The organism is Pseudonocardia sp. Ae717_Ps2 (assembly GCF_001932475.1).
Classification (GTDB): Bacteria; Actinomycetota; Actinomycetes; order Mycobacteriales; family Pseudonocardiaceae; genus Pseudonocardia.
The window spans coordinates 166606-221980 of the sequence record NZ_MCIS01000001.1; the positions used below are offsets into that span (position 1 = coordinate 166606).

Consider the following 55375-nt stretch of genomic DNA (forward strand, 5'->3'; position numbering starts at 1 on the left):
GGTGTTGTGCATCTTCGCCAGCCCCGCGACGGTCGGGGACAGCTTCCCCGCCTCGGCCAGGCGCGCGGACTGCATGCAGTAGAGCTGCATGCCGGTCAGGTCGGCGAGCATCGCGACGAGCCGCTGCTGCACGATCTGGAAGCTCGCCAGCGGCTTGCCGAACTGCTCGCGTTCCAGGGCGTAGCGCAGGGCGGCGTCGTAGCCGGCGGTCGCGTGGCCCAGTGCCATCCAGGCGCAGGTGCCCCGGGTGGTGGCCAGCACCGCGGCGCAGTCGGCGAACGTCCGGGCCCGCGCCAGCCGGTTCTCCTCCGGCACCCGGACCCCGTCCAGCTCGATGTCGGCCTGCCAGAGCGCCCGCAGCGACACCTTCCCCGGGATGACGGTGGCCCGGTATCCCTCCGCCGGGGTCTCGACGACGAACCCGAGCACCTCCCCGGAGTCGGTGTCGCGCGCCCACACGACCACCAGGTCCGCGACGCTGCCGTTGCCGATCCAGCGCTTGGACCCGCGCAGCACCCAGTGGTCGCCGTCGCGGGTCGCGGTGGTCTCCAGCGCGACCGAGTCCGAGCCGTGCATCGGCTCGGTCAGCGCGAACGCGCCGAGGGAGTCCATGGTCGACATCGACGGCAGCCAGCGCTGCTTCTGCTCCTCCGAGCCGCACATCGCGATCGCCTTCATCGCCAGGCCCGCGTGCACCCCGAGGAACGTGCCGAGCGAGCCGTCGCCGCGGTGCAGCTCCATGTGCACGAGGCCGAGCGCGAGCGGGCTCATCCCGGCCGCCCCGTAGCCCTGGATGTCCTCGCCGACGACCCCGAGCTCCGGCAGCCGCCGGAACAGGTGCCAGGGCAGCTCGGCGCGCTCCCAGTAGTCGTTGATGTCGGGGAGGACCTCGGAGTCGACGAACGTGCGGGTGTCGGCGAAGCGCTGCCACTGCTCGTCGGTGAACTGGTCGCGCACCGAGAAGAAGTCGGTGCCCAGAGCCTCGCCCAGCTCGGTGTACGGGGTGGTCGGTGCGGTCATGATCGCGGGCCCCTCGCCGTCGACGGAGACCTGATCCTCACACCGATCCGCCGACCCCGCCGGATTCGTGCGGTGGCGAACGCATCCGGTTCCGGTGCGGGCGCCGGCCCGCACCGGTCATCCGGCCCGGACCGGCCCGAACGCTTCCAGGGCCACGTCCTGCCAGCGCTCCCATTCCGCGATCTGTGCCAGGTACTGCGCTCGGACGGCCTCGAACGACCGGCCGAAGAACACCCGCAGCGGCGGGTCCTCGGCGTCGACGACGGCGAGCAGCGCGGGGACCGTCGCCTCCGGGTCCCCGACGTCGAAGGTTCCCGCGGAGTCCCGGACGTGGTCGTAGTCCGGCAGCGGCGCGCTGTGCCGGGTGGCGTCGAGCCACCCCGTCGCGTACGGGCCGGGCTCGACGTTCGTGACGCGGATCCCGAGCTCGCGGACCTCGCCGGCGAGGGACTGCGTAAGCCCCTCCACCGCCCACTTCGACGCGTGGTACGCGCCGATCCCGGGGAACGCGCGGACGCCACCCTCGCTCGTCACGGTGACGAGATGTCCGCTGCGCTGGCGGCGGAGGACGGGCAGGGCGGCTTGCAGCACCCACAGTGCGCCGAAGAAGTTGGTCTCCATCTGCGCACGGATCTCGTCCTCGCTCAGCTCCTCGACGGCACCGAAGTGCCCGTACCCCGCGTTGTTCACGACGACGTCGAGCCGGCCGAAGTGCTCGACGGTCCGGCGGACGGCGTCGATCACCGCCGGGCGGTCGGTGACGTCGAGCGAGATCGGGAGCACGGCGTCGCCGTGGGCGGCGACGAGGCCGTCGAGCGTGCGCACGTCCCGCGCCGTCGCGGCGACCCGGTCACCGCGCCGCAGCGCGGCCTCGGCCCACAGGCGCCCGAAGCCCCGCGACGCGCCGGTCAGGAACCACACCTTGTCGTTCGTCATGGGTCCAGCGTGCGTCGCTCCAACACATGCGACAAGCGAGACCTGTGCACAACAGACATGAGCAGAACGCATACCATCGACTCATGGCCGAGCTGACCGTCGCCGGGTTGCGGACCGTGTTCGAGGTGGCCCGGCAGGGCTCGTTCAGCGGCGCGGCGACCGTGCTCGGGTACACGCAGTCGGCGGTGTCCCGGCAGGTCGCGGCCACGGAGGCGGCCGCGGGCTCGGAGCTGTTCGAGCGGTTGCCGCGCGGGGTGCGACCGACGGCCGCCGGTGAGGTCGTCATCCGGCGGGCGGGCCGGGTGCTCGCCGAGCTCGACGGCGCGCTCGAGGAGGTCGCCGGAGTGCGCGACCGCTTCGCCGGGAGTCTCGTGGCGTCGGGGTTCCCGACGGCGACGGCGGTGCTGCTGCCGAGGGCCGTCGCCAGGACGCGTGCCCGGCACCCGGGCCTGCGGGTCGCCCTGCAGGAGGCGGCGAGCCCTGTCCAGGTGCGACGGTTGCGTGCCGGACAGGTGGAGGTGGCGGTGGTCGCGGTGGGCGACGGGCTCCCCGCGCCGGACCTCGACGGCCTGCGTGCCGAGACACTGCACGTCCCCCGTGGCTCGGGAGTCGCCGTCGGCCGGGCGCACCGGCTCGCCGACCGTGACGTGCTCGACGTGGAGGACCTGGTCGGCGAGACCTGGGTGGCCGGAGCGGGCCCGGCCGGCGAGCCGCAGTTCGGCGCGTGGCCGGGCCTGTCCGAGCCGCACATCGGCTACGAGGCGCGCCACTGGGCGACCCGGTTCGGGCTGGTCGCCGCCGGGCTGGCCGTCACCGTGGTGCCCGGCCTCGCCGCGGACTCGGTGCCGCGTGACGTGCGCTGGATCCCGGTGCGCAACCCGGTCGTGCCGGACCGTGCGCTGCTCGCGGTCACCGCCGGCGCGCCGTCGGGCGCGGCCTCGGCTCTCGTGCGGGCGATCCGCGAGGAGGCGGCGGCATTGGGTGCGCCCGCTACTCCTTGACCAGGCAGAACGGGTGCCCGATCGGGTCGAGGAACACCCGGAAGCTCGCCGGCGCGGGCTGGACGTCGTGCTTGCGCGCCCCGATCGCCAGCACCGCGGCCTCCCCGGCGTCGAGGTCGGGCACGACGAAGTCGACGTGTCCGCGCTGCGGGCGCACCTGCCCGGGCCACTCGGGCGGGGTGAACTCCCCCTCGGAGATCTGTTGGAACGCCAGCGTGGCGCCCGCCCCACCCGGGTCGAGCTCGACCCAGTCCGGGTCGGCGTCGGTGGGACCGATCACCGGCCAGCCGGTGATCGCCGAGTAGAACCGGGCGAGCTCCATCGGGTCCGGGCAGTCGAGTGCGAAGAGACGGAACATGGCGATCGGCGCATCGGTCATGGTCGCAGTGTGCCCGCGACCCCCGACAGTCACAGCTCGTCGATCGCCCGCTCGATCCGCCGCACCGACACCGGGTGCCGGGTCTTCATCGGGTGGGCGTAGAGCGAGATGCGCAGCTCCTCGACCATCCAGCCGATCTCCCGCAGCGCCGGCGACGGCTCGGTGCCCTCGGGCAGCGCGGCGAGCAGCCCGCGGTACTCGGCCTCGACCGGAGCGATCTCGGCGGTCCACCGGGCGTCGCGGGCGGGGTCGGCGCGCAGCTTCTCCAGCCGCAGCTCGCAGCCCTGCAGGTAGCGCTTCACGTCGCCGAGCCGGTTCGCGCCGGCGGCGGTGACGAAGCCCGGCGCGGTCAGCCGGCCCACGACCGCCGTCACGTCGGCGACGCCGTCGCGGGTGGCCGGGCCGCGCAGGTCCGCCAGCGCCGCACCCACCCGGTGCCACACCTCCAGCACGCCGCGGACGGCGTCGAGGACCTGCAGCGTCGTCGACGGCAGCCGCATCCGCAGCAGCTCCGCGAGCCGCGCGTACTGCGCCTCGTCGAACGGGTCCCCGCCGCCACGGACCATCAGGTGGTCGGCGGCGGCGGTGGTGCAGTCGTCGAGCAGGGCGTCGAGCGAGCCGTGCGGGTTGCGCGACAGGGCCAGCCGCGCCCGGTTGTCCAGACCGCGCTGCACCTGCTTGCCCGGGTGGGTGGTGTTGCGGAGCAGGAGCCGCCGGGCGCCGCGGTGGTGGGCTGGGTCGCGCTCGGACGCCGTCGCGTACACCCGGACGTCGGCGCTCGTGCCGCGGTCGCGCAGGCCCGGGTAGCCGGTGACCGTGTGCGCGCCGCGCCGGATCGGCAGCTCGCGGGGGAGCTCGCCGATCGTCCACGACGTCAGCCCGGTCGCCTCGACGTCGCTGCCCGCGGCGGCCAGCTCCTCCCGCACCTTCGGGGCGAGGGCGCGGCGCAGCCGGTCCAGGTCGGTGTCGCGGGCCAGCTCGGCACCGGACTCGTCGAGCACCCGGAACGTCACCGTGAGGTGCTCGGGCAGCCGCTCCAGCTCCCAGTCCTCGCGCCGGATGTGCACGTCGCGCATCCGGCCGAGCTCGTCCTCCAGGACGTCCAGCAGCGGGCGTCGGCCGGTCTCGCCGCGCAGCCGGGCCAGCACCGCCTTCGCGTGGTCCGGGGCCGGGGAGAAGTTGCGGCGCAGGTTCCGCGGCAGCGTCCGGATCAACGCGGTGACGAGCTCCTCACGCAGCCCCGGCACCTGCCAGGTGAACGGCGTCGGGTCGACCTGGTTCAGCGCCGCCACCGGCACGTCGACGGTCACACCGTCCTCGTGGTGGCCCGGCTCGGACGCGTAGGACAGCGGCAGCGTCAGCCCGCCCGCCTCGACGTGGTCGGGGTAGTGGTTGCGGTCGACCTGCTTCGCGGCCTCGGTCGCGAGCATCTCCTCGGTGTAGGTCAGCCGGTCCGGGGATCGCTTCGACTCCCGCTTCCACCAGCGGTCGAAGTGCGCACCGGAGACGACGTCGGCGGGAACCCGCTCGTCGTAGAAGGCGAACAGGGTGTCCTCGTCGACGACGAGGTCGCGCCGCCGGGCCCGGTGCTCCAGCTCCTCGACGCTGTCGAGCAGCTCCCGGTTGGCGTGGAAGAACGGGTGCCGGGTTTCCCAGTCGCCCTCGACGAGAGCGTGGCGCAGGAACAGGTCGCGGCTCACCTCGGCGTCGATCCGGCCGTAGGCGACGGTGCGGTCCGCGACCAGCGGCAGCCCGTGCAGGGTGACCCGCTCGGTCGCGACGGCGCTCCCGCGCTTGCGTGACCAGCGCGGTTCCGAATATGTCTTCTTGACGAGATGTTCGGCGAGCGGCTCGATCCAGTCCGGCTGCACCGGTGCGACGGTCCGTGCCCACAATCTCGTCGTCTCGACGAGTTCGGCGGCCATCACCCAGCGCGGGGGCTTGCGCGCCAGCCCCGAGCCGGGCCAGATCGCGAACTTCGCGCCGCGGGCTCCGAGATAGTCCTTCGGCCCCTTCCGCTCCTTCTTCCCGTCTCTGCCGTTCCCCGTGCCCTTCCCTGTGCTCTTCTCGGAGAGCGGGTCCTGCATGCCGACCTGCGACAGCAGACCGGCGAGGACGGACTGGTGGATCCGGTCGGCGTGCCGCGGCCACTCGGGGTCGTGGTCGTTGACCTCCATGCCGGAGCTGCGCGCGGCCTGCCGGAGCTGGCCGTGCAGGTCCCACCACTCGCGCACGCGCAGGTAGTGCAGGAAGTCCTCGCGCAGCTCGCGCCGGAACCGGCTGCCCGACAGCTCGTCGCGGCGCTGCTGCAGGTGGTCCCACAGCCGCAGGAACGCGAGGAAGTCCGAGCCGTCCTCGGCGAAGCGGCGGTGCCGCTCGTCGGCGGCCTGGCGCTGCTCGGTCGGCCGCTCGCGAGGGTCCTGCACGCTCAGCGCGGCCGCGATGACCAGCACCTCGCGCAGGCAGCCGTTGCGGTGCGCCTCGACGAGCATCCGGCCCAGCCGGGGGTCCACCGGCAGCCGCGCCAGTGACTGCCCGACGGCGGTCAGCGAGCGCCGGTCCGGACGCAGCGCACCGAGCTCGTGCAGCAGGTCCAGACCGTCGGCGACGGCGCGCCGGTCCGGCGGCTCGACGAACGGGAACTCCGAGATCTCGCCCAGGTCCAGGGCGATCATCTGCAGCACGACCGACGCCAGGTTGGTCCGCAGGATCTCCGGGTCGGTGAACTCGGGGCGGGCGTCGAAGTCGTCCTCGGCGTACAGCCGGATCGCGATGCCGTCCGAGGTGCGGCCGCAGCGACCGGAGCGTTGGTTCGCCGAGGCCTGGGAGATCTTCTCGATCGGCAGCCGCTGCACCTTGAGGCGGCGCGAGTAGCGCGAGATGCGCGCGGTCCCGGTGTCGACGACGTAGCGGACGCCGGGGACGGTCAGCGAGGTCTCGGCGACGTTGGTGGCCAGCACGACCCGGTTGCCTGCGTGCGGCGCCCACACGCGCTGCTGCTCGGCCGTCGACAGGCGGGCGTAGAGCGGCAGGATCTCGGTGTTCCGCAGGTTGCGCCGCTCCAGTGCCTCGGTGGCCTCCCGGATCTCGCGCTCACCGGGCAGGAACACCAGCACGTCGCCCGGGCCCTCGCGCTGCAGCTCGACGACGGCGTCGCCGATCGCGTCGTCCAGCTGCCGGTCGGGGTCGGCGTCGGGGTCGTCGGGGTCGACGACGGGCCGGTACCGCACCTCCACCGGGAACGTGCGCCCGGAGACCTCGACGATCGGCGCGGGGGTCGGCTCGCCGCTCTCCGAGGCCGTGCCGAAGTGCCGGGCGAAGCGCTCCGGGTCGATCGTCGCGGAGGTGATGACGACCTTGAGGTCGGGACGGCGGGGGAGCAGCCGGGTCAGGTACCCGAGGATGAAGTCGATGTTGAGGCTGCGCTCGTGCGCCTCGTCGATGATCAGCGTGTCGTAGGCCAGCAGGTCCTTGTCCCCGGCCAGCTCGGCCAGCAGGATGCCGTCGGTCATCAGCTTGACCATGGTCGAGTCGCCGACGGCGTCGGTGAACCGGACCTTCCAACCGACCGCCCCGCCGAGCTCGACGCCCAGCTCCTCGGCGATCCGGGTGGCGACGGTGCGCGCGGCGAGCCGCCGCGGCTGGGTGTGCCCGATCATCCCGTGCACACCGCGGCCCAGCTCGAGGCAGATCTTCGGCAGCTGCGTCGTCTTCCCGGAGCCGGTCTCCCCGGCGACGATCACGACCTGGTTGTCGCGGATCGCGTCGGCGATCTCCTCGCGGCGCGCGGAGACCGGCAGCGTCGCGGGGTAGGAGATCCGCGGCAGCGCGGCGCGCCGGCGCGCGACGCGGTGCTCGGCCTTCGCGACGGCGTCGGCGACCCGCTGCTGGGCGCGCCCGTCGCGGGCCCGGTCCAGCCGGCCGCGCAGGCGCTCGGCCTCGGCCGGGCCGAGGGAGTCGAGGCGCTCGCGCAGGGCGGTGAGCTCGGCGTCGTCGAGCGGGGGGAGCGGCGGCTCGGCGTCGCGGCCCCCGCCGGTGCCCCGGCGCGGCCGGCCGGCGTCGGTCTCTGCGGCCGGGGTGGGGCCCGAGGGGTCCGGGCCGTCGCGGTCGGGGCCGCGACGGCCGGGCTGGTCGGGGCCGGGCGCCGTGACGGCAGCGCGCCGACCCCGAGGCCCGCGGCGGCGCTGCGTCGATGCACGGCGGCGCTGCTGATCGCGGGCCGGGACGCCGCGCGCGGCGCCCTCCGTCCCGGGGGCGGCCTGCGCTGCGGCGAGGTCCGATGAGGTGGTCTCGTGTGGAGGTGTGTCCTGCGGGGTGCCGGAGTTCCCGCCGCGCGGCTGGTGCTCGCCCCGGGCGCCGGGTCGGCGGCGGGGTCGGCGCGGTCGGTCGTGCGACGACGGCTGTGCGGAGGTCGGAGACGGGACGGGTTCGCTGGACATCGTTCGTTCAGTCTGCCTGCTCGCCCGGGACCGGGCGCGCGCCGACCATGGTGACCGGCCTCGCAGGCGTCGTCGAATGGATTTCGAGAAGGGGAGGTATGGGGTCCGAACCGGACGCCGGTCGCCTCGCGGCGAGTGGCGCATCGTGGCTCCAGCCGAACGGAACTCCACGGTGGCGGTTATCTATTGCGGCCCGGGGACTCGGTTCGCCCGGCTCGGACAGTCGTTCCAACGGGCGGGGGTCGCGGTTCATTCCCGCCCCGGGTGAGGAATCCCGGACGACTCCCCGTCCCCGTCGGGCTCTGCCGCGGCGAGCCGGGCCAGCAGGTCGCGCAGCCGGGTCCGGTCGGCCCCGTCGAGCGGGGCGAGGAACTCGGCGGCCAGCGCGCGGGCCTCGGTCGCGGCCCCGGCGGCCAGGCGTTCGCCCTCGTCGGTGAGGTGGACCAGCCGACGTCGCTGGTCGGTCTCGGACCGGGTGCGGGTCAGCCAGCCGTTGCGCTCCATCCGGCGCAGCAGCTCGGTGGTGGTGCCCTTGTCGGTCGCCGCGAGCGACCCGAGCGTGACCTGGTCGATCCCGGGCCGGCGGCGCAGCGCGTCGAGCATCGCGTACTGCGGCTTGGTCAGCTGCGGGACGCGTTGCTGCCAGGCCGCGGTGTGGGACTGCAGGACCCGGCGGAGCAGGTGCACGACCGCCTCGTCGGCACCCGGGTTGCGCTCGATCATGCGACGAGTATAGTTCGTATTCAAACAGTTAGTATACGAACTAGTTGGGAGGTGGCCCGGTGCGACTCGTCGTGGGGATCACCGGCGCGACCGGCGCGATCCTCGGGATCCGTCTGCTGGAGGCGCTGCGCGAGGCCGAGGTCGACACGCATCTCGTGCTCTCCAAGTGGGCGCGGGCGACGATCGTCGAGGAGACCGGCTGGACGGTGCCCGAGGTCGAGGCGCTGGCCGGGACCGCACATCCGTTCGGGGACCAGGCCGCGTCGATCTCGTCCGGCTCGTTCCGGACCGACGGGATGGTCGTCGTCCCCTGCTCGATGAAGACGCTCGCGCAGATCCGGCACGGGATCGCCGACGGGCTCGTCGCCCGCGCCGCCGACGTCACGATCAAGGAGGACCGGAAGCTGGTCCTCGTGCCGCGGGAGACCCCGCTGTCGGAGATCCACCTCGAGAACATGCTGGCCCTGCGCCGCACCGGGGTGCGGATCGTCCCGCCGATGCCCGCCTTCTACAACCACCCGGCCGGACTGGACGACGTCGTCGACCACGTCGTCGCACGCATCTGCGACCAGTTCGACCTGCCCGCCCCGCGGGCCCGCCGCTGGACCGGCGGGTCCGCCCGTCAGAGGAGGAGCGCCTGATGGACACCTTCCGCGACTACCTGGCCGAGCTCGAGCGGCACGGCCAGCTCCTGCGCATCGACGACGAGGTGAAGGCCGAGCCCGACCTCGGTGCCGCCGGTGCCGCCGCACCGAAGCTCGGCGACCGAGCCCCCGCGCTGCTGTTCACCGACGTCGCCGGGTTCCGCGACCCGAACATCGTGCTCAACGCGCACGGCTCCTGGGCCAACCACGCCGTCGCGCTCGGGCTGCCGCCGGAGACCCCGGTGCGTGAGCAGGTCGAGGAGTTCGGCCGTCGCTGGGACGCCTTCCCGGTGCCGGTCGAGCGGCGCGCCGACCCGCCGTTCGCGGAGAACACCGTCGCCGGCGAGGCGGTCGACCTGTTCGCGCTGCTGCCGCTGTTCCGCATCAACGCAGGCGACGGCGGCTTCTACATCGACAAGGCCGCCGTCGTCAGCCGCGACCCCGACGACCCGGACTCCTTCGGCAAGCAGAACCTGGGCATCTACCGGATGGAGGTCCAGGGACCGCGCACGCTCGGGCTGCAGCCCGTCCCGCAGCACGACATCGCGCTGCAGCTGCGCCGCGCCGAGGAGCGCGGCGAGGACCTGCCGGTCGCGATCACGCTCGGCAACGAGCCGACGATCCCGCTGGTCGCGGGCATGCCGATCGCCTACGCCGACAGCGAGTACGAGATGGCGGGCGCCCTGCGCGGCTCACCATGCCCGATCGCCACCGGCCCGGAGACCGGGCTCGACGTCCCGTGGGGCTGCGAGATCCTGCTGGAGGGCGTCGTCCTCGGGCGCGAGCGGCACTTCGAGGGCCCGTTCGGCGAGTTCACCGGGCACTACTCCGGCGGCCGGCGCATGCCGCAGATCCGCATCGACCGGGTGTCCTACCGGACCACGCCCTACTTCGAGCACCTCTACATCGGCATGCCGTGGACCGAGTGCGACTACCTCATCGGGCCCAACACCTGCGTCCCGTTGCTCAAGCAGCTGCAGGCCGAGTTCCCCGAGGTGCGCGCGGTCAACGCGATGTACACCCACGGGCTGCTCGCGATCGTCTCGGTCCGCAACCGCTACGGGGGCTTCGCCAAGGCCGTCGGGATGCGGACCATGACCACCCCGCACGGCCTCGGCTACTGCAAGGTCGTGATCTGCGTCGACGACACCGTGGACCCGTTCGACCTGCCCCAGGTCATGTGGGCGCTGTCGACCAAGATGCACCCCGCGCACGACCTGGTGATCCTGCCCGACATGCCGGTGCTGCCGCTGGACCCGGGATCCGACCCGGCCGGCATCACCCACAAGCTGATCATCGATGCCACCACGCCGACCGCCCCGGACGACCGCGGGCACTACTCCCAGCGCGTCGTGCCGCCCGACGACACCGCGGCCTGGGTCGAGCGTCTGGGCCGGCTCGTCGCCGGCGACCGGAAGGAGAACCGCTGATGACCTGCCCCCGCTGCTCCACCGACGGCGCCGCCGTGCTCGCGACCTCCCCGGTCCCCGGGGTGTGGACCGTGCACCGCTGCGGGTTGTGCGGCTTCGTCTGGCGCGACACCGAGCCGCCTGCGGTCCGCGACGCCGCGCACTATCCGGACCGGTTCCGGGTCACCGCCGCCGACGTGGCCGCCGCGGTCGACGTGCCGACCGTGCCGGCGCGCCGGACGTGACCCCGACCCTGATGTGGGAGGCCCGCGCCGCCGACGGCCGCCGCGACGAGCTCCTCGACCACGTGCGCGAGCGGGCCGCCGTCGCGCTGGCCGGTGCGCAGCGCCACGAGCTGTTCGTCGCCGACGGCGGTCGGGTCGTCGTGATCGCGGTCGGGGTGCCGGCCGGGACGACGCTGCCCGAGCCGCCCGGCGAGCTGCTGGCCCGGCCGCCGCACTCCTGGGGCTTCGACCGGGTCGACCCCTGACCTGCCCTCAGCCGGCCGCGAGCGCCGCGAGCACCCCGTCCGTCCACGGCGTCCACGCCTCGACCGCCCACGGCCCGAAGTCGCGGTCGGTCAGGACGACGGCCGCGGCGCCCGCGTCCGGGTCGACCCACAGGAACGTGCCGGACTGCCCGAAGTGCCCGAACGTCCGCGGCGACGAGTGCACCCCGGTCCAGTGCGGGGACTTGCCGTCGCGGATCTCCAGGCCCAGGCCCCAGTCGTTCGGTCGCTGTCGGCCGTAGCCCGGCAGCAGCCCGTCGAGACCGGGGTAGGCGACCGTGGTCGCCTCGGCGACGGTCCGCGGGTCCAGCAGCCGCGGGGCCTGCAGCTCGGCGGCGAAGCGGGTCAGGTCCTCGACGGTCGAGACGGCGCCGGAGCCGGCGGCCCCCTCCAGCCGGGTGTGCCCCATCCCGAGCGGGGTGCAGACGGCCTCGTGCAGGTACTCGGCGAACCCGATGCCGGTCGCGGCCGCGATGGCGTCGGCGAGCACGGCGAAACCGGTGTTGGAGTAGATCCGCTTCTCCCCGGGGGCGGCCTTGACCTCGTCGGTGTCGAACGCCAGGCCGGAGGTGTGCGCGATCAGGTGCCGCACCGTCACACCCTCCGGGCCGGCCGCGTCGTCCCAGTCGACGGCACCCTCCTCGACCGCGACGAGCGCCGCGTAGGCCGAGAGCAGCTTGGTCACCGACGCCAGCGCGAACTCGCGGTCGACGTCGCCCGCAGTGGCGAGCACCGTGCCGTCCGCGGCGACGACGGCGGCGCCCACGTGGTCGACCGGCCAGTCCAGGACCCGGCGCACCGCCGGGGCGAGCTCGGTCACGACTCGAGGTGCGGTCGGGTACGCATGACGTCCATCCTGGCAAACGGGCGGCCGTCCGGCCGCCCCGAGACCGGCCCGGGAGGACGTCGTGCCCCTGCACCACGAGGTGACCGGGTCGGGGCCGCCGCTGCTGCTGATCCAGGGCGGCGCGTCCGAGGCGGGCGCGGCGCGGATGCTCGTCGACGAGCTGGCCGTGACCCACCGGGTGCTCACCTACGACCGACGCGGGATCGGGCGCAGCCCGGCCGACGACGGCCCGGTCCCGCTGACCGCGCACGCCGACGACGCGGCCGGGCTGCTGGCGGGCACCGGGCCCGCTGCCGTCGTGGGGGTGAGCATCGGCGCGGTGATCGGGCTGCTGCTCGCCGTCCGGCACCCGGGCCTGGTCACGACGCTCGTCGCGCACGAGCCACCGCTGCCCGGCCTGGTCCGCGACGCGGCCTTCGAGGCCGCCATGGACCGGGTCGAGGACCTCGTCGCGCGCGACGACATCGGCGCCGCGATCCGGACGATGGCGGAGCTGACCTCCGGCGACGACCCGGTCGAGCCCGGCTACCGGCCCGAGCCGCCGTCGGGGGACCCGCAGCCCGCACTGCGCCGCTTCCTGCGCCACGACGTCCCGGCCGTGCGGGCCGCCCGGATCGACCCGGCCGACGTGACCGCCAGCGGGGTACGGGTGATCCCCACCGGCGGCTACGAGTCGCGCGGGCGCTGGGAGCACCGGTGCGCCGAGGCCCTGGCCGCCGGGATCGGGCGGGGCCTGGTCGAGCTGCCCGGGGGCCACAACGGCCCGGTGACCCACCCGGTTGCGGCCGCCGCCGCGCTGCGCGGGCTGGTCGGTGGCACGTGAGTGGGACGCCCCGGGCCGGCACTGTGCTGGTCGGGACATCGGGGTGGCGCTACCCGCCGTGGCGCGGCACGTTCTACCCACCGGGGCTGGTGCAGCGCCGGGAGCTGGAGTACCTGTCCCGGCAGGTCACCTCGATCGAGATCAACGGGTCGTTCTACTCGCTGCAACGCCCGGAGAACTACCGCGCCTGGGCCGAGCAGGTCCCGGCCGGGTTCGTGTTCGCGGTGAAGGGCCCGCGCTTCGTGACGCACCTGAAGCAGCTGCGCGACGTCGCGGTGCCGGTCGCGAACTTCCTCGCCTCCGGGGTGCTCGGACTGGGCCCCGCACTGGGCCCGGTGCTGTGGCAGCTGCCGCCCCGGATGCGCTTCGACGCCGACCGGGTGGCCCGCTTCCTGGAGCTGCTGCCGTCGACCACCACGGCCGCCGCCCGGGCCGCGACCGGACACGACGAGCGGCTCGACGGCCGGGCGCTCGTCGAGACCGACGCCGACCGCCCGCTGCGGCACGCGGTCGAGCCGCGGCACCCGTCGTTCCGGGACCCGGCGTTCACCGCGCTGCTGCGCGAGCACGGCGTCGCCCTGGTGCAGTCGGACTCGGCGGGCACCTGGCCGGTGTTCGACGAGGTCACCGCCGATCTCGTCTACCTGCGGCTGCACGGCCAGGGCGAGCTCTACGCCGGTGGCTACACCGCCGCGGCGCTCGACGGCTGGGCCGCCCGCATCCGGGCCTGGCGCGACGCCGGGCACGACGTCGTCTGCTACTTCGACAACGACGCGAAGGTCCACGCACCGACCGATGCTCGGGCCCTGCTCGACCGGCTCGGCTGACCTGTTCGGTCCTGTACCCGCACGGCCGAACGGCCCTGTCCTCAGATTTGTTGATAAGTGCGGACCAGCTGATACGCGGGCCGCCGTCGCCGCGACAGCCGTGACGTGACCACTCCGCAGAACCGCCACGGTGCCCCGGACCTCTCCGGCCCGCCGCAGCAGCAGTCCGGCCCGCACCGCGTCCCGCAGCAGTACCCGGGCCCCCAGGGCCCCGGACACCACCGGCAGCAGTACGCGCAGGACCCGCGCGGCGCCGCGCCGCAGGGCCGGGCGCCGCACCACCAGCCCCGGCCGCAGCACTCCGGCGGGTACCCGAACCCGTACTACGACGGCAACCCCGACGTCCCCTTCGGCGGACCGCCCTTCGGGCGCACCAACCCGGGCGGGATGCCGCAGCAGCAGGCGCCCGCCGGCGCCCAGCCCTGGCCGAGCGCGGCCCAGCGCACCGCCGTCCCGCAGCAGCGCACCGCGGCCCCGGCCGTCGCCGCCCCGGCCGTCGCGCCGCGCAACGGCTTCGGCGTCACCGCGCTGGTGCTCGGGATCCTCGGCCTGCTGTTCTCCTTCATCCCGTTCATCGGGGTGATCGCCTGGCCGCTGGTGCTACTGGGTCTGCTGTTCGGCGTGCTCGGTGTCGTCCGGGCGAGCCGGGGCCGTGCGGACAACCGTGGGGTCGCGATCGCGGGCACGGTGCTCTCGGCGATCGGGCTGGTCATCTGTGTCCTCTACGCCTCGGTGTTCGCCGCCGCGGTGTCCGGCCTGCCGACGGCCTCCTCGACCGGGACCCCGCCGGCGGCCTCCGGCGACGCGGCGGGAGCCTTTCCCGGTGCGACCGCCGACGACGTGGTCGGCGACGCCGGCGGCACGCTGACCGTCGGGAACCTGCAGATCGCGGCGAGCCCGCTGACGCCGGGCGACTCGCCCATCGGCCAGACCCTGTGCTCGGACGTCACCTACACCAACACCGGATCCGGCACGGAGTCGTTCAACGGAGGCTTCGACTGGAAGCTCCAGGACCCGAACGGTGCAGCGTTGATGACGACACTGCTCGGCTCCGACACGCTGCTCACCGCCGGCCAGCTGGCGCCCGGCGGCACCATGACCGGCACCGTCTGCTTCGACCGGCCGAGCGGCGCGACCGGACAGTACGTCCTGCTCTACGACGCGATGGACTTCTCCAGCAGCCGTGGAGCCTGGCTCAACCAGGTCGGCTGACCCCCACACGTACGCCGGGACGCTCCCCAGCGACGTGCTCCCGCAGTCGCTGGAGTGGTCACACACGACGAGCGTCCCGACGGACGACGAGGCCCTCCCCGGGGACGCCAGGGGAGGGCCTCCCCATCCGGGCTCGGGTCGCCGGCCCTGCCGCCAGGCCCGGCACGCCGGGGCCGGCGGCAGTGCTGTCGGCAGCGGTGCCGTCAGCGGCTCGCGGCCCGCCGGTACTGCCAGCTCGCCAGCGGCGCGAAGACCGCGACGATCGCGACCGACCAGATCAGCACGTAGAGCACCGGATGCTGCAGCGGCCAGGCGTCCGAGACGGACGCGGACGCCGGGATCGCGCCGTCGTTGCCGAACAGGGACCGTGCGGCCGCGGTCACCGCCGAGACCGGGTTCCACTCGGCGAACACCCGCAGCGGGCCGGGCAGCGAGTTCAGCGGCACGAAGGTGTTCGCGAGGAACGTCAGCGGGAAGATCACGACGAACGAGGCGTTGTTCACCACCTCCGGGCTCGGCACGAGCAGCCCGACGAACGCCATCACCCAGGAGAAGGCGTAGGCGAACACGATCAGCACGGCGAACCCGGCGAGCGCCTCCCCGACCGAGGTGTGGATCCGCCACCCGACCAGCAGCCCGGTCAGCGACATCACCACCAGCACGATCAGGTTGTTCACCACGTCGGAGAGGGTCCGGCCGGTCAGCACCGCCGACGACGACATCGGCAGCGACCGGAACCGCTCGATGATGCCCTTCTTGACGTCCTCGGCGAGCCCGGCGCCGGTGTTCGTGGCCCCGAAGATGACGGTCTGGGCGAAGATCCCGGCCATCAGGAACTCGCGGTACCCGGCCCCGCCGCCGGTCGGGTCGATCGCGCCGCCGAAGACGTAGGCGAACAGCAGCACGAACATGATCGGGGACAGGGTCGTGAAGACCAGCAGGTCCGGGACCCGCTTGATCTTGATCAGGTTTCGCTTCGCGACGACGGAGGCGTCGGCGAGCATGGTGGCGGCGGCGTTCACGGGGTCGGCTCCTCGGCCTGGTCCGCCTCGTCGGCGGGGCGCCCGGTCAGGGTGAGGAAGACGTCGTCGAGCGTCGGGCGGCGCAGCCCCGCGTCGTCGACCTTGGTGCCGGAGTCGGCGAGCCGGTCCAGCGCGGCGCGCAGCACGTCGACCCCGCCGCTGACCGGCATGGTCAGCGAACGGCGGTGCCGGTCGAGCACCGCCTCGCCGACGCCGAGCGGAGCCAGGTGCGCGGCGGTCGCGTCGAGGTCCGCGGCCGCGCTGACGGTCACCTCGAGCCGCTCCCCGCCGACCTGGGACTTCAGCTGGTCCGCGGTGCCGCGGGCGATGACCCGGCCGTGGTCGATGACCACGATCTCGTCGGCCAGCGCATCGGCCTCCTCCAGGTACTGGGTGGTGAGCAGCAGCGTCGTCCCGCGTGCGACGAGCCCGCGGATCACGTCCCACAGGTCGTTGCGGCTGCGCGGGTCCAGCCCGGTGGTCGGCTCGTCGAGCAGCAGCACCGGCGGGTCGGCGACGAGCGCCCCGGCCAGGTCCAGTCAGCGGCGCATCCCGCCGGAGTAGGTGCGGGCAGGCCGGTCCGCGGCGTCGGTCAGGCCGAAGTCCGCCAGCAGCTCGCGGGCACGGTCCCGGGCCCGGCGACGCCCCAGGTGGTAGAGCCGCCCGACCATCTCCAGGTTCTCGAAACCGGTCAGGTACTCGTCGACCGCGGCGTACTGCCCGGACAGGCCGATCCGGCTGCGCACCGCGGCGGGGTCGGCCAGCACGTCGACGCCGGCGACGGTGGCCGTGCCCGCGTCCGGTGTCAGCAGTGTGGTCAGCACCCGGACGACCGTGGTCTTCCCGGCGCCGTTCGGGCCCAGCAGGCCGAGCACGGTCCCCTCCGGTACCGACAGGTCCACCCCGTCGAGTGCCCGCAACGACCCGTAGGTCTTGACCAGTCCCGTGGCGCGGATCGCGTCCGGCATCGTGAAGTCCCCCTCGAACGACGTGAGCGGACGCCACTGTGCACCACGACCCTGACAGATTCGGCCCTGTTTCCGCTCAGCGCCGCGCGTGCGCGATCAGCATCCGGCGCCCGACCAGCATCAACGCCGCCGACACCAGCATCACGACGGCGTTGACCGTCCACGCGGTCGGGAAGCCGGCGTGGGTGGCGAGCGAGCCGAAGACGATCGGCCCGGCGAAGCCGCCGGCGTAGACGCCGACCTGCACGATCGACGTCGCCGCGGCCGGGGCGGACGGGTTGAGCCGCACGACGGCGAACTGCAGCAGGCCCGGCCACGCCCACCCGAGCCCGAACGCCAGCACCACGCCGACGACCAGTGCGGGCGTCCCCGGGACGGCGAGCAGCACGAAACCGATCGCGCCGGACGCGAGACTCGCCGCCACCACGGCCACGTGGCCACCGGTGCGACGGTCCGCCAGCCACCCGTGCAGCAACCGCGCCGACAGGCCCACGACGCTGCCGAGGGTCAGCACCAGCCCGGCGAGACCGGGGTCGATCCCTCGGTCCACCGCCGACGCGACCAGGAAGATGCCGAGCGCCGTCGCGGTCCCGGCGGCCAGCCCGGAGGCCGCGCCGATCACCGCGAGCGCGCCCGTCGCCCGGTCACCCTTCCCGGCGCGGGCCGGCGGCCGGGCGTCGGCCCGCGGGCAGGCGAAAAGCGCGGCGAGGGCCAGCAGGGCGCCGATCCCGTAGGCCCAGCGCCAGCCCACGGTCAGTGCCACCGCGGGGACGGCCAGCCCGGCCAGCAGCGTCGCCGCCGGGATCGCGGCCTGCTTCACCCCGAACGACAGCCCCATCCGGTGCGCGGGCACCGAGCGCGCGAGCGTCAGGTTCGACGACAGCTGGCCCATCACGTTGCACCAGGCGCCGCAGAGCAGCAGCACGACGAGCGCGACGTAGGACCGCGCGCCCAGCCCCAGGGCCGCCATCAGCACCGCCGCCCCGACGACGGCGATGCGGCTGGTCACCCGCGACCCGAACCGCTCGACGACCATCCCGACCGGCAGCGAACACAGCGCGCTCACCCCGAAGTACAGCGCGACGACCAGCCCCAGCCCGGACGGGTCGAAGGCCAGGTCGCGCGAGAGCTGCACCGCCAGGGCACCGGTGAGGAACACCGGCAGCACCGACGCCGTCGTCACGATGACCGCGCCGGTGGCGACGCGGAAGGCGGACGGTGCCGCGGTGTCCGTCGTGCCCGTTTCGGTTGCGATGCTCACGTTCAGCAACGCTAACCGATATGCGTCATCCCTGGATGCGGGAGCTCCCGCGACCTGCCCACTCCTTCTCGCGCAGCTCGAACTTCTGGACCTTGCCGGTGGAGGTCTTGGGCAGCTCGTCGACGATCTCGACGTACTTCGGCGCCTTGTAGCGGGCGATCTTCGTCTTGACGTGGTCGATGAGCTCCTGCGGCTCGGCCGAACGGCCTGCCCTGAGCACGGCGAAGCCCTTGCAGACCTCGCCCCACTTCTCGTCCGGCACCCCGACGACGGCGGCCTCCAGCACCGCGTCGTGCGACACGATCGCCTGCTCGACCTCGACGGTGGAGATGTTCTCCCCACCGGAGATCACGACGTCCTTGGCCCGGTCGCGCAGCTCGACGTACCCGTCGGGGTGCACGACCCCCAGGTCCCCGGAGTGGAACCAGCCGCCCCGGAACGCCTCCGCGGTCTTCTCCTCGTCGCGGTGGTAGCCCTTCATGACGTTGTTGCCGCGCATCACGATCTAGCCCATCGTGGCGCCGTCGCGGGGGACGTCGGCCATCTGCTCGTCGACCACCCGCACCCGGTCCGCGCACACCATGCCGACGCCCTGGCGGGCCTGCAGCCGGGCCCGCTCCTCGCCGTCGAGGTCGTCCCAGGCGTGCTGGTACTGGTTCACCGCGTACGGCCCATAGGTCTCGGTGAGCCCGTACACGTGCACGATCCGGAACCCCATCCGCTCCATCTGCAGGATCGTCGTCGGCGACGGCGGCGCCCCGGCCGTGGTGATCACCAGCTGGTAGTCCAGGGTGACGGCCTCGGGCGCGTTCATGATCGTCGTGACGACGGTCGGGGCGCCGTTGAGGTGGGTGACCCCGTGCTCGCCGATCAGCCGCCAGATGGTGTCGCCGCGAACCTCGCGCAGGCAGACGTGGGTGCCACCGACCGCCGTCACCGCCCACGGGGTGCACCACCCGTTGCAGTGGAACATCGGCAGCGTCCACAGGTAGACGCTGTCCGCGCTGTGCCCGGAGTGGACGATTTCGCCGAAGGAGTTCAGGTACGCACCGCGGTGGTGGTACTCGACGCCCTTCGGGTTGCCGGTCGTCCCCGAGGTGTAGTTGATCGTGATGGTGGCGCGCTCGTCGTCGACGGCCCACGGCCGCGGGGCGTCCGAACCGCGGGCGAGCAGGTCGGCGTAGCCCAGACCGGAGCCGACGCCGTCGCCGGGCGCCGCCGGGTCGACGACGGTGACGATCTCGCGGACCGTCGCCAGCTCGTCGGCGACCGGGCGGACCGTCTCGTACAGGACGGCGTCGACGACCAGCACCGTGGCCGCCGAGTGGTCCAGGATGTAGCGGACCTCCTCGGTCGACAGGCGCGTGTTGATCGCGACCAGGACCGCGCCCGCGAGCGGCACCGCGAAGTGCGCGACGAGCATCTCCGGGACGTTCGGCAGCAGGTAGGCGACCCGGTCACCGGGTTCGACGCCCGACGCGGCCAGTGCGTTCGCCACCCGGGTCGCCTCCGCCGCGAACTCGGCGTAGGTGTACCTGCGGTCGCCGTAGACGATCGCCGTGGACTCCGCGAACACCTCGGCCGAGCGGCCCAGGAAGGCCAGCGGGGTGAGCGGGGTGGTCCAGACGTCGGTCGTCGCGCCCTGTGTCACGGTCGGCTCCTTCGCAGGCGGTGCACTCGTCGCCGCGATCCTGCTCGCCGCGGGGAGTACCCGGCAACCTGCTGCTCCGACCGCCGACCGCCGGGGGCGCGCTGTTGCTTTGCCCCTCGACCGCCGGGGCTCGTGCCGCTGCTTCGCCCCTCGACCGCCGGGGCTCAGTCCTCGATCGTGATGGCGGCCTTCGGGCAGCTCCGTGCCGCCTCCTCGACCTTCGGCCGCAGCGCCTCGGCCGGGTTCTCGTCGAGGATGTAGAGGTAGTCGTCGTCACGCACCTCGAAGACCTCCGGCGCGACACCCATGCAGACCGCGTTGCTCTCGCAGCGGTCGAAATCCACGATGACCTTCATGGCACCCATGGTGCCCCCGTCGGGTCGACGCCGCAGGACTGAGGGCCCCCTGACCTGCGGTTATGCTTCCCTTCCTCGGCCGGGAAGGCTGCAGGTCAGCGGCTGTCGCCGGTCCGGGCGGCGGTCGGCAACGGCTGCGGAGCGAGGTTCGCGCGGGCCTGCACGGGCGTCGGCGGCGGGGTGGTGTGCGGTATCCCGGTGAGGAGGGCGGTCGTCGCCCGGGTGGTCACCGGGATGTTGCCGACCGACGGCATGCGCACGTCGTCGGGTTCGAGCATCGCGGCCACACCGAGCACGACGCCGAGCGCCACCGGGGCGGCCAGTGCCGCGAGTCGCAGTCGCGCCGAGTCCACGCACACCTCCACGTCGACGACCGCGCGGAAGGATGCCGGGGAGCGGCAGCGGCCGTCGACCAACCATCGGGACGCGGCCGCCCGCCGTTACCGCCATCGGGTGATCCGGGTCAAGCGGAACGCCTCCGGACCACCCGATGGAGAGCGCTCACTCCCTGCGCAGCACCGGACGCAGCGTGTCCAGCACCGACGCGTCGTCGATGGTGGAGGGCACCGGCTCCTCGACACCGTCGGCGATCCCGCGCATCGTCTTGCGGAGGATCTTGCCGGAACGGGTCTTGGGCAGGGCGGGGACGATCGCGACGTCCTTGAGCGAGGCGACCGCGCCGATCTGGTCGCGCACCATCTGCACGAGCTCGGCGCGCAGCCCGTCCTCGTAGCCCTCCGCGTCGCTGTCGACGCCGGACTTCAGCACCACGAACCCGCGCGGGATCTGCCCCTTCATGGTGTCCGCGACGCCGATCACCGCGCACTCCGCGACGTCCGGGTGCGAGGCCAGGACCTCCTCCATCCCGCCGGTGGACAGGCGGTGGCCCGCGACGTTGATGACGTCATCGGTGCGGCCCATGACGAAGACGTAGCCGTCCGCGTCGAGGTGGCCGCCGTCGCCGGTGAGGTAGTAGCCCTCGAACGCCGACATGTAGGAGCTGACGTAGCGCTCGTCGTCGTTCCAGAGGGTCGGGAAGGCGCCGGGCGGCAGCGGCAGCTTCGCCACGATCGCGCCGTCGACACCGGGCTCGACCGGGTTGCCCCGCTCGTCGAGGACCTGGACGTCCCAGCCGGGCATGGCCCGGGTCGGCGAGCCGGGCTTGATCTCCAGCAGCTCGATGCCCGCCGGGTTGGCCGCGATCGGCCAGCCGGTCTCGGTCTGCCACCAGTGGTCGATGACGGGGATGCCGAGCAGGTCCGAGGCCCAGCGGTGCGTCTCGGGGTCGAGGCGCTCGCCGGCGAGGAAGAGGTACGTCAGCGACGAGACGTCGTACTGCGCGAGGAACTCGCCCTTCGGGTCCTCCTTCTTGATCGCCCGGAACGCCGTGGGCGCGGTGAAGACCGACTTCACCCCGTTCTCCTGGACGACCCGCCAGAACTGGCCGGCGTCCGGCGTGCCGACCGGCTTGCCCTCGTAGAGCACGGTCGTCGCCCCGGCCAGCAGCGGCGCGTAGACGATGTAGGAGTGGCCGACGACCCAGCCGACGTCGGACGCGGTGAAGATCGTCTCGCCGGGGCCGACGTCGTAGATGTTGGGCATCGACCAGGCCAGGGCGACGGCGTAGCCGCCGGAGTCGCGCACCACGCCCTTCGGCTTGCCGGTGGTGCCGGAGGTGTAGAGCACGTAGAGCGGGTCGGTGGCCTTCACCGGGACCGGGTCGGCCGGCGTGGCGCGGGCGACGGCCTCGGCCCAGTCGACGTCGGTCGGGCCCAGCCGCGCGGTGGCCTGCTCGCGCTGCAGGATCACCGTGGACGCGGGCTTGCGCTCGGACAGCTCGATCGCCCGGTCGAGCAGCGGCTTGTACTCGATGACCCGCTTGCCCTCGATGCCGCAGGACGCCGAGACGACGACCTTGGGTCCGGCGTCGTCGATCCGGACCGCGAGCTCCTTGGCGGCGAACCCGCCGAAGACCACCGAGTGGACGGCGCCGAGGCGGGCGCAGGCGAGCATCGCGATCGCGGCCTCGGGGACCATCGGCATGTAGACGACGACCCGGTCGCCGTGGCCGACGCCCTGGTCGCGCAGCACGCCCGCGAACAGCGCGACCTCGTCGCGCAGCTCCGCGTAGGTGTAGGTGCGCCGCGACCCGGTGACCGGTGAGTCGTACACCAGTGCGGTGCGGTCGCCGTTCCCGGCGTCGACGTGCCGGTCGAGTGCGTTGTACGCGACGTTCAGCTCCCCGTCGGGGAACCAGCGGTAGAACGGCGGGTTCGACGCGTCGAGCGCGCGGGTCGGGGCGACGTCCCAGTCGATCCCGTCGGCCGCGCGGAGCCAGAAGCCCTCACGGTCGTCCACGCTGGAACGGAAGATCTCCTCGTAGGCGGTCACCGTCGTCCTCTTCCCCTGGCGATCCCGGCGGCCCACGGTGGCCGCCCCTCGTGTCGCCGACGACCCTAGGACGGGGCACCGACAGTGCGCAGCCCTCGCCCGGCAGGACCGATCCCGAGGGGGAGGCCGCTCGCCGACCACGGGGCGCCGATCGTCGCAGTGTGACCGGACGGATCCGTAACGTGATCGGGTGACGGCTCGACACAGCGCGTGGGGCACCCGTCCGATCCGCGGGCGGGGCGCGTGGAGGAGAGGCGGTGCCGGTGCGGCCCGACGACGGTGCGGTCCGGTGGCGTGCGCGTCGCGGGCCCGCCGGCACGGCGGTGCTCGGAACGCTGCTCGCCGGACTCGTCGCCGTGGGCTGCGGCCCGGCCCCGTCGGTCGTCCCGGCCGCCGTCGCGGCGACGACGTGCACGCCCGGCTGGACCGCCGCCTGGCACGCCGCGCAGCAGGCCGTCCCCGGCGACAGCCTCGCCGGTCGGACGCTGCGGATGGTGGTGCGGCCCGGCGCCGCGGGGGAGCAGCTGCGGCTGCGGCTGTCCAACCGGCACGGCGACGGGCCACTGCGGATCGCGGCGATGACCGTCGGCACCACCGGTCCGGGTGCCGCGGTGACCCGGCCGGTCCCGCTGACCGTCGGCGGCGCGCCCGTGGCCGACATCCCGGCGGGCGCCGAGGTGCTGACCGACCCCGCTCCGGTGGCCGCCGCGGCGGGCGTGCCGCTGACGGTGAGCCTGTTCCTCGCCGAGGTGCCGCGCACGATCGGCTCGCACCCGGTCGCGATGCGCACCGCCTGGCTGTCCGGGCCGGGGGACCGCACCGCGGCCCCGGACGCGGCGGGCTTCGACACGACCCTGCAGTCCTGGCCGGTGCTGACCGGGCTGGAGGTGCTGGCGCCCCGTCCGGACGGCGCGGTCCTCGTGATCGGGGACTCCCTCGTCGACGGCGTGGGTTCCACCCCCGGTGGCGACGACCGCTTCCCCGACCAGCTCGCCGCCCGGCTGTCCGCGGCGGGCGGCGACCGGCCGATGACCGTGCTGAACGCGGGGCTGTCGCGCAACCAGCTGCTGCAGGACGACCCGCCGGCCGGCGGCGACGCGCCGTCGACCCGCTGGGACGACGACGTGGCCGCCGTCCCCGGTGTACGCGACGTGGTGCTGCTCGTCGGGACCAACGACCTCGCCGCGGGCGCGGCCGGCGGCGACCTCGTCGCCGGGATGCAGGAGTTCGCCCAGCGGGCCCGGGCCGACGGTCTGCGCGTGTTCCTCACCACCATCCCGCCGTCGGCCAGCGGTGGTCGCGCCGCACCGTCGGCCGTCGCGGCCCGGGACGAGGTCAACGACTGGCTCCGTTCGGACGGCCGTCGCTGGGCCGACGGGGTGATCGACGCGGCCGCCGCACTGGGCGACCCGGGTGACCCGCTCCGGCTCCGTCCCGACCTGGACTCCGGCGACGGGCTCCACCCGTCGCCCGCCGGGTACCGGGCGCTGGCGGCATCCGTGCCGGTCGGGGAGCTGTCCGGCAGCCCCTGCCGGACCTCCCCGGATCGCTGAGACGCACCCGCCCTCCGCAGCTCCGCGTGACCGGCCGTCACCCGGGAAGGGGCGTGCAGGGTCCACACACGATGGGTAACGTCTTGGTCACAGCCACAGCACGTGGCGGTACCGACGGACACCGGCTCGCGGCGCGCCCCACCGGACGTGCCCGGAGCAGGTCCTGACGGCCTACGGGGAGGCCTCGTGACCATCGGCGCGAAGCGCGGCATCGACGACGACACCAGTTCCATTCCGGCGCCGCGGAACGCGGCCGACGCCTTCAAGGTGTCCGACGAGCAGGTGCAGCGCGCCCGGCTCGTCGTCGCACGGAACTCCGACGACTCCGAGGACCTGCGCGAGCTGCTCGACATGCTGGGGCTGATCTCCGGCAACCCGGAACAGCCGCCACCCGTGGCTCGCTGACCTGCGGCGATGCCGGAACCGGGGGGTGGTTGCAGGGTCCCCCGGGCCGGTGTCGTAAGGTTTACTCACTCCCAACGGACAGCCGTTGAGGGAAGGTCGAGGCCCACGGGTCTGGTCCCAGCCCCCATCGTCTAGCGGCCTAGGACTCCGCCCTTTCAAGGCGGCAGCGCGGGTTCGAATCCCGTTGGGGGTACCGGGAGAGGTGTCGGATACGATGCTTCTCGCAAGAGCAAGGCCCAGTGGCGCAGTTGGTTAGCGCGTCGCCCTGTCACGGCGAAGGTCGCGGGTTCGAGTCCCGTCTGGGTCGCTCCACTCTCTGGATCTCCGGTTTCCCGGAGGCCGGGGCCAGGTAGCTCAGTTGGTACGAGCGTCCGCCTGAAAAGCGGAAGGTCGGCGGTTCGACCCCGCCCCTGGCCACACCTTCTGAACAGCAAATTCTCCGCTCAGCGCCGTCCCGATCTCCCCGGTTGACGGCAACCGTGAGGCAGCGGACGTCAGGGCAGCAGAGTGAACGCCTCGACGTGGGACGGACGCACGGCGGCGAAGTGGCGCCGGTCCGTCGTCAGGAACGTGGTGAGCGAGAGCCTCTCGGCGATGGCGATCACGCTGGCGTCGGAACCTCCGAGCGGAAAGTCCGCGTAACGCACCACCAGATCGGCCATCCGAGCGAAGTCGGAGACGACGAGTTCGGCGAGGACGAGGCTGCCATCGCTGAAGGAGCGGAGGAACGCTGCTTCCCCCTCCGCGCCGAACTTGTGGCGGGCGATCATGTAGCAGACCTCGGCCACGATGGTGCTCGGGACGAGTAGCGGACCCGGCAGAGTCGTCAGCAGTTCCGAGCAACGGTCGTGCCACGTGTCGCTGCGATCGAAGCCGGCGATCAGTGGGCCTGCGTCGACGACGATCCCGCTCAGGACTCGCGTCCCATGCCGTCGCGGATATCGTCCTTGGCCCGCTCGCTGAGATCGCCCTCGCCAGTGGCGACGCTGCCCAGCCAGCCGAGGCGACGGCGGGGTGTGGGCGGCGCGGCTCCGCCTTCGATCACCTCGAAACGGACTCGGTCTCCCGTGTGCAGGGGCAGGCCCAAGCGCTCGGCAACCTCCGCCAGCTCCGGTGCGACCACGAACTCGTGCTGCTCGCCCGCGGCAGGCATGCTCATGGCGTCCACCTCCTTGGTTGTCCAGTGTCGCATCTGGCGGCCCAGAGCGTCTCGAATGACGACCCTGACGGCAACGCACCCGGTCGCAGCGGGTCTGGTCCTGGCCGACCCGGTGGCGGACGAAGTGCAGCCCGGGCCTCGCGGTGCCTGAGAAGTAGAAGGTCGGCGGTTCGACCCGCCCCAGGCTCGCCACGCTGGGCAGGATCAACCAGCTGATCAGCAGGTTGGACGGCGTTTACGGTCTACGGTGCTCGTGAATCACCGATCCGGCCCGGGGAGTCAGCGATGCGCACGAGGATCGCGCGCGACCTTCGTACCTGGTACTGGAGGAAATCGCGGGGGCGAGCATGACCAGCAGCATGATCAGGTTGGTGACCGAGGCCCCGGACGGGTTGTCGATCACTCGCCAGGCACTGAATGCGCCGTAGACAAGGATCAGTGCCGCGGCCCATGGCCCGGCTACCCGGACCGAGTGCAGGTGCTGGCGTGCCCCTGCGACGGCCACCGAGCGAAGCCGCGGCGGGAGATCGGCGACCTGTTGCGGATCGGTGTGGGCCTTGGCGATCCGGTTCTGCTCGCGGAAGGTGAGCTCATCGAACCCGGTGGGGTGGGCCCGCCGGGCCCGCACGGCCTGCCACGTGGCGACAGCCATGAGCACGAGGTACACGACGGCGGCCGTGATGACAGCGCCACGTTCGTCGAGGAACGCGTGTGCGGCCAGCATCGCGCTCACGGCAGCGACGACCGCCAGCATCGCATCGCGCATCACCGGCATCGAGACGAGCCGCTCGGCCGAGACCGTCCCCGAGGCCGGCGCCTCGACCGGCCCGGCAGTCGGCAGCGCATCGCCGCCAACGCCTGAGTCGGGTTCACCGTTGCACACAGGCACGACCTTCCGTCGGTGTCCAGGTTAGCGGCCACCGCACCCGTCGAGGGCGGCATCAGAGGCTTCCCCACGGTCCTGACCCGACAGCACGGCCGGTCCGGCCGGTGACCTGGGTGCGGTGTCCGTGGTCCTTCTCCGCCGCATCCCGGATGTAGGCCTCGGCGAACCCCGCCCCCCACCGGTCCATCACCTCGACCACCGGCTCCAGGGTCCGCCCCAGCCGGGTCAGCCGGTACTCCACCCGCGGCGGCACCTCCGCGAACACGGTCCGATGCACGACGCCGTCGCTCTCCAGCTCCCGCAGCTGCCGGGTCAGCGTCTTCGTGTTCGCCGAGGGGACGAGCCGGCCGAGTTCGTTGAACCGGCGGGGCCCGTCCAGCAGGTGCTTGACCAGCGTCAGCTTCCACGTGCCCCCGAGGACCGACACGGCGACCTCGACCGGGCACACCTCCAGCGCGCGGATCACGGGCAGGCGCACGACAACCCCCAAGCGACAGAAATGTCCGTACTGGCCAGGTCGACCCTGCGCGTCGACCATCGCAGTATGCCGTCCGTCCTGTGGTTGAGCGCCCACCCCGAAACCTCCTCGCTGAACGGTGAGCTGCGACGAGCCGGCGTCGACCGGCTGCGTTCCCGCGGCCACGACGTGGTCGAGTCCGACCTCTACGCGATGCACTGGGACCCGGTCCTGCGGCCGTGCGACGGGGGCGTCGACAGCGGCACGTTCCGCGTCGGAGCCGACACCCGGGCCGCGTACCTCGAGGGCCGGCAGGCGCCCGAGGTGGCCCGTGAGCAGGAGAAGCTGTGCCGGGCCGACGCGCTCGTCGTCCAGTTCCCGCTGTGGTGGTACGGGATGCCCGCGATCCTCAAGGGCTGGTTCGACCGCGTCCTGGTCCACGGGTTCGCGTTCGGGACCGACGCCGCCACCGGCCGGCGCCTGCGGTTCGAGCAGGGGCGCCTCATCGGCAGGCGTGCGCTCGTCCTGACCACCCTCGGCGATCGTCCGGCCGCGATCGGGCCGCGCGGCATGTCCGGCGAGCTGCATCAGCTGCTGTTCGGCCTGCTGCACGGCACCTTCGCCTACACCGGGATGGACGTCCTCCCGCCCTGGGCGCTCCCGAGCGCCGACCACGTCGAGGACCTCACCGCGGTCCGGGCCGACCTGTTCCGGCGGCTCGACGGTCTCTTCGACGACGCCCCGATCCGCTACCGGCCGCAGTTCACCGGGGAGTACACCGGCGGCTGGGAGCTCGCCCCGCACATCCGGCCGGGGGAGACGGGGCTGGACGTGCACATCGCGGGCTGAACCGGGTCGAGGGGGCCATGATCGGAGCATGAGCGCCCACCCCCACGACATCACGGTTCCCGGTCCGCCCCGGCTGGAGGAGGTCTCCGAGGGGCTCTACGCCTACGTCCAGCCCGACGGCACCTGGTGGATCAACAACACGGGGCTGCTGGTCGGGCCGCAGGGCGCCGTCGTCGTCGACTCCTGCTCCACCGAACGCCGGACCCGGGCGTTCGCCGCCGCGATCGGCGAGGTCACCGACCGGCCCGTGCGCACGCTGGTCAACACCCACCACCACGGGGATCACACCTGGGGCAACGCCCTGTTCTCCGGTGCGACGGTCGTCGCGCACGAGCGGGCGCGCGTGGAGATGATCGCGTTCGGGCCGCCCCGGGACCTGCCGTTCTGGGACCACGGCGACTGGGGCTCGCTGCCGCTGGACCCGCCGTTCCTCACCTTCACCGACCGCGTCGCGCTGCACCTGGGGGATTTGCGGGTCGACATCGTCCACACCGGGACGCCCGCGCACACGACCAACGACGTCCTCGTCCACGTGCCCGACCGGTCGGTCCTCTACTGCGGCGACCTCGTCTTCCACGGCGGCACGCCGTTCCTGCTGATGGGGTCGGTGACCGGGGCGATCGACGTCCTGGAGCAGGTGGTGCTGCCACTCGGAGCCGCGACGACGGTGCCCGGCCACGGCCCGGTGTTCCAGGGCGACGGGCCGGTCCGGGACATGCTCGACTACCTGCGCTTCGTCGTCGACCTGGCCGAGCGCGCCCGCGACGCCGGCATCCGCCCGCTGGAGGCCGCCCGCGACACCGACCTCGGCCGGTTCACCGACTGGCCGGACGCCGAGCGCATCGTCGGGAATCTGCACCGCGCCTACGCCGAGCTCGACGGCGCCGAGCGTGGCGCCCCGATCGACGTCATGACCGCCCTCGCCGAGATGGTCGAGTACAACGGCGGCCGCCCGCTCACCTGCCTGGCGTGAGCACCGGCGGCGGCGACGACGACCGCGCCCGGATCCGACGGCCGCCGGAGGTCGGGACCGTCCCCGCGGACCAGCTGGAACCGAGCGCGCCCGGCATCCGTTGTCCACCCGTGTCCGTGATCGTCGACCGAGCCCTGCGTACCGCCGTCACCGTGCTGCCACGGCGGTGGCGGACCGACCGGCACTCCGCCCTGGTCGGGCTGACCGCGCTGCGCCCGCACCTCGGCGTCGCGGGGCTGGGGGTCGCCGGCCTCCTGCGACTCGCCGGGCTGCGCCGCACCTCGACGGCGGTGGGCCTGGCCGGCGCAGCGGCCGCCGCCCCCGCGCTGCGACGGGTGCTGCCCCGGCCCGCCGGTCCGCTGCCGGACGGGCCCGAGCTGACGGTGCTCGTCGCCAACGTGCTGCTGGGGCGTGCGGACCCCGGTGCGCTCGCCGCGACGGTGACCCGGGAGCGGCCGGACGTCGTCGTGCTGCCCGAGGCGGGCGTCGCCTACCTCGACCGGCTCCTGCCCCTGCTCGCCGGCTACCGCGGGTGGTCGTCGGTCCCGAGCGGCGTCCCGGACCAGCGCGGCACCGTGGTGCTGGCCGCGCCGAGGGCCGGGGACGTGGACGTCCGGCCCGGGGAGGGCATGCGGCTGCCGCACCTGGAGGTCACCGGCGGGCTGCTCGGCGCCCGGACGCTGTACGCGGTGCACACCTCCGCCCCGACGAACCCGCGGTGGACCGAGCTGTGGGCCGGTGAGCTCGCGCTGATCGGGGAGTGGACCAGCGCCCGGCCGACACCGGTCGTCGCCGGGGACCTCAACGCCGTCGTCGACCACCGGCGGCTGCGCGACGCCGCCGGTGGCTGCGTCGACGCCACCGACGGCACCGGGCGGGGGCTCGTCGCGACCTTCCCCTCGTCGCTGCCGCGCTGGGCCGGCATCCGCATCGACCACGTCCTGGTGCCCCGCGGGTCGGTGACCCGCCGCCACGTCGTCCTCGACACCCCGGGCAGCGACCACCGCGCGGTGCTGGTGACCGTGCGGCTGCCCGACGCTCAGGAACCGTTGCGGTAGAGCTGCGCGGAGCGGCTCTCCTGGGCGATGCGGCGCAGGGCCGCGAGCAGGGCGTCGCCGAGGACGGTGCCGATCAGCGCGGTCTCCGCGGCATGCTCCCGGCCGGTGGTCCGCCCGATCGCGGCCATGTCGCCCTCCGCGGCGCGATCGGCGGCCTCGGCCCACGCCCGCAGCGTGGTCTCGCCGGGAGCCAGGCCCAGCTCGCGCATCCGGGCCAGCACCGACCGGGCCCCGGCCAGGGCGGGTGCTCCCTGCTCGACCTGCCAGCCCACGTGGGTCATCGCCTGCTCCAGGTCCGCCTCCGCCTCGTCGAGCGAGCCGGACGCCCCGACGTCGCCGGTGATCGCATAGACCGTCCGGCCGAGCATGGCGTGCAGGCTGACCGCGGGGTCGTCGACGGCCGACAGCACCTCGCGGACGGTGGCGATCGGCAGCCCGCCGACCTCGACGAGCGCCCGGATCAGGCGGAGCCGGCGCAGGTGGGTGTCGTCGTAGCGGGCCTGGTTCGGTGACGTCGTCTCGCCGCGGGGGAGCAGGCCCTCGCGCAGGTAGTACTTGATCGTCGCGACGGGGACGCCGGACGACCGGGACAGATCCGAGACTCGCACCTGCGAGACTCTAGCTATCCGTTTCGAACCCGGGGCTCCGACAGCCCGTCGACGAGGCCGAGGGTCGCCGCCTCCGACGCCGACAGCCAGCGGTCCCGGGCGTCGTCGGGCAGCGGGGCGCCGCAGTAGGTCGCGGTCAGCGACTCGATCTCGCGACGACGCCCGGCGAGGTGGTCGGCCCGGACCCGCACGTCGCCGGGGTGGGAGCCGCGGACCGGGCCGTCGGCTGTCGGGAGGAACGCGGCGTGCGCGCGGGCGAGCCGCTTGCCCGGTGTCCCGGACGCGACGAGGAACGGCACCGGGCCCGCGAGCGACCCCGCGGCGACGGTCGCGACGTCGACACCGAGCGTGCGGATCGTGTCGTGCACGGCCATCGCCGCGACCGGGGAGCCGCCGGGGGCCAGGACGTGCAGGGTGACGTCGCGTCGCGGGTCCTCCGCGGCGAGCAGCAGCAGGCGTGCGCAGGTCTCGGCGGCGACCTCGTCGTCGAGCTCGCGGGCGAGCAGCACGATCCGCTCGCCGAGCAGGCGGTCGGCGGGGTCGGACGGGGTGGACAGGACGGGCATCGGATCTCCGCTCCTCGGGTGTCCGCCCGACGCTAGATCCGGAACCGGCCTCTGGACCTGCGGTTACGCCGATGGCGGACGGGGTTCGCCGTCGGCGGAGGTCGGGTCGGTGCCCGCGGTCGCCACTCGGCGCAGCAGCGTCCGGAGCGCGGTCTGCTCGTCCGCGGTGAGCGGCGCCAGGATGTGGGCCTCGGCGCTGCGCATCCGCTTCTCGGTGTCGCAGAGCAGCGCCCGGCCGGCCTCGGTGAGCACGATCCGGCGGGCACGGCGGTCGGTCGGGTCGGGGCGGCGCTCGATCAGGCCCGCCTCCTGGATCTTGTCCAGCAGATAGGTCATGACGGTGCGGTCCACCCCGAGCTTGCGGGCCAGCGCGAGCTGGGTGGGCGGGTCGTCCGCGGCCGCGGCGGCGAGCACCTGGAAGCCGCGCTGTCCGCCGGGCAGGGCGGCGACGACGCACTGCACCGCGGTGGCGTGGTCGCGTGCCACCCGGGTCAGTGCCCACGCCAGGTCGCACTCGACGCTCTGCGGGGCGGACGGACCGGACATCGTCACAGGATACGTGCTTGCCAAGGTCTTCTCCTGTGAAGATACTCTGTCAGACAGAACATCTTCTTCTCAGACTGACCGGGAGGTCACCGTGTCCCTGTTCCGACTCGACGCGAGCATCCGCACCGAGGGCTCCGTCAGCCGCGAGATCGCCGACGAGGTCGAGCGCACCTACCTCGATGCGCAGCCGGGCGCCGAGGTCGTCCGTCTCGACCTGGGTACCGCGCCGCTGCCGGCCGACCTGTGGACGACCGCGGTCGCGGCCGGGTACGTGGCCGAGGCCGACCGCACCCCGGAGCAGCGCGGGGCCCTCGCGCGCATCGCGGAGCTGGCGGACGACGTGCTGGCCGCCGACGCCGTCGTCATCGGTTCTCCGCTCTACAACTTCGGCATCGCCGCGCACCTCAAGACCTGGGTCGACGCCCTGATCACCGACCCACGGTTCGCGCCGGGTACCACCCCGCTCGCCGGCCGACCGGTCGTGCTCGTCGTCTCCCGGGGTGGCGGCTACGGGCCGGGCACTCCGCGCGAGGGATGGGACCACGGCTCCGGCTGGATCACCCGGATCCTGCGCGACGTCTGGGGCGCCGACGTGACCGTCGTGGAGACGGAGCTGACCCTCGCCGACGTGGTGCCCGCGATGAGCGAGCTGCGCCCGCTGGCCGCGGAGAAGCGCGAGCGCGCCCGCGTCGACGCCCGCGCCGCGGGGGAGCGGATCGCCGCGGTGACGCCGGCGGCCTGAGCGCCGGGCCCGAGCACCGGGCCGGGGCGGTCGGACGCCGCCCGGCCCGGCCGGGTCCGGGTCAGGCCACCTTCGGCTCCCACAGCTCCGGCCGGTCGGCCAGCTGCAGCGGCAGCCCGAAGTAGCCGAACAGCTCGGTGTTGAGGAAGATGCTCAGCCCGGTGACGACCCCGTCCTCGATCCGCAGGGCCGTGATGCCCCAGGCCTCGAACTCGCCGTTCGGTCCGGACGGCTTCCACTGAGCGAAGCCGACCGTCCCGTTGATCTCCACCGGAGCCACCCGCGACCCGCGACAGCCCTGCCCGGGGCCGGTCGCCATCCAGGCGATGACGTCGTCCCGGCCGCGGAACCACAGCTCCAGCGGCGGCATGTTCTGCTCGACGTCCTCGTGCAGCAGCGCGGTCAGCGCCTCCATGTCGAACGCCTCGAAGGCGGCCATGTAGCGCATCAGCAGCTCGGTCTGCGCCGGGTCCATCGCCGGGGAGGTCTGCGGCGCGGTCTCGGAGATGCCCTGCTCGGACAGGGTGGCACGGGCGCGCTGCAGGGCGCTGTTGACCGAGGCGACCGTGGTGTCCAGCAGCTCGGCGACCTCGGCGGCCTTCCAGCACAGGACCTCGCGCAGGATCAGCACGGCACGCTGGCGGGCCGGCAGGTGCTGCAGCGCCGCGATGAACGCGAGCCGGATCGTCTCCTTCGCGACGGCCTTGTCCGCCGGGTCCCCGGCCGGCGTCGACACCCGGGCGTCGGGCATCGGTTCGAGCCACTCGGCGTCGGGCAGCGGCTCGCGCAGGGACTCGGCGACCGGTGCGCCGGGGCCGCCGATGTCCATCGGGACGGCGCGACGCTTGCGTCCGTTCAGCGCGTCGATGCAGACGTTGGTGGCGATGCGGTACAGCCAGGACCGCAGGGAGGACCGGCCGTCGAACTTCGCGACGCCCTTCCAGGCCCGGACCATCGTGTCCTGCACCGCGTCCTCGGCCTCGAACGCCGAGCCGAGCATCCGGTAGCAGTAGCCGGTCAGCTCGCGTCGGTGGTCCTCGAGGCGTTCCTCGGGTGGCCGCTCGTCCACGGTGGCGTCGGCAGCCCGTGCGGGTGCGCTCATGGTTCCCCCTCGACGTAGCCGTCCGGGTGGGTCCCGGTCCGTCTGGTCGCGAGTGTGCCGCGACACACCGACAAAGTGGAGGGCTCGCGCGACGAACGGCCGCCGAACAGGGACGACGCGCGCCGACGGGCCGACCGCGACGTGGGATGATCGGGGCCGACGGCGCTCCGCTCGACCCTCCCGGTCCGCCGGTCGCACGCACGACGGAGGAGTCGGGGAGCACGGCGGGGCGACGATGTCAGCGGTGACCGAGAACGACGGGACCGGGACTACCGGCGGGAGCGGCACACGCCGCGCCGGCCGGCGTCCGGTCACCTCCCGCTCGGAGATCGAGCACATCGCCCTGGAGATGTTCAGCGACCAAGGGTTCGAGAACACGACCGTCGACGACGTCGCGCACGCGGCGGGCATCGGGCGTCGCACGTTCTTCCGGTACTTCGCCTCCAAGAACGACATCGCCTGGGGTGCCTTCGACGAGCAGCTGGTGGGGATGCGCGCGGTGCTCGCGGCCCAGCCGCCGGACCTGCCGACGCTGGAGGGGGTCCGTCGCGCGGTGCTGGAGTTCAACCACGTCGAGCCGGCCGAGCAGCCCTGGCACCGGCGTCGGCTGCGGCTGATCCTGCAGACCCCGGCGCTGCAGGCGCACTCGACGCTGCGCTACGCCTCGTGGCGGGAGGTCGTGGCCGACCACGTCGCCGAGCGCCGCGGCGAGGCCTCCTCGGGGCTCGTCCCGCAGAGCGTCGGGCACGCCTGTCTGGGCGTGTGCATCGCCGCGTACGAGCGCTGGCTGGCCGACGACACCGCCGAGCTCGCCGACCTGCTCGACGAGGTGCTGCGGTCGTTGCAGCGGGGCTGGGCGACCGAGCTGCCCTGAACGCGCCGCGACGGCGCCCCGGTGCGGGGACGCCGTCGCGTGGCGATGCGTGCGGTGCCAGGTCAGCGGGTGGTGCCGAAGAGCCGCTCCCAGAGGCTCGGGCGAGTGGGGGCGGTGTCCTGGGCCGTGGCGTCGGCCGGAGCCTGCGGAGCGACGGTGCCGCCCGGGGTGGTCGCGTCGGCCGGGGCGGTGGCGACGGCCGGTGCACCCGGGGCCGCCGGCACGGTGGGAGCAGCCGGGGTCGCGGGGGCGCCCGGAACGGCCGGGGCCTGCGGAGCGGTCGGCGCACCGGGCACCGCCGGGGTCGCGGGCGCACCCGGGACGGTGGGCGCTGCCGGGGCGGCGGGGGCACCCGGGACGGCCGGGGTCACCGGCGCCTGGGGGAGAGCCGGGGCCCCGGGGGCGGCGGGAGCCTGCGGGACGGCCGGAGCGCCCGGGACGGCCGGCGGCTCCGGGATCTGCTGGCCCGTGGCGTCCGTGGTGACGGCCACGGCCGGGGTTGCGGAGGTGGCCGGGACCGCGGGGGCCGCCGGGGCGACCGGAGCCGTGGGCGCGACCGGAGCTGCCGGAGCCACCGGAGCTGCCGGAGCCGCGGGCAGGGCGGCGGCGCCGGGAACCGCCGGCGCGACGACCGCGGGCACGGTCGGCGCGGCCGGGACGGCGGGGACCTGCGGCGCCGCCGGTGCGGCCGGAGCGCCCGGGACCGCGGGGGCCTGCGGTGCGGCCGGAGTACCCGGGACGGCGGGGACCTGCGGCGCTGTCGGAGCGCTCGGGACGGCGGGGGCCTGCGGGGCGACCGGCACGCCCGGAGCGGCCGGGACTCCCGGTGCCGCGGGGGCACCCGGTGCCGCGGGGGCCGGCACGTCCTGGACGGGGACGGCGGCGTCGGCGGGCGTCGCCGGCGCGGTCGCCGCGCCGTCGCCGAAGAGCGTGTCGAACAGCCGGTCCAGCGGGCCGTCGGACGGCGTTGCGGGTGCGTCGGCGACGGTCGCGGCCGGCACGACCGGGATGGAGGCATGAACGGGCTCGGCCGCGCCGGCCACGCCGGCGCCGTACACACCCAGGGTGCCGATCATGAGGGTCAGGGCGACGGAAGTGGTGACTCGGGATCGCACGGTCTCTCCAGTTCGCTGTGCTGCTGCACGGGGTGACGGACAGCGCTGAGCTTGCGGTCACGGGGCGTCGTCCACCAGTGACTCGATCGTGGCCACACGCGTCACAGGGGTCCCATCGGTCACGCTGTGGCCGTACCGGACAGCGCCAGACCCGGAACGGGCGACCCCGTCCGGGTTCACGGGCGGCCGCCGAGCGGGTCGGAACCGCCGTCGCCACCCGAAACGGGGAGTGGGGACGCCCGGTGCTCACTCGACGGCGTGGAACGTGTGTCGTGCTCACTCGTTCGGGGTGGTGATGACCGCCCGTCGTCGATCGGCGGCCCGAATCTCACGCGGCGTGGTCGCTCGGGGTGCCGCGCGGCGGGTGGTCGGTGCCGCGGAACCGGCCGTGCGGGGGGTCGAGTGAGGACGGTCGACGTGTCACGGAGCCGTGGTAGCGTCCGCGGCGGTTGCAGTCGTTCTTCTCCGATCGCCGTCGAGCGTCCGTTGAAGTTGTGACGGTGGGCGTCGTCGATCGGTGCTGAGGTGCCGCGGCGGTGTCCACGCGACCTCCGGCTCTTGCTGTGAGGGCCGGAACCGCTCCATCTGAGAAGGACACACGCTATGCCGCAGGGCACCGTCAAGTGGTTCAACGCCGAGAAGGGCTTCGGCTTCATCGCCACCGACGACGAGGGACCGGACGTCTTCGTCCACTACTCCGCCATCGAGTCGAACGGATTCCGCACGCTGGAGGAGAACCAGCGCGTTGACTTCCAGGCCAGCCAGGGCAAGAAGGGCCCGCAGGCCGACTCGGTCCGCGTGATCTGACTTCTGCGCGGGCACGACCCGCGCAACGCGACGGCGCCGGCTCCCCTCGGGGACCGGCGCCGTCGTCGTTCCCGGGGTCAGCCGAAGGCCGGTCGCAGCCCCTCCCGCGCTCGCAGCACCGCCGCGACGACCACGGCGGTCACGCCGAGCACCGCGACCACGGTCACCGGCACCGTCCCGGTCGCGGCGGACTCCACGGCGACCCAGACCAGCGCCCAGGCCGCCGTCGCCGCGTACGGCAGTGCCGCCGTCGTCCGCCGGGTCGCGACGCCCGCGCCCAGCGCCCCGACCAGGAGCAGCGCCGCGGCCGCCACCGGGCCGAGCGGCGCGCCCCAATAGGTCAGCGTCACCGAGAACCCGGCCACGGTCGCCAGCGACACCCAGCCCGCGTAGAACGCGAGCGGCCCGTGCAGCAGTGCTCGGTCCGCCGTCCCCTCGGCCGGGAATGCAGCGAGCCGGCGCAGCACCACCGCCAGGGTCACGAGCAGTGCCGCGATCAGCAGCTGTGCGGTCCCCAGGAACTCCTGGGAGAACACGACGATCCAGCCCGCGTTGAACACCGCCGTCGCCACGAACAGCCAGCCGGTCGCCCGGTGCACCGGGCGTGACCGCTGCCCGGGCAGTGACTGGTACACCGCGTACACGAGCAGGGCCAGGTAGATGAGGCCCCACACGGAGAACGCCACCGTCGCGGGGGTGATGAGTGAGGGGTAGCGGTCGCTGAGCACCCGCTGCGACTCCCCGAACGTCCCGCTGCCGCCGAGCGAGCCCGCCACCGCCTGCAGTACTGCCGCGGCGAGCACCGCCCAGGTCCGTGCCGTGTCCATCCCGGTGGCCGGGCCGGCCGTGCGGCCGGCCCTCGCCGTCGTCGACGCCATGTCGGTCCTCTCGATCTCGCGAATATCTCTATCGTAAAGATAATCGATGCAAGAGGCATGTCGAGCGGTGCGACGACCGGCACCGCGCCGGACGGCGTGGAGGTTGCCGCCGGTCGTCGGTCCGCTGCGCCCGGTCACCTGCCGTTCACCGGTGGTCGTGGCGTTGTGCGGTCGGCGTTCCCCGCTCGTCTCGCCGCTGCGCACCCTCGTCGCGTACCCCTCGCGAAGTCGTGCCCGGAGCCCGCATCCTGGTGTTGTACTTCACAGGTGAGCGGCACCGCAGGGGTTGTCGCACAAGCGGAAGGAAGTGACCTCCATGTCCTGGTGGGACAGCTACCGAGCCGTCTACGGCGCGGAGCTGCGAGCGGCCGCTCGCGAGTACGCCGACCACGGTTGGCCGCTCGTGCCGGGGCCGGGCGCGGAGGTCATGCTGGCGACGGGCGACGTGCTCGACGTGGTCGAGGTTCCCGCGGTCATCGGTCGCCAGGTCTGCCGGACGCTGCGTGAGGCCGGCGAGGTCGTGCCGGTCGCCGCGACGCCCGAGGACACCTGGTGGTTCCCGATGAGCCCGCGGCACGCGCTGCCCGCCGAGCTGAGCCTGCACTCCGACGTGGTGCTGCACACCGACGGCATCGGTGTCGTCGCCCCGCCGACCGAGCGTCCCGAGGGCTGGGTGCAGTGGCGCGTGGCTCCGGCGCGGGTCGGCTACCGGGTGCCGGAGGCCGCGGTCGTCGTCGAGGCGATCTGCGACGCGGTGCGCCGTCGTTCCGGCGAGCAGGTCCTCCCCGACGAGCACGAGGTGCGTGCCGAGCGGTCCGGCATGCCGGGCGCCCTGCGCCGCTGATCCACCCGCGCGGCCCGGACGGAACCGAGGATCCGGCCCGCGCGACCGCGTACCGCCCGCCCGGGCGTCTCGTCGCCGTCCCCGCTCGTCTGGAGTGCGGACGCCGACACCGGCCGGGTGGTGCGCAGCGGAGGCGGCGCCCGAGGGGGCACTTCTCCCTCGCCGAGCAGCCGCTCCACCGGCCACGGCCGGGTCCGGCGGGACATCGCCGGACCCGGCCGGGCCCCGCTCCGGGCGCCCCCGCCGCCCGATGTCGGTGTCCCCGGGCACTATGGGTGTGTGCAGACCTCCCGCGCGCCGGAGCGCCCGACCCCCGTCCCGCAGCGGGACCGCACCATCGGGACCGTTCCCGCCGTCCCCCTCGGTGGCTTCGGGCCCGGTGACGAGCAGAAGCGACGCGACCTGCGGCGCATGAAGGCCGTCGCCACCGGGTTCCTCCTCGGTGCGACGGTCGTGTTCTTCGTCGCGAAGTACTTCGAGGTCGTCCGCGGCGTCCCCGGGGCGGACTACGTCCGGGCCGCCGCCGAGGCCGGCATGGTCGGTGCGTTGGCCGACTGGTTCGCCGTGACGGCACTGTTCCGGCACCCGCTGCGGATCCCGATCCCGCACACCGCGATCATCCCGCGCAAGAAGGACACGATCGGCGACGCCCTCGGCGACTTCGTCGGCGAGAACTTCCTGTCCGAGTCCGTCGTCCGCGACAAGCTCGACCGGATCGGGGTCAGCGAGTCGGTCGGACGCTGGATAGCCGAGCAGGGCAACGCCGACCGCGTCACCACCGAGCTGGCCACCGCCGCGCGGGCGGTCGTGACCGTGCTGCGCGACGAGGACGTGCAGAACGTCATCGAGACCGTCGCGGTGCGCAAGCTGATGGAGATCCCGGTCGGGCCGCCGATGGGCAAGGCGTTGGAGGGCGTCCTGGTCGACGGCGCCCACCGCAGGCTGGTCGACCTCGTCTGCGACCGCGCCTACGACTGGGTCGCCGACAACCAGGAGATGGTCCTGCGGGTCGTGCACGACCGCGCGCCCTCCTGGACCCCGCGCTTCGTCGACGACCTCGTCGCGGACAAGCTGTTCGCCGAGGTCCGCGGCTACGCCTGGGCCGTCAAGACCGACCCCGAGCACCCGCTGCGGCACGCCGTGGACCGCTACCTCGCCGAGTTCGCCCGCGACCTGCAGTACGACGAGACGACCATGGAGCGCGCCGAGCAGGTCAAGCGCCAGGTCGTCGAGCACCCCGAGGTGCAGCACTTCATCGGCCGCGCCTGGACGGTCGTGAAGGCCATGGTCCTCGACGCCGCGGACGACCCGTCGAACGAGCTGCGCCTGCGCGTGCGCGACGGCCTCATGGCCTTCGGGCGGAGGCTGGGTCGCGACGCCGAGCTGCGCGCGAAGCTCGACGGCTGGCTGGCCGACGCCGCGTCGTACGTCGTGCGGCACTACCGGCACCAGATCACCACGCTCATCACCGACACGGTCGCCCGCTGGGACGCGGAGGAGACCTCGCGCAAGATCGAGCTACAGGTGGGCCGCGACCTGCAGTGGATCCGGATCAACGGCACCGTCGTCGGGGCGCTCGCCGGCCTGGTCATCCACGCCGTGGGGGAGCTCGTCATCGGGTGATCGGTCAGGTGTCCCCGCAGGACATCGCGCCGTCATCGCACCGTCATCGACGTGGCGCACACCACGTGACCAGCGCTAGCACCCTGCTTGCAGGAGCTAGCGGCGCCGCGTACGGTCGATTCCGTCAGTGAAGAACGGATCGAGGCGGAGGTGAGACGGATGGCCACCGAGCGCAAGCCCGGAGACCGTGAGTCCGTCGAGCCCGCCGAGCGCGTCGCGCAGGCCGTCGAGAGCGTCGGTCAGACCGTGGGGCACGCGGTGGAGGACATCGGGTCCTACATCCGCGCCCAGCGCGAGGCCGCCCAGGTCTCGATGCGGCAGCTGGCCCGCACCGCGGGCGTCAGCAACCCGTACCTGAGCCAGGTCGAGCGCGGACTGCGCAAGCCGTCCGCCGAGATACTGCAGCAGATCGCCAAGGGGCTGCGCATCTCGGCCGAGGCGCTCTACGTCCGCGCCGGCATCCTCGAGGAGCGGCCCGCCGGTCAGGTGACCGACGCGGTGCTCACCGATCCGACCCTCAGCGAGCGGCAGAAACGCGTGCTGCTCGACGTCTACGAGTCGTTCCGCAGGGAGAACGGTCTCACCGCCGATCCCGACGACACGTCCACCGAATCCAGGAAGTGATCATCATGGCCGTGAACCTCCCCACCAGCGCCGACGTCCAGAAGCTGCGTGAGCAGACCGCCGAGCAGGCCGAGGTTGTCCGCACCCCGCTGCTCGCCGTCCTCGGTGCCGGCGACTACGCCTACAGCACCGTGACCAAGGTCGTCACCGACGCCCGCGAGACCGCCACCAAGCGCGCCGAGGAGGTCCAGACCCGCGTCCAGGAGCTCCCCGAGGAGCTCAAGGAGCTGCGCGGCAAGCTGTCCTCGGACAACATCCGCAAGCAGATCGAGGAGTTCCGCTCCGAGGTCGAGGGTGTCTACGTCGGCTTCGCCCAGCGCGGTGAGAAGGCCTGGGGCCGCATCCGCAAGCAGCCGCAGGTCAAGCAGGCCATCGCGACGGTCGAGGACCTGACCGAGAAGTTCGACACCCGCGTCGACGAGTTCGTGGACGAGACCCACGAGGTCGCCGTCAAGACCCTCGGCGCCGTCACCACGCAGACCCGCTCGGTCGGTGAGAAGGTCGCCCGCCGCGCCCAGACCGCTGCGGGCGAGGTCGCCGAGGCCGTCACCGAGGTCTCGAAGGAGGCCGCCGAGGCGATCGAGGAGGCCGGCGACGAGGTCGCGTCCACCACGCGTTCGACCGCGCGCCGCGCCGCCGCCAAGACCGACCCGAAGACCGCCACCGGCGCGAAGGTCCCGGCCCGCAAGCCGACCACCCGCCGTGGCACCTCGAGCGCGTCCGCCGCGAAGAAGTGACACCCGCCGGGCCCCGCGCCCGGTGAGCACGCACCGCGCCCCCGGCCGATCCTCGATCGGCCGGGGGCGTCGTCGTGTGCGGGGCCGTGGATCGGGCCGCCCGGGATGTGGCGCCGGACGTGACCAGCGCCCGGGTTGTCCGTACTCTGGCCGCGTGCTGTCGCTGCCAGGTGCCCCCGATGAAGTGATCATCTTCGTGATCAAGTGGATCATGGTGGTGGTCGGCGGGTTCTCGTTCGGGCACGCGCTGAGGCAACGCGCCGACGCCTTCACCGCGGCGGGCAAGCTCACCAAGAACGCCTGGTTGGGCATCACCGGCGTCGCGCTGCTGCTCCTGCTCGTCACGGGCGGCCCGATGTACGGCGGGGCCATGTTCTGGCTGGCCGCCACCGTCGCGACGCTGGTCTACCTGGTCGACGTCAAGCCCGCGGTGATGGAGGTCCAGGGCGGCGGACCGCGTTGGTGACCCACCCGGTCCTCGGGGTGCTCACGGCCGTCCCGGCCCGCCGAGGTCCGCGTTCGCCCTGAGCGGACACGACTCAACTCCGGGAAGCGGAGGGCCCTCCGCGTGGTTGTGCCGGGCATGAGTGACGTGCTGACGCTCCCGGTCCTGCCCCTCGACGACGCCGTGGTCCTGCCCGGCATGGTCGTCCCCGTCCGCCTCGACGACTCCGACACCCGTGCCGCGGTGGACGCGGCCACCGCCGCGGCCCAGGACCGTGACGACGGGAGACGGGTGCTCGTCGTCCCCCGCATCGACGGCCGCTACGGCGCCATCGGCGTCGTCGCCGTGCTCGAGCAGATCGGCAGGCTCCCCAACGGGGACCGGGCCGCCGTCGTGCGCGGTGAGCGGCGCGCCCGCATCGGGTCGGGGGTCTCCGGTCCGGGCGCGGCGCTCTGGGTCGAGGCCGAGCCGATCGAGGCCGGTGCGCCCACCGGCCGCACCCAGGAGCTCGCCCGCGAGTACAAGGCCCTGGTCGTCGGCATCCTGCAGCAGCGGGGCGCCTGGCAGGTGATCGACTCGGTCCAGCAGACCGACGACCCGGGTGCGCTCGCCGACCTCGCCGGGTGGGCCTCGTGGCTCGACGTCGCACACAAGGCCGAGCTGCTCGCCGAGACCGACCTCGACGCCCGGCTGGAGAAGCTCCTGGAATGGACCAAGGAGCACGTCGCCGAGCAGGAGGTCAGCGAGAAGATCTCGAACGACGTCCGCGAGGGCATGGAGAAGCAGCAGCGTGAGTTCCTGCTGCGCCAGCAGCTCGCGGCCATCCGCAAGGAGCTCGGTGAGGACGACCCGGAGGGCTCCGACGACTACCGCGCCCGCGTGGAGGCCGCCGACCTGCCCGACGACGTCCGCAAGGCCGCGCTGACCGAGGTCGGCAAGCTGGAGCGCGCCTCGGACCAGAGCCCGGAGTCCGGCTGGATCCGGACCTGGCTCGACACGGTCCTCGACATCCCGTGGAGCACCACGACCACCGACTCGTCGGACCTGGCGGAGGCCCGTCGCATCCTCGACGCCGACCACGCCGGCCTCGACGACGTGAAGGAGCGCCTCGTCGAGTTCCTCGCCGTGCGCGCCCGTCGCGGACGCAAGGGGCTCGACACGATCGGCGGCCGCGGCTCGGGCGCGGTGCTCTCGCTGGTCGGCCCGCCCGGCGTCGGCAAGACGTCGCTGGGGGAGTCGGTCGCCCGCGCGCTCGGACGCAACTTCGTCCGCGTGGCGCTCGGCGGCGTGCGTGACGAGGCGGAGATCCGTGGCCACCGGCGCACCTACGTCGGCGCGCTGCCCGGCCGCATCGTCCGCGCGATCCGCGAGGCGGGCTCGATGAACCCGGTCGTGCTGCTCGACGAGATCGACAAGGTCGGCAGCGACTTCCGCGGTGACCCGACCGCGGCGCTGCTGGAGGTGCTCGACCCGGCGCAGAACCACACCTTCCGCGACCACTACCTGGAGGTCGACCTCGACCTGTCGAACGTCCTGTTCCTGGCGACGGCGAACGACGCCTCCGCGATCCCCGGCCCGCTGGCCGACCGGATGGAGATCGTGACGCTCGACGGCTACACCGAGCCGGAGAAGGTCGCGATCGCCCGCGACCACCTGCTGCCGCGTCAGATCGCGAAGGCCGGTCTGGACGACGGCGACGTGGAGTTCACCGACGTCGCGCTCTCGATGATCGCCGCCGAGTACACCCGGGAGGCCGGGGTCCGGCAGCTGGAGCGGGGCCTGGCGAAGGTGCTGCGCAAGGTGGCGGTGCAGCTGGACGCGTCGGACACGGCGCGCCCGGTGCACGTCGACGCCGACGCGCTCGTCACCTACCTCGGACGGCCGCGGTTCACCCCGGAGTCCGCCGAGCGGACCTCGGTGCCGGGCGTCGCCACCGGACTGGCGGTGACCGGCGCCGGTGGGGACGTGCTGTTCATCGAGGCCACCGCAATGGAGGGCGAGCCGGGCCTGCAGATCACCGGGCAGCTGGGCGAGGTCATGACCGAGTCGGTCTCGATCGCCCTGTCCTACCTGCGCTCGCGCGGGCTGGCCGGTGACCTCGCGTCGCGCAAGCTGCACGTGCACGTCCCGGCCGGTGCGGTCCCGAAGGACGGCCCGTCCGCCGGCGTCACGATGACGACGGCGCTGGCCTCGCTCGCCTCCGGCAGGCCGGTCCGGTCGAGCGTGGGCATGACCGGCGAGGTGACGTTGCAGGGCAAGGTCCTGCCCATCGGCGGGGTGAAGCAGAAGCTGCTCGCCGCGCACCGGGCCGGACTGACCGACGTGATCATCCCGAAGCGCAACGAGCCCGACCTGGACGACGTCCCGGAGTCGGTGCGCGCCGAGCTGCGGGTGCACCCGGTCGCCGACGTCGCCGAGGTGCTCCGGATCGCTCTGGAGCCGGCCCACGAGGCGGCGGAGGCCGAGCAGCCCGCGGCCTGACCCCCGTCAGACCGGCGGCGTGAGCCGCACGAACCGGCGCCCGTCCCGCATACGCGGGGCGGGCGCCGTCGTGTGCGCGCCCGTCCCGCGCCGCGCCGCCCCTCGTCGCACCCGCCCCTCGCCGCGCCGCGTGCCCCGCTGGGCTCCTACCCGAGAAGCTCGCCGAGATGCAGCTCAGCGGGAACTGTCGATCTCCACGGCCCGCTGAGCTGCATCTCGACGACTGTGGTCGAGCACCTGGCGCACCTCGGCGACGATCTCGTCGGGCCGTCGGTGCATGTCCAGGGCCGTGTAGCGCAGCACCCGCCACCCCGCCGCGACGAGACGGGTGTGCCGCCCGGCGTCGGCGCGGGCCGCCTCGGGCGTCGCGAAGTGACCGCCGCCGTCGTACTCGATGCCGAGTCGGTGGTCGGGGTAGGCCAGGTCCAGCCACAGCGCCGTGCGCCGGGCGTCGTCGAGCACCGGGTGCTGGGGTACCGGCCGCGGCAGGCCACCCCGGACGAGGACCAGCCGGAGGCGGGTCTCCGGCGGGGAGCCGGCGCGGGGGTCGGCCCACACCAGCGCGTCGACCACGCGCCGGACACCACGGGCATGGGTGTGCCGGGCCGCGAGGTTCAGCAGTACGTCCGGCGCGAACGACCCGCGGGACAACGCGTCGACGGCGACGACACCCTCGGTCGGGCCCGACCACCGGGCCAGGTCGAAGGCGGTACGCAGGCGGGTCGTGACGCGGACACCGCGGACGCCGGTGACCTCGTCGGGGTGCAGGACGTCGCGCCGGACCACGACGCCGTCGCGGGATCGGGGCCCGGCGCGCACCGCGGTCACCGCGACCTCGGCGGGCGCGGCCCGCGGGGCGCAGGACGCGCCCAGGAACTCGGCGGCGGAGTACCCGCAGAGCACCGCGTCCGGTCCGGCCCACAGGTACGCCGCCAGCGACCGCAGCCGCAGGTCGGCGTGGGCGTCGGCGGGGGCGTAGGTGTCCGGGAGCAGCCGGCGGAAGCGGGGCCCGCGCAGGAGGTCGGGCGTGACGAGACCCGCCGCCAGGGCCGCGGTCCCGCGGAACACCTCGGGCCATCCGGGGATCGTCATGCACCGATCGTGCTCCGGGCGCTGCGCCCGCCGGACCGGATCAGCCGGACTCCGTCGCCATCGCGAACGAGGACGTACGCCGAGATGCGGCTCAGCGGGAATAGTGGATCTCCGCGGCCCGCTGAGCTGCATCTCGGCGCCGGTCCGCCACGCTCCTGCGGGCCGCGGCCCGTTCCGCCGTGCTCCGGCGGGCTGGGGCCCGGTCCGCCCCGCGCGGGACATACCGCGCCGCACGGTGCGCGTGACGCACCGCCCGGGCGCGGCTCGGGCCTGCGACCTCAGCGGAAGACGACGGTCCGGTTGCCCTGGATCAGGACGCGGTCCTCCAGGTGCCACCGCAGCCCACGGGCCAGCACCAGGCGCTCGATGTCGCGGCCCCGGCGCACCATGTCGGCCGCGGTGTCCCCGTGGTCGACGCGGGCGACGTCCTGCTCGATGATCGGGCCTGCGTCGAGGTCCGCGGTCGCGTAGTGACAGGTCGCGCCGATCAGCTTCACCCCGCGCCGGTGGGCCTGGTGGTAGGGCCGCGCCCCGGCGAAGGACGGCAGGAAGCTGTGGTGGATGTTGATCGCCCGCCCGGCCCAGGCCTCGCACAGGTGCGCGGGCAGGACCTGCATGAAGCGGGCGAGCACGATCGCGTCGGGGTCGTCGGCGTCGACGAGCTTGCGGATCTCCTCGAACGCGGTGACCTTGCCCTGCTCGCGGGCCGGGTCGCCGGGGGCCGGGAACGGCACGTGGTGGAACGGCACCCCGTGCGCGGCGACGACCGGCTCCAGCGACGTGTGGTTGCCGATCACCCGGGTGATCTCCACCGGCAGCTCGTCGGCCCACACCCGGCCGAGGATGTCGTGCAGGCAGTGCTGGTCGCGGGTCACCAGGAGCACGGCGCGCTTGCGGACGCCGGTGTCGGAGATGCGGTGCTCGCCGCCCAGCTCGGCGGCGACCGGGGCGAACCGGGCGCGGAGCTCGTCGACGTCGAAGGGGACCGACGCGGCGTCGACGACCTGGCGGGTGCAGAACACCCCGGCCTCGACGTCGGCGTGGTAGGCGGCCTCGGTGATGGAGGCGCCCAGCTCGGCGAGGAAGGTCGAGATGCGCGCGACGATGCCGGTGCGGTCCGGGCAGGACAGGGTGATCACGTAGTGGGACATCAGGAGATCCGGGAGAGGGTGAACTGGGTCTCGGCGGCGAGCAGCTGTTCGATCTGCCCGGCGACCGCCTGCTCGATCCTCCCACCCACCAGCGGGACCTTCACCGTGACCTCGGCCCGGATCCGGACCTCGCTGCCGCCGTCGACGTCGGCGATCCGCATCACCGACCGGGCGGTGGCGGGGGTGCCGATGACCTGCACGGACCCGGTGCCGTCGTAGACGCCGGAGTCGCCGGCCCGCCACTGCTCGGTGCGGTCGATCTGCAGGTCCCCGCCGGGCACGAAGGAGGACACGATCGACGGCAGGTGCTCGCCGGGGATCCCGTGCCGCAGCGTGTAGCGGACGCCGTCGGGAGTGGTCTCGTACGCGGTCACCCCGGCCCCGGGACCGCCGATGTGGCGCAGCTGCTCCTCCAGCAGATCGCGGTCGACCATCGCCGCGTAGACCGTCGAGGACGGGTGCGCGGACGTTGCGCGGTAGTCGATCGTGCGCGGCATGGGCGAAGGCTACCGTTGCGGTCGTGAGTTCCCCCGCTGCGACGACGGTCGACCCGATGCTCAGCGCGCACACCACACTGCGCCTCGGCGGACCGGCCTCCCGCATCGTGCGCACCGAGGGCGCGGCCGAGGTGGTCGAGGCCGTGGCCGGCGCCGACCGGGCGGGGGAGCGGGTGCTGTTGGTGGGCGGCGGGTCGAACCTCGTCGTCGCCGACGCCGGGTTCGACGGCACCGCCGTGCTGGTCGCCGGGCAGGGTGTCCGCCACGAGCGCGACGGCGACCGGGTGCTGCTGACCGTCGAGGCGGGCGTCGACTGGGACGAGCTGGTGGCCGGCACCGTCGCCGACGGGCTCGGCGGGCTGGAGTGCCTGTCCGGGATCCCTGGGCGAACCGGCGCGACCCCGGTCCAGAACGTGGGCGCCTACGGCGTCGAGGTCGCCGACCTGCTCGTCGACGTCGACCTCTACGACCGGCGCACCGGGACCGTCCGCGAGCACGTGCCCGCCTCGGACCTGGGGCTCGCCTACCGCACCAGCATCCTCAAGGGCAGCGACGACGCGATCGTCCTGCGGGTGCGCTTCGCCCTGCAGGCCGACGGCCGCTCCGCCCCGATCCGCTACGGCGAGCTCGCCCGCACCCTCGGCGTCGAGCCGGAGATGCGGACCGACCCGGCCGCTGTCCGCGAGGCGGTGCTCGCGCTGCGCCGCGGGAAGGGCATGGTCCTCGACGCCGACGACCACGACACCTGGTCGGCCGGCTCGTTCTTCACCAACCCGATCCTGCCCGTCGACCGCGCGCCGCAGGTCGACGGCCTGGCCGCCTGGCCCGCGGGGGAGGGCCGGGTCAAGCTCAGCGCCGCCGGGCTGATCCAGAACGCGGGATTCGGCCGCGGGCACGCCGGCCCCGGCGGCCGGGTGTCGCTGTCCACCCGGCACGTCCTGGCCCTGACCCACCGCGGCGGCGGGACGACGGCCGACCTGCTGGCCCTGGCCCGGGAGGTCCAGAGCGGCGTCGCCGAGCGGTTCGGTGTGACCCTGCACCCCGAACCGGTGCTGGTGAACTGCGCCGTCTGACACCCTCTGTGGTACGGCGTCCGGTTCGTCTTACGCCGCACGGGGGAGTGCCGTCCTCCTGCCGGTCGGAGGCGCCGGATCCGGGCGTACGGTCGGTGTCCAACGCAGGAGATCGAGTACGCGGGGGAACGGTTGCGACGGGTACTGATCGTCGTGGTGGCGCTGATCGGCGCGCTGGGCATCGTCGGGGCGGTGGCCCTGGCGGCCTCGCCGCAGGACCCGGCGGCGCCGCAGGCCGCACCGCCCCCGGCCGGGCCGCAGGTGAGCTACCAGCCACCCGTGCGCAGCGCAGGCGGAGCGGGCACCGACACCGTCTCGGCGGCGGCGACGGCGAACCCGGCGCAGCCGGTGTCGGTCCGCACGGCGGGCGGCACGCTGGACGGGGTGTCGCTCACCGACCCGGACGGCGACGCCGTCGACGGCGCGCTGTCCCCGGACCGCACGACCTGGACCAGCAGCGGTGACCTGGACTTCGCCACCACCTACACCTGGCACGGTCGCGCCGTCGCCCCGGACGGCACGGCGACCCCGGTGCAGGGCACCGTCGCGACGCTGAAGCCCGCCCACACCGTGCGCGGCACCCTGAACATCGGCGACGACCGCACCGTCGGCATCGCCGCGCCGATCGAGATCCAGTTCGACCGGCACGTCCAGGACCGCGCCGCTATCGAGAAGGTCCTGAAGGTCACGACCTCGAAGCAGGTCGAGGGCGCGTGGGGCTGGCTGCCGGACGAGAACGGCGGCTCGCGCGTGCACTGGCGGCCGAAGGAGTACTGGCCGTCGGGCACGAAGGTCACCGTGGACGCGCCGCTGAAGGGCGTCGACTACGGCGGCGGCAGCTACGGCGCCGAGGACCTGAGCACCTCGTTCACCATCGGCCGCGCCCAGATCGTCAAGGCCGACGCCCGCTCGTTCCGGATGATCGTGATCCGCGACGGCAAGCAGGTCGCGGACTACCCGGCGTCCTACGGCCTGGCCGACGACCCGAACCGCAACACCCGCTCGGGCATCCACGTCGTCACCGAGAAGTTCACCGACAAGCGGATGGTGTCCGCGCAGTACGGCTACGACGTCGTCGAGAAGTGGGCCGTCCGGATGAGCAACAACGGCGAGTTCATCCACGCCAACCCGGTGTCGGCCGCCGCGCAGGGCACCGCGAACGTCACCCACGGCTGCGTGAACCTGTCGATCGAGAACGCCAAGGCGTACTACGACACCGTCCTCTACGGCGACCCTGTCGAGGTCACCGGCACGCCGGTGCAGCTCTCCGCCCGCGACGGCGACCTCTGGGACTGGACGCTGTCCTGGGACGAGTGGAAGGGGTTGTCGGCGCTGTCCTAGCGGGTACCCGCCGGGCATGAGCGTTCCCGACGACCGCGCCGCCAGCCGATCCACCCCGCTGCCGGAGGAGGAGGGCACCGAGCCCGACGCCTCGCAGATCCTCGGCGAGTCCGAGGAGCGGATCGCCGGCGCCGTCCGGGGCGAGAGCCCCGGCGACGACGCCGACGAGAACCGCCGGTCGGAGGAGACCCTCTAGCGACGGTGCCGCCGGGTGCCCGACGCCTGGTCGCGCGGCTTGAGCACGATCTGGTCCAGGTTGACGTGCGACGGCCGGGTCGCGGCGAAGACGATGGTGTCGGCGACGTCGTCGGCGGTCAGCGGGGTCAGGCCCTCGTAGACCTTCGCCGCCTTCTCGGCGTCGCCGAGACGCACCTGCGAGAACTCCGTCTCCACCATGCCGGGGCAGATCTCGGTGATCCGGATCGGCTCGCCGAGCAGCTCCCCGCGCAGGGTGCGGTGCAGCATCGCCTGGGCGTGCTTGGCGCCGGTGTAGCCGGCGCCGTTGTCGTAGAAGTCCAGCGCGGCGATCGAGGTCACGGTGACGATGTGCCCGTCGCCCGAGGCCCGCAGCTTCGGCAGGAACGCCTGGGTGAGGCGCAGCGTGCCGGCGACGTTGGTCTCCCACATCCAGCGCCAGTCCTCCTCGTCGGCGTCCGCGACGGGCTCCAGGCCCTTCGCGCCGCCGGCGTTGTTGACCAGCAGCTTCGCCTCGGGCACCGCATCGGCGAACGCGCGGACGGACTCCCGGTCGGTGACGTCGAGGGGCAGCGCGGTCCCGTCGATCTCCTTCGCGATCTCCTCGCAGCGCTCCACCCGGCGGGCTCCCAGCACCACGTGGAAGCCCGCGGCGCCCAGTGCGCGGGCGGTGGCGGCGCCGATCCCGGAGGAGGCGCCGGTGACGACGGCGGTCGGACGGTCGTTCGCGGTCATGCCGTCGAGCCTATGACCTACCTCGGCTCGACGCCGCGCTGCGCCGACCGGTCCCCGCGCCGGGCGGCGGCCCGCTGCGCGGAGAACACCGCGGCCCCGAACAGGCCCACCCCGGTTCCGGCGACGCAGGTCCAGAACCAGGCGCCGGCACCGTTCGCGGGGTCGAACCCGGAGCCGGTGACCATCGCGACCACGGCGGCGACGCCCGCGCCGATCGCCCACAGCAGCATCCCGCCGAGGATCACCGGCGGGGACTCGTAGAAGCGCGCCGGCAAGGGCGGCGGGGGCGGTGGATCGCTCGCGCGCTCGCTCTCGTGGGCCGTCACGGGGCCGTAGCCTAAACGGTGCACGGACGGAACCCGCAGCGTTGCGCCGCGTCTAGGGTGTCGCCGTGATCGAGCGCCTGTTCCGCGTGTCCGAACGCGGCTCCACCGTCTCCCGCGAACTGCGCGGGGGACTCGTCACGTTCATGGCGATGGCCTACATCATCGTCCTGAACCCGCTGATCCTCGGCAGCGTCACGCCGGGAGACCCGTCGGCCAAGGCCGACGCGCTGGGCGGGATCCTCCCGGTCGCCCAGGTCGCCGCGGTGACCGCCCTGGTCGCAGGCGTGATGACGATCCTCTTCGGCGTGATCGCGAACTACCCGTTCGCGATCGCCACTGGCCTGGGGATCAACACCCTGCTGGCCGTGACCATCGCGCCGATGATGACCTGGCCCGAGGCGATGGGCCTGGTCGTCATCAACGGCATCATCATCGTGATCCTCGCCCTGACCGGCTTCCGGACGGCGGTGTTCAACGCCGTCCCCACCGAGCTCAAGACGGCGATCGCGGTCGGCATCGGCGCGTTCATCGCGCTGATCGGCCTGGTCGACTCCGGCTTCGTCCGCCGCCTGCCCGACGCGGCCAACACCACGGTCCCGGTCGGCCTGGGCACCGGCGGCTCCATCGCCTCGTGGCCGACGTTCGTGTTCGTCATCGGGCTGATCATCGTCGGCGTGCTGGTCGCCCGCGGCGTGCGTGCGGGCATCCTGATCGGCGTCGTGGTCAACACCATCATCGCGATCGTCGTCGAGGCGATCGTCCGGGTCGGCCCCGGTGGCCCGACCAACCCCGGCGGCTGGTCGCTCGCCGTGCCCGCGATCCCGGACCGGATCGTCGGGCTGCCGGACCTGTCGCTCGTCGGCCAGGTCTCGCTCGGCGCCTTCACCCGGCTCGACATCATCACCGTCGTCCTGCTGATCTTCACCCTGGTGCTGGCGAACTTCTTCGACGCCATGGGCACGCTCACCGGCCTCGGTCGCCAGGCGGGCCTGACCGACTCCGACGACAAGCTCCCGAACGTCGGGAAGGCGCTGGTCGTCGAGGGTGCGGGCGCGGTCGCCGGTGGTGTGGGGTCCGCGTCGTCGAACACGATCTTCGTCGAGTCCGCGGCCGGTATCGCCGAGGGCGCACGGACCGGGCTGGCGAACGTCCTGACCGGTCTGTTGTTCCTGCTGGCGATGTTCTTCACGCCGCTGTACTCGATCGTCCCGGTCGAGGCCGCCGCCCCGGCGCTGGTCGTCGTCGGCGCGCTGATGTTCCGCCAGATCACCTCGGTCTCGCTCGACGACCTGCGCACCGCGATCCCGGTGTTCCTGACGATCACCGTCATGCCGTTCACCTACTCGATCGCCAACGGCATCGGCGCCGGGTTCGTCAGCTATGTCGCGCTCGCGGCGGCCACCGGGCGCGCGAAGCAGGTCCACCCCCTGATGTGGGTGGTGGCGGTGCTGTTCGTGGGGTACTTCGGCGTGGGACCGTTGCGGGAGCTGCTCGGCTAGAACTTTCCGCCCACCACTCTTGCTTACTTAGGCAAGGCTGCGCTAACTTACAGAAGTCGCTTCGTGGTGGGAGCGGCGCGTCAGTTCGGGACAGGAGAAGGCCCCGGACCCCACAGGGTCCGGGGCCTCCTTCTTTCCCCAGTCACACCCGTCCCGCCGCCGAGCGGGTCAGGGCGCGTAGATGCGGACCCAGTCGACCTGGAAGTCCAGCGTCTCCGGCGAGGTCGCGTCCGGCGCCGGGATCCAGTCGTCGCCGTAGGGGCCGATGTCCTGCTGCATCGCCAGGTGCATCGACCGCGGCGGGATCTGCTCCGGATCGGTGGTGCGGAAGACCTCGGCGCCGTCGATGTAGAACACGACCCGGTCGGGCAGCCACTCGACGGCGTAGGTGTGCCACTGCGTGAAGTCGCCGCGGATCGTCTTGCCGACCTGGCTGTTGTCCTCGCCGTAGTGGACGATCGTGTGCGTCTCGTTCCGCTCGGGCTTCGGGATCTCCATGAAGTTGAGCTCGCCGCCCTCGGGCCAGTCCTCGGCGTCCGGCCAGAGCAGCGCGACGTCTCCGTAGCCGACGCCGGGGTTCGTCTTCGCCCGGATCTCCCAGCGGCCGTACTGCTGGCCACCCCGCCAGGCCAGCCCGGCGGAGGTGCTCCCGCGGCTGGTGAGGACGAGCTCGCCGTCGCGGACCGCGATGTTCTCGACCCGGTGCCGGCCGTTGCCCCCGGTGGTCTCGCCCGTGTACGGGCTCCAGCGCGTGCGGTCGAGCGCGGTGCCGTCGAACTCGTCGTGGTCGGTGAGGCGCCAGCCGTTGCGCACGGCCGCCTCGGTGTCCGAGCGGGACGCGGGGTCGAGCTCGCCGACCTCGGTGGGCCGCTCCTGGTCGTGCATCCCGCCCGGCGACGGCGGTGCCGCCGGTGCGGGGGTCGGCGAGGACGAGCCGGTGAGCAGGGACGGTTCCACGGCGACCGTGACGATCCCGGTCAGTACGGCCAGACCCGCCACGAGGCCGACGACCGCGGGCCAGCGGCGACGCGCCGGGGCCTCGGGGTCGTGCTCCTGCTCCGTCTGCTCCTGCACGACCCACTCCTTGATCGTCGACGGCGGGTCGGCGGCAGCCTAGGAGCGCTCGGCTGTGGGGGAGCTGAGAGGCCCGGGCCACCGCGCATCGTGCACCGGGCCGGGGCGCCCCGCGAGGTGGCTGCATGATCGACCGTTGTGGAGCGGAGAGGTCGTCCTGTGCACCTCCGACTCCCCAACCGGTGATCATGCTCGGGTGGGGGCCGCCCGGTCAGCCGGCCGAACCCGGTGCCGCCCCGCCGTCGGTCGTGGCGTCGGGCGAACCCCCGTCGAGGGTGTACTGGCGGACCCAGTCGACCTGCATCTGCGTCTCCTTCCCCGAGCCGCCGCCCTTGGGGAACCAGTCGAGCTGGATGCACAGGTGCATCGGCCCCGGCGGCTGCACCTTCTCCTCGGTGGTCTCGAACCACTTCTCGCCATCGACGTAGGCGGTGATCCGGTCCGGCGTCCACTCCAGGGCCCAGTTGTGCCACTGCGTCGCGTCGACCTCAACGGAGCCCTCGACCTGGGAGTTGTCCGCTCCGTAGTGGAAGAATGCGTTGGTCTTCTGCCGCTGCGGGTCCATCATCTCCATGAAGTCGAGCTCGCCGCCCTCGGGCCAGTTCTCCGCGGTGGGCCAGAGCAGCAGCAGGGCGTTGTACGACGGGTCCCCGACCGGCGCGCGCACCCGGCCCTCCCAGCGTCCGTACTGCTGCGAGCCCTCCTTCCACGCCATGCCCGCGGTGTTGCCCTGGCTGTCCCCGGTGATCGTCAGGACGCCGTCCGCCACGCTCGCCGCGTCCGGGGTGCGGCGGCCGTTGCCCGCGTGCCCGGCGCCGTCGTAGATGCTCCAGCCCTCGGTGCCGTTGTCGAACTCGTCGGCCCGGACGGGCTGCCCCCAGCCCAGCTTCGCCGCCGCCGTGGTGCCCTCTGCGCTCCCGGTGGCGGGTGCCGGGTCGGTGCCGCCGGTGCCGCTGGGGCGGCAGGGCGGCGGTGTCCGGGAGCCGGAGGTACCGGATCCGCCGGTGAGGAGCCCTGCGGCCGCGTCGTCGCTCGTGCCGTAGGCGGTGGCGCCGGACTCGTCGGGGGCGGCGGTGGTGCCGCTGCCGGAATCGCGGCCCGTCCCGCTGTCGGAACCGGAGGAGGAGGCGGTACCGCCACCGCGCTCGGAGTCGTTGGAGCCGGAGCCGGAGCCGGAGCCGGAGCCGGTCGCATCGCCCGACCCGCCGGAACGGCCGCTGTCGTCGGACCCGCCCGCCCCGCCGTCGCCCCCGCCGCCGCGACGGTCCGTCGAGCTGCCGTCGGAGCTGCTGTCGGAGTCGCCGGCGGAGTCGTCGGCGCTGCCGGACCCGCTGTCACGTTCCCCGCCGCCGGAGCTGTCGGAGCCGGAGCTGTCGGAACCCGAGCTGTCGGAACCCGAGCCGTCGGAACCCGAGCCGTCGGAACCCGAGCTGGAGTCCGAGTCGCCGGAACCCGAGCCGCTGGACCCGGACCCACCGGAGCCCGAACCGGACCCCGTGCCGACGCACACCTCGCCACCGGCCCCCAGCTCCAGGTCCGGCCGCGGCGCACCGGCGGCGTCCTGCCCGGAGCTCGTCGACGGCGTCGCGGAGCCCCCGGGTTCCACCCCCACCAGCTCCCCGGCGGGCCCGAGCGCCAGGAGGACGACCGTGACCCCCTTGGCCAGCAGGGACTTGAGCAGCTGCTCCAGCTCGTCGGCGGTCATCGCCCACTCCAAGGTTCGGTCACGTCAGTCGTCCACATCGGGGGTGTCGGTGGTGATGGGGGTGTCGGCGGTGACCAGCCAGTGGCCCGCCGCGTCGAGAGCCAGGACCACCCGGGTGCGCCAGCGGCGGACCTCCGGTGCCGTGCCGGGCCCGGACGTCGTCGTGCGGACGGTCGCGACGAGCGCCGTGCGTCCGCGGGCCCAGTCGGTGGCGCCCTCGTCGAGGTCCTCGACCTCGGCGGTCCGGCCCGAACCGGGTGGCGGCGGGTCGAGGACGGGCGCTCCGGCGGCGGCCGGGCTGCCGGGCAGCGCGTACGGGGTGCCGTCGAGGGTGGTGCCCCCGGCCGCGCCGGCACCGGTGCCGTGCGCGGCGACGAGGTAGGCGCGCGCCACCGCCCCGGGCGACGACGGCCGCGTCGCCGGCACGGCCGGCTCCGGTCCGCGGACGGGGCCGGGATCGCCGAGGGCGTCCCGGTCGGCCGAGGTCAGCACCGCCTGCGACGGCGGTCCGGGCAGCAACGCGGGCACCAGCAGGGCCAGGGGCACCGCGAGGACCGCGGCGAGCACGAGCAGCGGCAGGGAACGTCGCACGGGGTCACTCCGCGAAGCTGATGTGGATGTGGTCGTAGTGGCCGCCGGTCGCGTCGGCGGTGTCGTAGACCCCGCCGCCGGTGTAGCGACGGCCCCAGCCGGAGCCGTCGGCGCGCACCGAGGGGTCCCAGTAGCGGCCCTGCCAGATCAGGTACTTGACCTTCAGCGGGGCCGCGTTGCGTTCCAGCCAGTGCGCGATCGCCCAGCCCTCGTCGAGGTCGGCGCCCTTCGCGAACGCCCCGGCCTTCCCGGTGAACACGTCGCAGGCCTTGCCCTTCGGATGGTCCGACCGCGGGTTCTGCAGGTGCTCGTCCCAACAGCCGACCGTCTCGATCGTCGGGCCGAAC

Annotated in this window: 56 protein-coding genes, 3 tRNA genes and 2 pseudogenes (2 of these 61 running past the window's edge); 29 read left to right on the top strand and 32 right to left on the bottom strand. The window is 73.6% G+C overall.

Going from position 1 to position 55375, the window contains the following annotated elements; translation table 11 throughout:
• A protein-coding gene (locus Ae717Ps2_RS00830) for an acyl-CoA dehydrogenase family protein (RefSeq protein WP_075308701.1) crosses the window boundary here: on the bottom strand, window positions 1-1020 show its 5' portion. Its footprint begins 183 nt before the window's first position; 1020 of the gene's 1203 nt are visible here — the first part of the coding sequence; its start codon is at window positions 1018-1020; its stop codon lies beyond the left edge, outside the window.
• 117 nt (window positions 1021-1137) lie between these two features.
• Window positions 1138-1956, bottom strand: a complete 819-nt coding sequence (locus Ae717Ps2_RS00835) for an SDR family NAD(P)-dependent oxidoreductase (RefSeq protein ID WP_075308699.1) — start codon at window positions 1954-1956, stop codon at window positions 1138-1140.
• 83 nt (window positions 1957-2039) lie between these two features.
• Here Ae717Ps2_RS00835 and Ae717Ps2_RS00840 point away from each other — a divergent pair, with 83 nt between their 5' ends.
• Window positions 2040-2957 carry a LysR family transcriptional regulator gene (locus Ae717Ps2_RS00840; protein ID WP_075332897.1) on the top strand — a complete coding sequence of 306 codons (918 nt, stop codon included), beginning with the start codon at window positions 2040-2042 and terminating at the stop codon, window positions 2955-2957.
• On the opposite strand, the gene Ae717Ps2_RS00845 is transcribed toward Ae717Ps2_RS00840, so the two are convergent.
• The 3 genes from Ae717Ps2_RS00845 to Ae717Ps2_RS00855 all read right to left on the bottom strand — a co-directional run bounded on the left by Ae717Ps2_RS00845 (window position 2947) and on the right by Ae717Ps2_RS00855 (window position 8498).
• Complete coding sequence (locus tag Ae717Ps2_RS00845) at window positions 2947-3336, bottom strand: VOC family protein (RefSeq protein WP_020626316.1); 390 nt, start codon at window positions 3334-3336, stop codon at window positions 2947-2949. The two genes, Ae717Ps2_RS00840 and Ae717Ps2_RS00845, sit on opposite strands and share 11 nt — an antisense overlap.
• 29 nt (window positions 3337-3365) lie before the next feature.
• A complete protein-coding gene (hrpA, locus tag Ae717Ps2_RS00850) occupies window positions 3366-7775 on the bottom strand; it encodes an ATP-dependent RNA helicase HrpA (RefSeq protein ID WP_083695510.1) in 4410 nt (1469 codons plus the stop codon).
• Window positions 7776-8024: 249 nt separating this feature from the next.
• The gene (locus Ae717Ps2_RS00855; protein WP_075308695.1) at window positions 8025-8498 is read right to left on the bottom strand and encodes a MarR family winged helix-turn-helix transcriptional regulator; all 474 of its coding nucleotides are present in this window, start codon (window positions 8496-8498) and stop codon (window positions 8025-8027) included.
• 59 nt (window positions 8499-8557) lie between these two features.
• Here Ae717Ps2_RS00855 and Ae717Ps2_RS00860 point away from each other — a divergent pair, with 59 nt between their 5' ends.
• The 4 genes from Ae717Ps2_RS00860 to Ae717Ps2_RS00875 are packed head-to-tail and all read left to right on the top strand — an operon-like array spanning window position 8558 to window position 11041.
• Entirely contained in the window at window positions 8558-9139 is a 582-nt protein-coding gene (locus Ae717Ps2_RS00860; RefSeq protein WP_075308693.1) for a UbiX family flavin prenyltransferase, read from the top strand.
• Window positions 9139-10572 carry a non-oxidative hydroxyarylic acid decarboxylases subunit C gene (locus Ae717Ps2_RS00865; protein WP_075332898.1) on the top strand — a complete coding sequence of 478 codons (1434 nt, stop codon included), beginning with the start codon at window positions 9139-9141 and terminating at the stop codon, window positions 10570-10572. Before Ae717Ps2_RS00860 ends, Ae717Ps2_RS00865 begins: the two co-directional genes overlap by 1 nt.
• Window positions 10572-10796: a non-oxidative hydroxyarylic acid decarboxylases subunit D gene (locus Ae717Ps2_RS00870; protein ID WP_020622623.1), complete on the top strand. Its 225-nt coding sequence runs from the start codon at window positions 10572-10574 to the stop codon at window positions 10794-10796. The genes Ae717Ps2_RS00865 and Ae717Ps2_RS00870 overlap by 1 nt, the downstream gene beginning before the upstream one ends.
• Window positions 10793-11041 (top strand): hypothetical protein, encoded by a 249-nt coding sequence (locus tag Ae717Ps2_RS00875; RefSeq protein ID WP_075308689.1) that lies wholly within the window; start codon window positions 10793-10795, stop codon window positions 11039-11041. Before Ae717Ps2_RS00870 ends, Ae717Ps2_RS00875 begins: the two co-directional genes overlap by 4 nt.
• Before the next feature lie 7 nt (window positions 11042-11048).
• Here Ae717Ps2_RS00875 and Ae717Ps2_RS00880 read toward each other — a convergent pair whose 3' ends face one another.
• On the bottom strand, window positions 11049-11879 hold the full coding sequence (locus Ae717Ps2_RS00880; protein WP_075308687.1) for a serine hydrolase: 831 nt from the start codon (window positions 11877-11879) through the stop codon (window positions 11049-11051).
• Window positions 11880-11967: 88 nt separating this feature from the next.
• On the opposite strand from Ae717Ps2_RS00880, the gene Ae717Ps2_RS00885 reads away from it, so the two are divergent.
• From Ae717Ps2_RS00885 to Ae717Ps2_RS00895, 3 genes are all read left to right on the top strand, one after another.
• Entirely contained in the window at window positions 11968-12729 is a 762-nt protein-coding gene (locus Ae717Ps2_RS00885; protein WP_075308686.1) for an alpha/beta fold hydrolase, read from the top strand.
• A complete protein-coding gene (locus tag Ae717Ps2_RS00890) occupies window positions 12726-13556 on the top strand; it encodes a DUF72 domain-containing protein (protein WP_020622627.1) in 831 nt (276 codons plus the stop codon). The genes Ae717Ps2_RS00885 and Ae717Ps2_RS00890 overlap by 4 nt, the downstream gene beginning before the upstream one ends.
• Window positions 13557-13661: 105 nt before the next feature.
• Window positions 13662-14768, top strand: coding sequence for a DUF4190 domain-containing protein (locus Ae717Ps2_RS00895; RefSeq protein WP_075332899.1), 1107 nt, complete (start codon window positions 13662-13664; stop codon window positions 14766-14768).
• Window positions 14769-14971: 203 nt separating this feature from the next.
• On the opposite strand, the gene Ae717Ps2_RS00900 is transcribed toward Ae717Ps2_RS00895, so the two are convergent.
• The 7 genes and pseudogenes from Ae717Ps2_RS00900 to Ae717Ps2_RS00930 form a co-directional block, all read right to left on the bottom strand.
• On the bottom strand, window positions 14972-15790 hold the full coding sequence (locus Ae717Ps2_RS00900; RefSeq protein WP_369804802.1) for an ABC transporter permease: 819 nt from the start codon (window positions 15788-15790) through the stop codon (window positions 14972-14974).
• Window positions 15787-16758, bottom strand: a pseudogene (locus Ae717Ps2_RS00905) (ATP-binding cassette domain-containing protein). The gene Ae717Ps2_RS00900 and the pseudogene Ae717Ps2_RS00905 overlap by 4 nt, the downstream one beginning before the upstream one ends.
• 76 nt (window positions 16759-16834) lie before the next feature.
• A complete protein-coding gene (locus tag Ae717Ps2_RS00910) occupies window positions 16835-18019 on the bottom strand; it encodes an MFS transporter (protein ID WP_233147402.1) in 1185 nt (394 codons plus the stop codon).
• A 25-nt stretch (window positions 18020-18044) separates the two neighbouring features.
• A pseudogene (locus Ae717Ps2_RS00915) lies at window positions 18045-19670 on the bottom strand (acyl--CoA ligase family protein).
• Between the two features lie 164 nt (window positions 19671-19834).
• The gene (locus Ae717Ps2_RS00920) at window positions 19835-20026 is read right to left on the bottom strand and encodes a ferredoxin (RefSeq protein ID WP_043276655.1); all 192 of its coding nucleotides are present in this window, start codon (window positions 20024-20026) and stop codon (window positions 19835-19837) included.
• 95 nt (window positions 20027-20121) lie between these two features.
• Entirely contained in the window at window positions 20122-20379 is a 258-nt protein-coding gene (locus Ae717Ps2_RS00925; RefSeq protein WP_139318847.1) for a hypothetical protein, read from the bottom strand.
• 148 nt (window positions 20380-20527) lie between these two features.
• Complete coding sequence (locus tag Ae717Ps2_RS00930; RefSeq protein WP_020622467.1) at window positions 20528-22417, bottom strand: propionyl-CoA synthetase; 1890 nt, start codon at window positions 22415-22417, stop codon at window positions 20528-20530.
• Window positions 22418-22674: 257 nt separating this feature from the next.
• On the opposite strand from Ae717Ps2_RS00930, the gene Ae717Ps2_RS00935 reads away from it, so the two are divergent.
• The 5 genes from Ae717Ps2_RS00935 to Ae717Ps2_RS00955 all read left to right on the top strand — a co-directional run bounded on the left by Ae717Ps2_RS00935 (window position 22675) and on the right by Ae717Ps2_RS00955 (window position 24792).
• The gene (locus Ae717Ps2_RS00935) at window positions 22675-23970 is read left to right on the top strand and encodes a GDSL-type esterase/lipase family protein (protein ID WP_075332900.1); all 1296 of its coding nucleotides are present in this window, start codon (window positions 22675-22677) and stop codon (window positions 23968-23970) included.
• A gap of 186 nt (window positions 23971-24156) precedes the next feature.
• Window positions 24157-24375 carry a hypothetical protein gene (locus tag Ae717Ps2_RS00940; protein WP_020622469.1) on the top strand — a complete coding sequence of 73 codons (219 nt, stop codon included), beginning with the start codon at window positions 24157-24159 and terminating at the stop codon, window positions 24373-24375.
• Window positions 24376-24495: 120 nt separating this feature from the next.
• Window positions 24496-24568, top strand: a tRNA-Glu gene (locus Ae717Ps2_RS00945).
• A gap of 40 nt (window positions 24569-24608) precedes the next feature.
• Window positions 24609-24682: transfer RNA gene (locus tag Ae717Ps2_RS00950), tRNA-Asp, on the top strand.
• Window positions 24683-24718: 36 nt separating this feature from the next.
• Window positions 24719-24792, top strand: a tRNA-Phe gene (locus Ae717Ps2_RS00955).
• A gap of 77 nt (window positions 24793-24869) precedes the next feature.
• On the opposite strand, the gene Ae717Ps2_RS38735 is transcribed toward Ae717Ps2_RS00955, so the two are convergent.
• The 4 genes from Ae717Ps2_RS38735 to Ae717Ps2_RS38745 all read right to left on the bottom strand — a co-directional run bounded on the left by Ae717Ps2_RS38735 (window position 24870) and on the right by Ae717Ps2_RS38745 (window position 26898).
• A complete protein-coding gene (locus Ae717Ps2_RS38735; protein ID WP_233147716.1) occupies window positions 24870-25373 on the bottom strand; it encodes a type II toxin-antitoxin system VapC family toxin in 504 nt (167 codons plus the stop codon).
• Entirely contained in the window at window positions 25286-25534 is a 249-nt protein-coding gene (locus tag Ae717Ps2_RS38740; RefSeq protein WP_170916996.1) for a hypothetical protein, read from the bottom strand. Before Ae717Ps2_RS38740 ends, Ae717Ps2_RS38735 begins: the two co-directional genes overlap by 88 nt.
• A gap of 235 nt (window positions 25535-25769) precedes the next feature.
• Window positions 25770-26417: a hypothetical protein gene (locus tag Ae717Ps2_RS00965; protein WP_075329731.1), complete on the bottom strand. Its 648-nt coding sequence runs from the start codon at window positions 26415-26417 to the stop codon at window positions 25770-25772.
• A gap of 58 nt (window positions 26418-26475) precedes the next feature.
• Window positions 26476-26898, bottom strand: a complete 423-nt coding sequence (locus tag Ae717Ps2_RS38745) for a helix-turn-helix domain-containing protein (protein ID WP_249265248.1) — start codon at window positions 26896-26898, stop codon at window positions 26476-26478.
• 66 nt (window positions 26899-26964) lie between these two features.
• On the opposite strand from Ae717Ps2_RS38745, the gene Ae717Ps2_RS00975 reads away from it, so the two are divergent.
• From Ae717Ps2_RS00975 to Ae717Ps2_RS00985, 3 genes are read left to right on the top strand one after another with little or no spacing between them, the layout of a single operon-like run.
• On the top strand, window positions 26965-27726 hold the full coding sequence (locus tag Ae717Ps2_RS00975) for an NAD(P)H-dependent oxidoreductase (protein ID WP_075308678.1): 762 nt from the start codon (window positions 26965-26967) through the stop codon (window positions 27724-27726).
• A 28-nt stretch (window positions 27727-27754) separates the two neighbouring features.
• On the top strand, window positions 27755-28699 hold the full coding sequence (locus tag Ae717Ps2_RS00980; protein ID WP_075308676.1) for an MBL fold metallo-hydrolase: 945 nt from the start codon (window positions 27755-27757) through the stop codon (window positions 28697-28699).
• Entirely contained in the window at window positions 28696-29757 is a 1062-nt protein-coding gene (locus tag Ae717Ps2_RS00985) for an endonuclease/exonuclease/phosphatase family protein (RefSeq protein ID WP_075332901.1), read from the top strand. The genes Ae717Ps2_RS00980 and Ae717Ps2_RS00985 overlap by 4 nt, the downstream gene beginning before the upstream one ends.
• On the opposite strand, the gene Ae717Ps2_RS00990 is transcribed toward Ae717Ps2_RS00985, so the two are convergent.
• The 3 genes from Ae717Ps2_RS00990 to Ae717Ps2_RS01000 all read right to left on the bottom strand — a co-directional run bounded on the left by Ae717Ps2_RS00990 (window position 29739) and on the right by Ae717Ps2_RS01000 (window position 31477).
• On the bottom strand, window positions 29739-30365 hold the full coding sequence (locus Ae717Ps2_RS00990; RefSeq protein WP_075308673.1) for a MerR family transcriptional regulator: 627 nt from the start codon (window positions 30363-30365) through the stop codon (window positions 29739-29741). The two genes, Ae717Ps2_RS00985 and Ae717Ps2_RS00990, sit on opposite strands and share 19 nt — an antisense overlap.
• A gap of 14 nt (window positions 30366-30379) precedes the next feature.
• A complete protein-coding gene (locus tag Ae717Ps2_RS00995; protein WP_075308671.1) occupies window positions 30380-30931 on the bottom strand; it encodes an ATP-dependent Clp protease proteolytic subunit in 552 nt (183 codons plus the stop codon).
• Between the two features lie 63 nt (window positions 30932-30994).
• Window positions 30995-31477: a MarR family winged helix-turn-helix transcriptional regulator gene (locus Ae717Ps2_RS01000; protein WP_075312454.1), complete on the bottom strand. Its 483-nt coding sequence runs from the start codon at window positions 31475-31477 to the stop codon at window positions 30995-30997.
• A gap of 91 nt (window positions 31478-31568) precedes the next feature.
• On the opposite strand from Ae717Ps2_RS01000, the gene Ae717Ps2_RS01005 reads away from it, so the two are divergent.
• Window positions 31569-32219 carry an FMN-dependent NADH-azoreductase gene (locus Ae717Ps2_RS01005; RefSeq protein ID WP_075332902.1) on the top strand — a complete coding sequence of 217 codons (651 nt, stop codon included), beginning with the start codon at window positions 31569-31571 and terminating at the stop codon, window positions 32217-32219.
• A 61-nt stretch (window positions 32220-32280) separates the two neighbouring features.
• Here the strand turns inward: Ae717Ps2_RS01005 and Ae717Ps2_RS01010 are convergent, their stop codons facing one another.
• Window positions 32281-33321 (bottom strand): sigma-70 family RNA polymerase sigma factor, encoded by a 1041-nt coding sequence (locus tag Ae717Ps2_RS01010; protein ID WP_020626624.1) that lies wholly within the window; start codon window positions 33319-33321, stop codon window positions 32281-32283.
• 235 nt (window positions 33322-33556) lie between these two features.
• On the opposite strand from Ae717Ps2_RS01010, the gene mftR reads away from it, so the two are divergent.
• A complete protein-coding gene (gene mftR / locus Ae717Ps2_RS01015; protein ID WP_075308668.1) occupies window positions 33557-34195 on the top strand; it encodes a mycofactocin system transcriptional regulator in 639 nt (212 codons plus the stop codon).
• Between the two features lie 62 nt (window positions 34196-34257).
• Here mftR and Ae717Ps2_RS38750 read toward each other — a convergent pair whose 3' ends face one another.
• The gene (locus Ae717Ps2_RS38750; protein ID WP_083695516.1) at window positions 34258-35271 is read right to left on the bottom strand and encodes a hypothetical protein; all 1014 of its coding nucleotides are present in this window, start codon (window positions 35269-35271) and stop codon (window positions 34258-34260) included.
• 642 nt (window positions 35272-35913) lie between these two features.
• Here Ae717Ps2_RS38750 and Ae717Ps2_RS01025 point away from each other — a divergent pair.
• Complete coding sequence (locus Ae717Ps2_RS01025; protein WP_020627638.1) at window positions 35914-36117, top strand: cold-shock protein; 204 nt, start codon at window positions 35914-35916, stop codon at window positions 36115-36117.
• A 77-nt stretch (window positions 36118-36194) separates the two neighbouring features.
• Here the strand turns inward: Ae717Ps2_RS01025 and Ae717Ps2_RS01030 are convergent, their stop codons facing one another.
• Entirely contained in the window at window positions 36195-36995 is an 801-nt protein-coding gene (locus Ae717Ps2_RS01030) for a TspO/MBR family protein (RefSeq protein WP_083695518.1), read from the bottom strand.
• 316 nt (window positions 36996-37311) lie between these two features.
• Here Ae717Ps2_RS01030 and Ae717Ps2_RS01035 point away from each other — a divergent pair, with 316 nt between their 5' ends.
• The 6 genes from Ae717Ps2_RS01035 (at window position 37312) to lon (ending at window position 43749) form a co-directional block, all read left to right on the top strand.
• Complete coding sequence (locus Ae717Ps2_RS01035; RefSeq protein WP_060713482.1) at window positions 37312-37839, top strand: bifunctional DNA primase/polymerase; 528 nt, start codon at window positions 37312-37314, stop codon at window positions 37837-37839.
• 279 nt (window positions 37840-38118) lie between these two features.
• A complete protein-coding gene (locus Ae717Ps2_RS01040; RefSeq protein ID WP_083695520.1) occupies window positions 38119-39462 on the top strand; it encodes a DUF445 domain-containing protein in 1344 nt (447 codons plus the stop codon).
• Window positions 39463-39621: 159 nt separating this feature from the next.
• Window positions 39622-40086, top strand: a complete 465-nt coding sequence (locus tag Ae717Ps2_RS01045; RefSeq protein ID WP_060713481.1) for a helix-turn-helix domain-containing protein — start codon at window positions 39622-39624, stop codon at window positions 40084-40086.
• Between the two features lie 11 nt (window positions 40087-40097).
• Window positions 40098-40823, top strand: coding sequence for a hypothetical protein (locus Ae717Ps2_RS01050; protein ID WP_139320153.1), 726 nt, complete (start codon window positions 40098-40100; stop codon window positions 40821-40823).
• A gap of 154 nt (window positions 40824-40977) precedes the next feature.
• Complete coding sequence (locus Ae717Ps2_RS01055) at window positions 40978-41289, top strand: DUF2516 family protein (protein ID WP_369804803.1); 312 nt, start codon at window positions 40978-40980, stop codon at window positions 41287-41289.
• Between the two features lie 117 nt (window positions 41290-41406).
• The gene (lon, locus tag Ae717Ps2_RS01060) at window positions 41407-43749 is read left to right on the top strand and encodes an endopeptidase La (protein ID WP_020625753.1); all 2343 of its coding nucleotides are present in this window, start codon (window positions 41407-41409) and stop codon (window positions 43747-43749) included.
• A gap of 174 nt (window positions 43750-43923) precedes the next feature.
• Here the strand turns inward: lon and Ae717Ps2_RS01065 are convergent, their stop codons facing one another.
• The 3 genes from Ae717Ps2_RS01065 to Ae717Ps2_RS01075 all read right to left on the bottom strand — a co-directional run bounded on the left by Ae717Ps2_RS01065 (window position 43924) and on the right by Ae717Ps2_RS01075 (window position 46489).
• Complete coding sequence (locus Ae717Ps2_RS01065; protein ID WP_075308664.1) at window positions 43924-44841, bottom strand: DUF559 domain-containing protein; 918 nt, start codon at window positions 44839-44841, stop codon at window positions 43924-43926.
• A gap of 278 nt (window positions 44842-45119) precedes the next feature.
• A complete protein-coding gene (gene purU, locus Ae717Ps2_RS01070; protein WP_020625755.1) occupies window positions 45120-45992 on the bottom strand; it encodes a formyltetrahydrofolate deformylase in 873 nt (290 codons plus the stop codon).
• Entirely contained in the window at window positions 45992-46489 is a 498-nt protein-coding gene (locus Ae717Ps2_RS01075) for a DUF2505 domain-containing protein (RefSeq protein WP_020625756.1), read from the bottom strand. Before Ae717Ps2_RS01075 ends, purU begins: the two co-directional genes overlap by 1 nt.
• Before the next feature lie 23 nt (window positions 46490-46512).
• On the opposite strand from Ae717Ps2_RS01075, the gene Ae717Ps2_RS01080 reads away from it, so the two are divergent.
• From Ae717Ps2_RS01080 to Ae717Ps2_RS01090, 3 genes are all read left to right on the top strand, one after another.
• A complete protein-coding gene (locus Ae717Ps2_RS01080) occupies window positions 46513-47562 on the top strand; it encodes a UDP-N-acetylmuramate dehydrogenase (RefSeq protein ID WP_075332904.1) in 1050 nt (349 codons plus the stop codon).
• A 132-nt stretch (window positions 47563-47694) separates the two neighbouring features.
• Window positions 47695-48903 (top strand): Ig-like domain-containing protein, encoded by a 1209-nt coding sequence (locus tag Ae717Ps2_RS01085; RefSeq protein WP_075308660.1) that lies wholly within the window; start codon window positions 47695-47697, stop codon window positions 48901-48903.
• Window positions 48904-48919: 16 nt separating this feature from the next.
• Window positions 48920-49099 carry a hypothetical protein gene (locus Ae717Ps2_RS01090; RefSeq protein ID WP_020625827.1) on the top strand — a complete coding sequence of 60 codons (180 nt, stop codon included), beginning with the start codon at window positions 48920-48922 and terminating at the stop codon, window positions 49097-49099.
• Here the strand turns inward: Ae717Ps2_RS01090 and Ae717Ps2_RS01095 are convergent.
• Together Ae717Ps2_RS01095 and Ae717Ps2_RS01100 are read right to left on the bottom strand one after the other, a co-directional pair.
• The gene (locus Ae717Ps2_RS01095) at window positions 49096-49833 is read right to left on the bottom strand and encodes an SDR family NAD(P)-dependent oxidoreductase (protein WP_020625826.1); all 738 of its coding nucleotides are present in this window, start codon (window positions 49831-49833) and stop codon (window positions 49096-49098) included. The genes Ae717Ps2_RS01090 and Ae717Ps2_RS01095 overlap by 4 nt on opposite strands.
• Before the next feature lie 17 nt (window positions 49834-49850).
• A complete protein-coding gene (locus Ae717Ps2_RS01100; protein WP_051050285.1) occupies window positions 49851-50159 on the bottom strand; it encodes a DUF2530 domain-containing protein in 309 nt (102 codons plus the stop codon).
• 65 nt (window positions 50160-50224) lie between these two features.
• On the opposite strand from Ae717Ps2_RS01100, the gene Ae717Ps2_RS01105 reads away from it, so the two are divergent.
• Window positions 50225-51658, top strand: a complete 1434-nt coding sequence (locus tag Ae717Ps2_RS01105) for an NCS2 family permease (RefSeq protein WP_075332905.1) — start codon at window positions 50225-50227, stop codon at window positions 51656-51658.
• A gap of 168 nt (window positions 51659-51826) precedes the next feature.
• Here the strand turns inward: Ae717Ps2_RS01105 and Ae717Ps2_RS01110 are convergent, their stop codons facing one another.
• The 4 genes from Ae717Ps2_RS01110 to Ae717Ps2_RS01125 all read right to left on the bottom strand — a co-directional run.
• Complete coding sequence (locus Ae717Ps2_RS01110) at window positions 51827-52732, bottom strand: family 16 glycosylhydrolase (protein ID WP_075308655.1); 906 nt, start codon at window positions 52730-52732, stop codon at window positions 51827-51829.
• Between the two features lie 211 nt (window positions 52733-52943).
• Window positions 52944-54437 (bottom strand): glycoside hydrolase family 16 protein, encoded by a 1494-nt coding sequence (locus Ae717Ps2_RS34940; protein ID WP_083702234.1) that lies wholly within the window; start codon window positions 54435-54437, stop codon window positions 52944-52946.
• Between the two features lie 24 nt (window positions 54438-54461).
• Window positions 54462-55028, bottom strand: coding sequence for a hypothetical protein (locus Ae717Ps2_RS01120; protein WP_075308653.1), 567 nt, complete (start codon window positions 55026-55028; stop codon window positions 54462-54464).
• Window positions 55029-55032: 4 nt separating this feature from the next.
• Window positions 55033-55375 carry the 3' end of a hypothetical protein gene (locus Ae717Ps2_RS01125; protein WP_075308651.1) on the bottom strand. It continues 809 nt past the right edge of the window, so only the last 343 of its 1152 coding nucleotides appear in the window; the start codon falls outside the window, past its right edge; its stop codon occupies window positions 55033-55035.

Coding starts and splice junctions, on each gene's coding strand:
- Ae717Ps2_RS00835 (WP_075308699.1), bottom strand. CDS start 1,956: ATGACGAACGACAAGGTGTGGTTCCTGACCGGCGCGTCGCGGGGCTTC.
- mftR (WP_075308668.1), top strand. CDS start 33,557: ATGTCAGCGGTGACCGAGAACGACGGGACCGGGACTACCGGCGGGAGC.
- Ae717Ps2_RS38750 (WP_083695516.1), bottom strand. CDS start 35,271: ATGATCGGCACCCTGGGTGTGTACGGCGCCGGCGTGGCCGGCGCGGCC.
- Ae717Ps2_RS00840 (WP_075332897.1), top strand. CDS start 2,040: ATGGCCGAGCTGACCGTCGCCGGGTTGCGGACCGTGTTCGAGGTGGCC.
- Ae717Ps2_RS00870 (WP_020622623.1), top strand. CDS start 10,572: ATGACCTGCCCCCGCTGCTCCACCGACGGCGCCGCCGTGCTCGCGACC.
- Ae717Ps2_RS01075 (WP_020625756.1), bottom strand. CDS start 46,489: ATGCCGCGCACGATCGACTACCGCGCAACGTCCGCGCACCCGTCCTCG.
- Ae717Ps2_RS01035 (WP_060713482.1), top strand. CDS start 37,312: ATGTCCTGGTGGGACAGCTACCGAGCCGTCTACGGCGCGGAGCTGCGA.
- Ae717Ps2_RS00920 (WP_043276655.1), bottom strand. CDS start 20,026: ATGAAGGTCATCGTGGATTTCGACCGCTGCGAGAGCAACGCGGTCTGC.
- Ae717Ps2_RS01025 (WP_020627638.1), top strand. CDS start 35,914: ATGCCGCAGGGCACCGTCAAGTGGTTCAACGCCGAGAAGGGCTTCGGC.
- Ae717Ps2_RS00980 (WP_075308676.1), top strand. CDS start 27,755: ATGAGCGCCCACCCCCACGACATCACGGTTCCCGGTCCGCCCCGGCTG.
- Ae717Ps2_RS00855 (WP_075308695.1), bottom strand. CDS start 8,498: ATGATCGAGCGCAACCCGGGTGCCGACGAGGCGGTCGTGCACCTGCTC.
- Ae717Ps2_RS01045 (WP_060713481.1), top strand. CDS start 39,622: ATGGCCACCGAGCGCAAGCCCGGAGACCGTGAGTCCGTCGAGCCCGCC.
- Ae717Ps2_RS00975 (WP_075308678.1), top strand. CDS start 26,965: ATGCCGTCCGTCCTGTGGTTGAGCGCCCACCCCGAAACCTCCTCGCTG.
- Ae717Ps2_RS01090 (WP_020625827.1), top strand. CDS start 48,920: ATGAGCGTTCCCGACGACCGCGCCGCCAGCCGATCCACCCCGCTGCCG.
- Ae717Ps2_RS38740 (WP_170916996.1), bottom strand. CDS start 25,534: ATGAGCATGCCTGCCGCGGGCGAGCAGCACGAGTTCGTGGTCGCACCG.
- Ae717Ps2_RS34940 (WP_083702234.1), bottom strand. CDS start 54,437: ATGACCGCCGACGAGCTGGAGCAGCTGCTCAAGTCCCTGCTGGCCAAG.
- Ae717Ps2_RS01030 (WP_083695518.1), bottom strand. CDS start 36,995: ATGGCGTCGACGACGGCGAGGGCCGGCCGCACGGCCGGCCCGGCCACC.
- Ae717Ps2_RS00995 (WP_075308671.1), bottom strand. CDS start 30,931: ATGCCCGTCCTGTCCACCCCGTCCGACCCCGCCGACCGCCTGCTCGGC.
- Ae717Ps2_RS01000 (WP_075312454.1), bottom strand. CDS start 31,477: ATGTCCGGTCCGTCCGCCCCGCAGAGCGTCGAGTGCGACCTGGCGTGG.
- Ae717Ps2_RS00865 (WP_075332898.1), top strand. CDS start 9,139: ATGGACACCTTCCGCGACTACCTGGCCGAGCTCGAGCGGCACGGCCAG.
- Ae717Ps2_RS01095 (WP_020625826.1), bottom strand. CDS start 49,833: ATGACCGCGAACGACCGTCCGACCGCCGTCGTCACCGGCGCCTCCTCC.
- Ae717Ps2_RS00845 (WP_020626316.1), bottom strand. CDS start 3,336: ATGACCGATGCGCCGATCGCCATGTTCCGTCTCTTCGCACTCGACTGC.
- Ae717Ps2_RS01010 (WP_020626624.1), bottom strand. CDS start 33,321: ATGAGCGCACCCGCACGGGCTGCCGACGCCACCGTGGACGAGCGGCCA.
- hrpA (WP_083695510.1), bottom strand. CDS start 7,775: ATGTCCAGCGAACCCGTCCCGTCTCCGACCTCCGCACAGCCGTCGTCG.
- lon (WP_020625753.1), top strand. CDS start 41,407: ATGAGTGACGTGCTGACGCTCCCGGTCCTGCCCCTCGACGACGCCGTG.
- purU (WP_020625755.1), bottom strand. CDS start 45,992: ATGTCCCACTACGTGATCACCCTGTCCTGCCCGGACCGCACCGGCATC.
- Ae717Ps2_RS01065 (WP_075308664.1), bottom strand. CDS start 44,841: ATGACGATCCCCGGATGGCCCGAGGTGTTCCGCGGGACCGCGGCCCTG.